Genomic DNA, 55,465 nt, shown 5'->3' with positions numbered 1-55,465 from the left:
CACGATCAACCATCCGCGAATCTCCCGTAGCGACCAACACTACAGAATCACCAATCAGATTCTGTGCAAAGGCCTCCCCTTGCGGGAGAAGGTGGATCGGCGCGCAGCGCCGAGACGGTTGAGGGGTGCTGGACGGAGTGAGGCGCCAATGATCCTATCTGCCGTGCGCCGAAATCCGGATTTTGGATGAAGATTTGCGCCAAGTTGGAGCACCCCTCATCCGACCTCGCTTCGCGAGGCCACCTTCTCCCACGAGGGGAGAAGGCAAGCCGCGTTGCTCAGGCGGCTTCGTTCACCGGACGGCTGAGGCGGCGGACCTCCTCGTCGTTGAGCAGGCCGCCGGCGCGCAGCAGGCTGGCGAAGCGGCCGTTGCGCAGCGACAGTTCGGTGAACCCGCCCATCTCGACCACCCGCCCCTTGTCCATGAACACGACCAGATCGGCATCGCGAACGGTGGTCAGGCGGTGGGCGATGATGAAGGTGGTGCGGCCGCGCCGCAACTCGTCGATGGCGTCCTTGACGCGGTCTTCCGTCTCGACGTCGAGCGCGCTGGTCGCCTCGTCGAGAACCAGGATGGGCGCGTCCTTCAGCACGGCGCGGGCGATCGCGATGCGCTGGCGCTCGCCACCGGACAGCTGTCCGCCGCGCTCGCCGACGACCGTGTCATAGCCCTCGCATTTCGACAGGATGAAATCCTGGGCGGCGGCGGCATTGGCCGCAGCATGGACCTCGTCATAGGTCGCCTCCGCACGGCCGACGCGGATGTTGTCCTCGATCGAGCGGTTGAGCAGGCCGGCATCCTGGAAGACGGTGGCGATCGAATGGCGCAGCGACTTGCGGGTCACCGTGCGGGTGTCGATGCCGTCGATCAGGATACGGCCGCTGGACGGGGTGAAGACGCGCTGCAGAAGGTTGATGAGCGTCGTCTTGCCGGCGCCCGTCGGGCCGACGATGGCGACGGTCTGGCCGGCCTGGACCTCGAACGACGCGTCGTCGACGCCCTGCCCGGAGTTGCCGAACTCGAAGCAGACATTCTCGAAACGCACATGACCCGTGACGTTGACGAGCTCGCGCAGCCCATCGGGCTCGGCGGCATCGGAAGCGGAGTCCTCGAGATGGTAGAATTCCTCGAGCTTGGCGCGTGCCTCGGAAATCTGGTTGGCGAAAGCCGACATCTGGTCGAGCCGGGCAATCAGCAGCGTGGCAAAGCCGGTAAAGGCGATGACGTCGCCGATGCGCAACTGGCCGTGCGTCACCAGATAGGCGCCAATCAAGAGCACCACCATCATCGAAATCGTCGACGACAGGCGGTGCAGCGCGTTGGCCATCGCCCACCAGTCGAGCACGGGATTCTGTGCGTCGAGCAGGTTCTTGACGTAACGCTTCAGCGCCTCGGTCTCATGGCCGATGCGGTTGTAGCTTTGCAGCACGGCGACGTTGCTGACCGAGTCGGTCACATGCGCAAACACCTTGTGGTAATGCCGCTCAACGGCCGCCTGGCCTTCCTTGGTGCGCCGCATCACCAGCCGCCCGATGCCGACATAGAGCGCGCCAAGCGCCAGCAGCACCATCGACATGCGGATATCCATGCTGAGCGCGGTGGGCACCAGCAGAACCAGCGCCACCGCGGTCGACAGATGCTGCCGCATGAATTCCAGCCAGAGGCTGAACAGGGTCTCGACCGCGCGCAGGAGCGTGTGCAGGGAATTGGAGGTGCCGCGCTGATGATGCCAGGCAAGCGGCATGGTGATCACGCGCTCGAACGACTGGCAAAGAACCTCGCTGCGCCGCTGGTGGGCAAAGCGGTCGGCGCCGCGCGCCACCAGCACGAAGGCGATGATGTTGAACGCGCCGAGGCCGGCCCACATTGCGAGTGTCGCGAATACCGAGCCGCGGTCCGAAATGGCATCGATCACCCGGCCGAACATGATCGGCTCGAGAATGGCGATAATGGCAAGCGCGACATTCGCCCCGCAGATAAACGCAACGCGTTTCCTGTCGGCAGCGAGATAACCAAGGGCTCGCCAGTAGATTTGCAGAAGTGACACTTCAGCTACTCCGCCAATTATTTATGGTGCAGTGCGTCATTTTTTGACTCGTATCGGTTGACGCGTCGCAAAACAATGCTCGTCTACCTCTTCCGTTCCCATTCCGCGAACAAAAGATGACGACGCTTCGAAATTTGCCGTGATCGTCTAACAGTTTGAGATAAAAGGTGAAATGTCAGCGTTGCGGCAAAATCATGGCAGCTGGAAAGCACTGCCACAATTTTAATCAGCAAGACCCTGGGCACGACGTCTAAAGTCGTGTGCAGGCATTCAGCAAGTTCAAAGGCAAATATAACCGATAGAGGCACTTGGAGCGCCCGTGCGTGCCCTGGGGAACCCTGAGCGACGCTCCAAGCCCTTGAATCTAGGTCGGTATTCTGACGACCACCTCGGCACTATCTCCGGCTTTTGGCTCGAAGGACGAAGATTTGGTCTTCGTGCCATTCACTTCAAGTGAGATGGCCCGGGCCTTTTTGTCGCGGACGACGCGTACTTTGATCTCGGCGCCCAGCATCTTCAGGGTTGCCGAATAGCCGTCCCAATGGCTGGGAAGTCTCGGCGTGAACTGGAGGCGCTGTCCGCGGCGCTCTATGCCGAGAATGCTCTCGACCGCAGCGCGATAAAGCCAGCCCGCCGACCCGGTATACCAGGTCCAGCCGCCTCGGCCGCCCTTGTCTTGCCCGGAATAAACATCGGCCGCGACGACGTAGGGTTCCACCCGGTAGCGCTCTGCCGCGTCTTCGTCGAGCGCATGGTTGACCGGATTGAGCATCGAAAGGCAACGGTAGGCATCGTCGGTGCGACCCATCTCGGCGAGCGCTATGACGAACCATGTTGCCGCGTGCGTGTATTGGCCGCCGTTTTCACGGACGCCCGGCGGATAGCTCTTGATGTAGCCCGGATCCTTTTCCGTCTTCGAGAAGGGCGGCGTGAACAGTTTGACGATGTTGAGGTCGTCGTCGACGAGCGCTTTCATCGCCTGCCCCATTGCAGTCGTCGACCGCGCCGGGTCGCCCTCGCCCGAAAGCACGCTCCAGGACTGGGCGATCGAGTCGATCTTGCACTCGTCCGATTTGCGCGAGCCGAGCGGCGTGCCGTCGTCGAAGCTGCCGCGCCGATACCACTCGCCATCCCAGGCGGTGCTTTCCAGCGCCCGCTTCAGCACCTCGGCGTGCTTTGTCCAGGCTTGCACGCGCTTGGCATCGCGCTCCGCCTTGGCGACAGCGGCAAAGTCGCCGAGCGTCTTCAGCAGGAACCAGCCCAGCCACACGCTCTCGCCCTTGCCGTGCTCGCCGACGCGGTTCATGCCGTCGTTCCAGTCGCCGCCGAGGATCAGCGGCAGCCCGGCAGGGCTGCTGCGCTTGACGGCAAGATCAAGCGCCCGCGCGCAATGGTCATAGAGCGAGGCTGTCTTCTTCGAGATTTCCGGGATGAAGAAAGCGTCGTGCTCGCCTTCTCCCAGCGCCTGCCCTTCGATGAAGGGCAGTTGCTCCTTCAGGATCGCGGTGTCGCCGGTCACCAGCAGGTAGCGGGCCGTGGCGTGGGCCAGCCAGACCACGTCGTCCGAGATCATGGTGCGGACACCGGCCTCGGTGCGCGGCAGCCACCAATGCTGCACGTCGCCTTCGGGGAATTGCCGCCGCGCCGCGTTGAGGATCTGATCGCGCGCCAGCCTGGGGTCATGCGCCAGCAAGGCCAAGGTGTCCTGCAACTGATCGCGGAAGCCGAAGGCACCGCTCGCCTGATAGAACGCAGAGCGGGCACGGATGCGGCAGGCCAGGCTCTGATAGGGCAGCCAGTGATTGACCATGGCGTCGAGGGCCTTGTCCGGCGTCTCGACCTGGATTGTGTCGAGAAAGCCGCGCCATGTGCGCTGGTTGTCGGCCAGCCGCTGATCGAAATCCCTGGAGCGATGGGTCTGCACCAGCGCGCTGGCCTCCGCGGGCGAGGCCGCGTCGCCGAGCAGCCAGAGCAGCGTGACGTCGCCACCGGCAGCGATGTCGATGTCGCGTGCGATGGCCGCGCAGGGGTCGTCGCCAGCCTCGACACGGCCCGACAGGCCGGCGCCGCTCAGCACGGCATGCGGAAACTCGCTCGTGCCTTGCCTGCCGATGAACTCGCCGCGGTCGGCGGTGACCGAATGCACCGCACCGTCGGCGGCCAGAAAGGCGATCCGCTCGCCGAAATCGAGCCCATAGGGATTTTGCGCCAGCAAGGCGCCGGTCGCGGCATCCCTCGACGGAACGATGCTTGCAGCGGTGCGCGAGCGATGGCCGCCAAGAACCCATTCCGCATAGGCATAGATACGCAGCCGCATCGGCACCGAACCCGAATTCTGGATGCGCAGCCGCGATATCTTCACCGGATCGACGGGATCGACGACATGGGTCAGGTCCATCGACAGCGGCCCGCGCTTTGAGCGGAACGTCGAAAAACCCTGCCCGTGCCAGGTTTCGTAGGTCATTGTCGGATCACGCACCACGGCAGCCATTGGCGAGAACGCCCTGCCACTGGCATGATCGTAGATATAGATGCCCTCGCCGGGCCGGTTGGTGACCGGATCGTTCGACCATGGCGTCAACTGATAGTCGCGGCTGTTGCGACTCCAGGTGAACGCAGCGCCTTCAGCCGAAATGTGGAACCCGAACGATGAGTTGGAGATGACGTTGATCCACGGCTGCGGCGTCGTGCGCCGGCCGGCAAGACGCACGACGTAGTGGCGTCCGTCGCCGTCGAAGCCGCCGAAACCGTTCCATTGGTCGAGCCCGCTGCCGTCGACGCGGCCCTCGATCAGTGCCTGGGCGGCAGATGCTTGCGACGTCGGCACCGGCAAGGACGGCTCGCGAAGCGCTGCAAGGTCTGCCGGCTGGAGGGCGGCGTCCCGCGCCTGCAGTGCCGCGGCCTCGGCGCGCTCGATCTGGTCGAAGATGGTGCCGTTGCGCGTATGCAGCACCACCCGAGCGACGGCGAGCAAGGTCCTGTAGGTCGTTTCCTCCATCAGATCGCGGCGCACCGCGAAAATGTGCTGGCGGGGTCCGAGCTCCTTGCCGCGCAGCCGGCTGTTTTCGCACAGCGTCTCGACCGCGCGCTGCAGGTCCTGCACGTAGGATGACGCCTGCTCGTTGACGACGACAAAATCGATCATCATGCCGCGAGCGCGCATGTATTCCTGGAAGCGAAGCGCCTGGGCGACGATCTCCAGATCGGCGACATCGGCGATCCTGACCAGGAAAATCGGAAAATCGCCGGATATGCTGGTCGGCCACAGGCTGGACTGCCTGCCGAGCCCGGAAACGATGGATTCGCCGGGAAGGCGCAGGAACGGATCGGGATAGATCAGATAGCGCGCCAGCTTCTGCACATTGGCGGCGTCGGACAGGCTGAGGCCAAGGTGCCGGGTCTGCACCTGCGAGCGCGTCCAGGCGAGCATCGCCTGGCGGGCGAAGCTTTCGGGATGGTCGAGCCGGGCGATGGCGGCATCCAATTCGGCGCGATGGGTACCGACGACGGTCCAGAAGGTCAGCGAAATCTTCTTGTTGGCCGGCACGCGCACCTGCCGGCGAAGCGAGGCGATCGGATCCAGGGTGAAGCCGGAATGGCCGCCAAGCTTGGCGCCGGGATCAAAGGCAGCCGCCTCGGTGATGGTGCGGCCGCGGCCGATGAAAGCGCGCCTGTCGGTTTCCGCCTCGGCGTCTCGCGCCGATCCAGACGGGTCGGTGACGAAATGCACCATGGTGACGTCGGGCTCGTCCTTCTCGCGCTTGCGTCTGGTGGCGAAGATCGCGCCGTTGTTCGGCGCGATCTCGGTCTCCACGAACATCTTCGAAAAGGCCGGATGGGCATTGTCCGAGGGCTCGGAGCCCAGCACCAGTTCGGAAAACGAGGTTACTTCGATATGCCGGTCGGCGGGGCCATCATTGTGGAGCGTCACCCGTCGGCCCTCACCATTGCCTTCCGAGATGACGATACACTCGACTTCCGAACGCAGCGATCCGATCGATTTGACGAAGCTCGCCTTGTCGTCGGAAAACAGCGTCTGCGCACGCTCGCCGGCGGCGCGCTTCGGCTCGGCGGTGGCCGACCACCAGTCGCCGTTGCTGGCGTCGCGCAGGAAAATATAGGAACCAAGGCGGTCCTCGGTCGGATCCGGCTGCCAGCGCGTGACGGCAAGTTCGCCCAAGCGGCTATAGCCGGAGCCGGTGGCGGTCACCATGACCGAGTAGCGGCCATTGGACATGACACTGGTCGAGCGCAGCGCCCTGAGCGGATCGAGCACGATGCGCGTATCCGGGCTTTCCAGCTCGGTCTCGTCCTTCGAGCGCTCGTCGGCCTCGGTCCTGACGGTCGCGGTCGGGATGTCGCGCGGCGCCCTTTCCTGCAGCAGCAATTCGGCCGACTCGATCACCGGATCGCTGTGGAAGCGGTCGCGCAGGCGCCCTTCGAAGATCGCATCGGCAACTGCGGCAATCGACATGCCGGAGTGGTGGGCCATGTAGTTGAGCACGACGGCGTGGTCGGTGCCCTCGGGGACGCGTTGCGGCGTGAAATCCACCGCGTCGTAAAAACCGTGCCGGCCCAGTGCGCCCAGCCGCCTCAGCCTGGCCAGGTTCTGCACGGATTCATGCGGCGTGAACTGCGCTGCCAGCACGGTCGCGTAAGGCGCGATCACCGTATTTTGGCCAAGGCCGCGCTTCAGGCCGAGCCCGGGCACGCCGAAATTGGTGTACTGATAGGTCAGCTCGCGGTCGCGCGCGTTGTAGGCCGCTTCCGAGATCCCCCAGGGAACGTTCTTCGAACGGCCATACTGGATCTGGCGCTTGATGATCAGCTTGCTGGTCTGGTTGAGAATGCTGCCTTGCGGCTCCTTCATCACCAGCGGCGGCATCAGATATTCGAACATCGAGCCGGACCAGGACATCAGTGCGCCCTGGAAGCCGATCTCAACGATCGGCCGGCCGAGCCGGAACCAGTGCTCGGTCGGCAAATCGCCCTTGGCGATGGCGAACAGGCTGGTCAGCCGCGCCTCGGAGGCCAAAAGGTCGTAGCAGCTTTCGTCGAGTTGATGCTCCTCGACCCGGTAACCGATCGACAGGAGCTTGCGCTCGGGCCGCATCAGGAACGAGAAATCCATCTCGAAGGCGAAACGGCGTGTGCGCTCGCGCAAGGTCAGAAGCTTGGCCCGCAATGCAGCGACGGCGTTTTCGTCGCTGTGCGCGTCGTGCACATGCGCCTCGCAGGTGGCTTCGAGCCTGGCCGCCCAATCGGCGATGGTGTCGCTCTGGGTCGATGCGGCCTCGGTGTGGATGGCTGTCGCGAGCTTGCGTATCTCGCCGGCCAGGACGGCCAGGTTGATGGTACGGATCGACGCCATCTCCGGCTGCGCCTTGATCAATTCGACCGCCCGCCGCATGCCGTCGAGACGGTCGGCGAGCCGCTGGCGCAAGGGCCGCAATTGACGCCGGTCGTCGGGCAGTTCCTCAAGGCTTTCGTCGAGGATGGTGACGGTGTCGAGGATGCCTTCGAAGTCGCCCTGCACATGCACCGACGGCGCTTCGGCCCATTCGGCGCAGGCAGCGGCCACGGCCACCAGATGGCCGGCGAGATTGCCGCTGTCGACGGCAGAAATGTAAAGCGGATAGAGCGGCTTCAGGGTCGTCGTGTCATACCAGTTGAAGAGATGGCCGCGGTCGCGCGGCATGCTCTCGATGGTCGACATGGTCGCGTCGATGCGGTTGACGGCGTCGGAGAGGCTGATCCAGCCGAAATCGCGCGCCGAAATCACCGACAGCAGGTAGACGCCGATATTGGTCGGCGAGGTGCGGGGCGCCACAACGGGGGCCGGGCTTTCCTGGAAATTATCCGGCGGCAGATGGTGATGCTCGGCCGTCACGAAGGTCTCGAAATAGTGCCATGTACGCCGCGCCACGGTGCGCAGCGCGTGGATGTCGGCGGCCGATATGCGCAGGCGGTCCTCGGTTTCGGCCGAACGGCTGATCCAGCAGGCGATGGCGGGCGAGCCGATCCAGAACAAGGCAAAGAAGAAGGCCACGAAGGCGCCGGTGGAATCGGCCAGCACCGGGACAGCGAGGCCGACGACGCCGATGATCACCGCACCGTACATGATGCTGTAATAGGAGCCGAGATCGTTGTCGCCGCCCTTGTGTGCCTGCGAGGCGGTGCGCCATTCGAGCAGGTTCTGGCGGCTGACGAACAGGCGGTAGAGCGTGCGGATGATCGCGTCGCCCATCATCCAGGCCAGGTGCGCCATCAGCACGATCTTCAGCGCCACCAGGGCGGTGCCGAAGGCAACGTCGCGTGCCAGCGCCGAGAAATGGCCGCGCGGCGTCTGATCGCCGCTCTTCGGCAGGATGGCGTTGACGATGTCGAAAGTGGGCGCCATGAACAGCGTAAGGATCAGCAGCGCCTGCCATTGCGCGGCCTGCGTGAAGGGCAGCAGCGTCCAGCCGGCGATCGCGGCCATCACCCAGAAGATCGGCGTCACCGAGCGGCGAAGATTGTCCACCATCTTCCAGCGCGACAGCGCCGGCACGTTTGAGCGCGGGCCGAGGATGAAGCCCAGAAGCTGCCAGTCGCCGCGTGCCCAGCGATGGTGGCGCGACGCGTCGACCGAATAGCGGGTGGGATAGTCCTCGACCAGTTCGACGTCGGTGACCAAAGCCGAGCGCGCCAGTGCGCCTTCGAGCAGATCATGGCTGAGGATGGTGTTTTCCTCGATGCGGCCCTTCAGTGCCGCCTCGAAGGCGTCGACATGGTAGAGACCCTTGCCGGTGAAGGAACCGTCGCCGAAGATGTCCTGGTAGAGATCCGACACGGCAAAGACGTACGGATCGAGCCCGCGATTGGCGGAAAAGACACGCTGAAAGAACGACGCCTCGTCGCCACTGGTCAGCGACGCAGTGATGCGCGGCTGCAGGATGGAATAGCCTGCGATGACCTCGCGCCGGGCCACGTCGAAATGCGGACGGTTGAGCGGGTGGCAAAGCTTGCCGGCCAACGCGGCGACGGCGTCGCGGGTGGTGCGGGTGTCGGCGTCCAGCGTCATGACGTGGACGACGCTCTCCGGCAATGGCACTTCCAACGGCAGGAAGGTGGTGTCGCTGTCGCCGCGCAGCAGAAGGTTCAATTCGTGCAGCTTGCCGCGCTTGCGCTCCCAGCCCATCCAAACGCCTTGCGACGCGTTGTAGAGCCGGCGCCGATGCAGCAGATAAAAGCGCGGCGCGCCTTCCGAGGGATAGCGGGCGTTCAGCCTGGCGATTTCGGCACGGGCGAATTCGAGGATTTCGACATCCGCCGTATCGATCTCCGTCTTCGAGTCCGGCCAGTCGGAAAGCAGCGCGAAATAGACCTCACCCGCCGTGTTGGCGAGGTGATGCACCTCGATGTTGCGGATGTTCTCCTCGACATCGTCGCGCGAGCCGATCAGCGACGGCACCACCACCAGCGTCCGTGCCTCGGCCGGCACGCCGTGCCTGAAATCATAGCCGATGAGACGCGTCGGCTTCAAAAACAGCGAGACGACGGTGTTGAAGAATGCGAGCGCGCCTTCGCTGGCCGGCACTGCGAACAGGGCCAGCATCAGGACGATCGACGGCACCGACAGGCCGAGATTGGCAAGCGCATTGCCGGAAACGACCAGAAGCAGGACCGTCAGCGCAAACACCGGCACGACGATGCCCAGCCACCCGGTCTTGCGGAACGTCCGGGTGATCGTCTTGCCGATGGTCGGCCGGTAGCCGATCGACCGCTCGAGCTCCATCCGGCGCGGGCCGACCAGAAAGAAGCCGACGTCGGTGTGAGCGATCGGACCGGTTTCGGAGCCCGGTGCATCGGCAGCATGGCCGGCGAGTTCGATCGCCCTTTCGGCAACGCGAAATTCGGAAAGGTCAGAACGGCGTGCCAGCTCCTCGATGGCAGTCCGGTATTGGTCGCGCGAAAAGAAATCGAGCGCCGCGAAATCGGTGCGTTCGCGCAGCAAGGTGTCGATGCGGCTGACGCCCTCGAACCACACCGTCCAGTCGATGTCGTTGATGAGGCGCAGGCCGCGGATGATGTTGCCGGTGGTCACGTTGCCGCTGGACAGCGTGTGGTGCTCGCTGAGGATGATCTCCTCGGCGTCGGAGCCGGTCCTTTCCAGCTCGCCCTCCAGCCATTCCAGCGCCCTGCCGGCATTTTGCGAGCCGTCGCGCAGCCGGTAGAGCAACTGGGTGGCGAAGGTGGTGTCCTGCGCATGGGCGCTGTAGTGGGAAAGTATCGCCTGCCGGTCGGCGCTGTCGTCCGTCGCCAGCACACGGTCGGCGACCTCGTTGGCGATCTGGCGCAGTTCCCGCGTGCGATTGACGCGGACCGCGATGCGGCGAAGGTTCTCGATCAGGACGAAGCGCAGCAGCGACGGCAGCGCCCATAATTCGCCGATCTTCAGCGGCTCGACGGACTGGAAGCCTTCGACGATCGCCTTGAACATGGCCGACGAGACGGAACTGTCGGAATGCGCGACATAGGTCCATGCGACCGCCAGCGCGCGCGGCACGCTGGATCCATCCGACAGTTTCAGCGTCGGCAGCTGACGGTAGAAGCGGCGCGGCAGGTCGCGCTTGACCTGAAAAATGGTCTCCTCGACCAGATAGTTGTTGTCGAGCAGCCACTGCGCCGCAGGCGTGATCGTTTCGCCCCTCGCCTGGGCAGCGTTGGTGGAACGGTAGACATCGAGAATCTTCCTGGCGCTGTCGCGGATGCGCGCCTGAAAATCGAAAGGCGTCAGACCGAACAAATCCTTGGCATCGCCATTGGCAAGGGCTGCGCCCAATGCGCGCAGCCGATCTTCCGGCAGGAAATTGGAGCGTATCGGCTCGTCGGTGACAGCCGGGAAGCTGGCGCTCGTCTTTTCGATTTGTGCGAGATTGGTCTGGATATTCATCTAAGGTTCCGTGTTGGGGACGCAGTGCGGCGTCACCGCCACGGCAATGTCCCTAAAACCGGTCCAAATGCAATTGGTTGCATCGCAACACTTGGCCGAATGTTTGTTTCCGCACCACGACAAGGTGTCGTCTTTCGACAAGTTCCAGGCGAGCGCTCCGAGCATCGTTTCGGCTTCTGATCGGCGGAAGATTCAGGCTTTTTCGTGATGCAGCGACCAGCTTACGCGATATTTGGCCGGCATCGCGATCATGTTTGGAAACAGGCGTTAATCGTTGCCGGCAAAGAGGTCGATGCGGATCACGAACAGCATCGCCGGCCGGACGGGATCCAGGTGCAGTTCAGGTGCTTGCCGCCCGAGCAACAGCGCATCGAGCGGCCCAAGTTGCATGGGCGCCGCGCCGGCCACCCTGAGTTCGCCGTTGAGGGGCAGGATGAGCGTTGCGTCGGCTTCGGCCTGGATTTTCGTCGGAGCCGAAATCAGCAGGCGCTCGACCGTGTGGGTCGCCCGGGCGCGGCGGGTCATGACGTTGAGGTCGGTGATCGGACCGGCGATCAGCGTCGCTTGCGTCGGCACGTCGGCCGGAAAGACAATCGGTACGGAAGCCTTGGTGATTTCGACCGGCGGCCGGCCGGCGATATCGAGGACGATGCCCTCGCCTTCCAGCAAGGCCAAGGTCCGGTCGACGCCCGCGAAGCCGGAGAACGGCCCGCTGCTCTCGACGCGCGCCATCGAGACGCGCCAGTCGAAATCGTCGAGCCCGGCACCTGGCGGCGAGACGGCAATCTCCGTCGTCACCCCGCCACCGTTCTTCCATGGCATCGAGCGGTATTCCGAGGCCCGAAGGATGCGCAAGGCGCGGCTCAGCCCAAAATGCCGGGCAGGTTGAGCTGGTTCTCCCTGGCGCACTCGATGGCGATGTCGTAGCCGGCATCGGCATGGCGCATGACGCCGGTCGCCGGGTCGTTCCACAAAACCCGCTCCAGGCGCTTCGCCGCCTCGGGCGTGCCGTCGGCGACGATGACCATGCCGGCATGCTGCGAAAAGCCCATGCCGACCCCGCCGCCATGGTGTAGCGACACCCAAGTGGCGCCGGAAGCCGTGTTGAGCAAGGCATTGAGCAACGGCCAGTCGGATACCGCATCCGAGCCGTCCTTCATTGCTTCCGTCTCGCGGTTCGGCGAGGCGACCGAGCCGGAATCGAGGTGGTCGCGGCCGATGACCACCGGCGCCTTCAGTTCGCCCCTGGCGACCATCTCGTTGAAGGCGAGGCCGAGCCGGTGGCGGTCGCCAAGGCCGACCCAGCAGATGCGCGCCGGCAGGCCCTGGAAGGCAATGCGCTCGCGCGCCATGTCGAGCCAGTTGTGCAGATGGGTGTTGCCGGGGGTCAGTTCGCGCACCTTGGCGTCGGTTTTGTAGATATCCTCGGGATCGCCGGAAAGCGCTGCCCAGCGGAACGGGCCGATGCCGCGGCAAAACAGCGGACGGATATATGCCGGCACGAAACCCGGGAAGGCAAAGGCATTCTCGAACCCCTCCTCCTTGGCGACCTGGCGAATGTTGTTGCCGTAGTCGAGCGTCGGCACGCCGGCGTTCCAGAACGCCACCATCGCCTCGACATGCTCGCGCATCGACGCGCGGGCAGCACTTTCAACGGCCTTCGGGTCGCTGGTGCGCTTGTCGCGCCACTCGGCCAGCGACCAGCCCTTGGGCAGATAGCCGTTGAGCGGGTCATGCGCCGAGGTCTGGTCGGTGACGATGTCGGGGCGCACGCCGCGCCGCACCAGTTCCGGCACGATGTCGGCGGTGTTGCCGACCAGGCCGACCGATTTCGCCTCACCGGCTTTGGTCCAGCGCTCAATCTTTTCCAGAGCCTCGTCGAGCGTGTCGGCGCGTTCGTCGACATAGCGGGTGCGCAGCCGGAAATCGATGCGGTCGGGATCGCATTCGACGGCCAGGCAGCAGGCGCCGGCCATGACCGCGGCGAGCGGCTGGGCGCCGCCCATGCCGCCGAGACCGCCGGTCAGGATCCATTTGCCCCTGAGATTGCCACCATAATGCTGGCGGCCGGCCTCGACGAAGGTCTCGTAGGTGCCCTGCACAATGCCTTGCGTGCCGATGTAGATCCACGAGCCGGCCGTCATCTGGCCGTACATCATCAGGCCCTTTCTATCGAGCTCGTTGAACTTCTCCCATGTCGCCCAGTGCGGCACCAGGTTCGAATTGGCGATCAGCACGCGCGGCGCATCAGGATGGGTGCGGAACACGCCGACCGGCTTGCCGGATTGCACCAGCAGCGTCTCGTCGTCTGCAAGCGTCTTCAGCGAAGCAACGATGCGGTCGAAATCGTTCCAGGTGCGCGCCGCCCGGCCGATGCCGCCATAGACGACCAGTTCGTTGGGGTTTTCGGCAACGTCGGGGTCGAGATTGTTCATCAGCATGCGCAACGGCGCTTCCGTCAGCCAGGTGCGGGCGTTGAGCTCGCTGCCGCGCGGGCTGCGCACTTCACGGATGTTGTGGCGAGGATCGGTCATGATTGTCCCTTTCGAGTGGGGTGCACCGCGCGTCAGCGTTCGGCCCAGGCGATCGCGGTTTCCAGGATATTTCTCAGCGTGACGCGGATCGGCGCTGCGAATTCGGCGTCGTAGGGCACCGGCCAATTGCCGGGCATGCCCTTGCCTTCGGGCTCGCGCAGATAGCCGCGGTTGGAGAGTTCCATCTGCAGCGCCTGGACGCCGGCTTGCGGCTGGCCGAAATGGCGCGTGATCCAACCGCCCTTGAAGCGGCCGTTAACGACGAAGCTCTCGCCGGTTTCGGCGAGAATCTGGCCAACCATCGCTTGCAGCGCCGGATCGGCGCTTTTGCCGTCATTGGTGCCGAGATTGAAGACCGGCAATTTGCCTTCGAAAAGGCGCGGCAGCACCGAGCGGATCGAATGGCAGTCATAGACGACGATCTTTCCATGCAAAGCGCGCAGCCTGTCGATCTCGGCCTGCAGCGCGGCATGATAGGGTACGAAGAATTTTTCGCGGCGTTCGTCGATCTCCGACGGTCCCGGCTCTTCGCCCTCACGGTAGAGCGGATCGCCGTCAAAGGTCTCGGTCGGGCAGAGACCGGTCGTCGTTTGGCCGGGATAGAGCGAAATGCCCGACGGATCGCGGTTGACGTCGATGACGGTGCGCGAAATCGCCGTATGCACGACCGTCGCGCCAAGGCTCTCGGCAAAGTCATAGAGCTTGTCGATCCACCAGTCACAGTCGCGGCGGCCGAGCCAGGGCGAGACCAGCCGGCTGTCGAGTCCGGCGAGGTCGATGCCGGTATGCGGGATCGAAACCAGCAGGGGTGCTGTGCCTCGGGTGACGGTGAGCCAGGAGGGTGAGGTCATCGGAAGTCTCCGCGCGACAGAACGCGACCTTGCAATTGTCCGTGAACACCGACCTCGTTTTTAATCGCTCGCAACGTATTTTGTTCTTGCTTTGTGCCGGCAGCTATGCTACTAATTTCGGTATGGTGCTGATTCGGCCCGACGACCCGCCCTCGAGGCGGGTTTTTTGTTTCTGACCTTGAAAGTTTCGGTGTTGCCGGGCTGAGGTCGGCGGGACAGCGCCCCCCTCTGTCCTGCCGGACATCTCCCCCTCCAGGGGGGAGATTGGCAGCTTCAGCCCTGCGTTCATTTCTGCAACGTTGGAGATTGGCGAAAGCAGTCGTGACCGCCAATCTCCCCACTAGAGGGGGAGATGTCCGGTAGGACAGAGGGGGGCGCGACGGAACACGGCCTGTCATGGCGAGCGGTCTCACGACGTCACCCCCGGCAGCTTTACCGCGCTTGCCGCTTCCACCGCCGCGCCGCTGCGTACCATGGCGATGGCCTTCTCCATGTCGGGGTGGAAGTGCCGGTCGTTGTCGAGATGCGGCACCTCGGCCCTGACCAGCCGGCGCACCGCCTCCAGTGCCGCGCTCGAGGCCAGCGGTGCGTGGAAATCGCAGCCTTGCGCGGCGGCCAGCAATTCGATGCCGATGACGGCCGTCGCATTCTCGACCAAGCCGATCAGCCGGCGCGCGCCATGCGCCGCCATCGAGACGTGGTCTTCCTGGTTGGCCGAGGTCGGGATCGAATCGACGCTGGCCGGATAGGCTTTTTGCTTGTTTTCAGAAACCAGTGCTGCCGCCGTCACCTGAGGGATCATGAAACCGGAATTCAAACCCGGCTTGGGCGTCAGAAAGGCCGGCATGCCGGACAGCGCCGGGTCGACCAGCATGGCGATGCGCCGCTCCGACAGCGAGCCGATCTCGCAGACAGCGAGCGCGATCATGTCGGCGGCGAAGGCCACCGGCTCGGCGTGGAAATTGCCGCCGGAAAGTGCTGAATCATCCTCGGCAAAGATCAGCGGATTGTCGGTGACGCCGTTGGCCTCGGTGCCGAGCGTGTCGGCGGCCTTGCGGAGCACGTCGAGTGCTGCGCCCATAACCTGCGGCTGGCAGCGCAGGCAGTATGGATCCTGCACGCGCTCGTCGCCGACCCGGTGCGATTCACGGATGGCGCTGCCGGCCATCAAATTGCGCAACGCCTCGGCCGTCTCGATCTGACCGCGATGCTTCCGGAGCAGATGGATACGTGGATCGAAGGGCGCGTCGGAGCCCTTGGCGGCATCGGTCGACAGCGCGCCGGCGACCAGCGCCGACTGGTAGAGCACTTCCGCCTCGAACAAAGCGGCAAGCGCGTAGGCGGTTGAAAACTGGGTGCCGTTGAGCAGCGCCAGGCCTTCCTTGGCGCCCAATGTCACCGGCTCCAGGCCGTGCGAAACAAAGGCGACCTTGGCGGGAAAGCGGCCATGCGGGGTGAAACATTCGCCGACGCCGATCATCACCGCGGTCATGTGCGACAGCGGCGCGAGGTCGCCGGAAGCGCCAACCGAGCCCTGCGCCGGCACCACGGGAATGACGTCGTTAGCCAGCATCGCTTCCAACAGTTCGATCGTCCGCGGCCGCACGCCGGAGGCGCCCTGGGCCAGGCTGGCCAGCTTCAGCGCCATCATCAGCCGGCAAATTGCGACGGGCATCGGCTCGCCGACGCCTGCGGCATGCGACAGCACGATGTTTCGCTGCAGCGTCTCGAGGTCGGCGGCGGGGATGCGGACGCTGGCCAGCTTGCCGAAGCCGGTGTTGATGCCATAGACCGGCTCGCCCTTGGCAACGATCCTGGCGACGGCCTCGGCGCTGGCCTTGATCTTCGGCCGGCAGGCATCGTCGAGCCTCAGTGCGGCGCCGCGATAGATGGCGCGCCAATCGGCCAGCGTCGCATTGCCTGGCCTTAGCTTGAGTTCGGTCATTGTCCCCTCCAGATGCGGGCATGCAGCGGGTTGAAGCCCATGCGGTAGACGAGCTCGGCCGGACGCTCGACATTCCAGATCGCCAGATCGGCGGATTTTCCGGCCTCCAGCGTGCCGGTCTGTCCAAGCAGCCCGAGCGCGCGGGCAGCCTCGCGCGTGACGCCAGCAAGGCATTCATCGACGGTCAGGCCGAACAATGTCGCCGCCATGTTCATGGTCAGCAGCAGCGAGGTCAGCGGCGACGTGCCGGGATTATTGTCGGTAGCAACGGCCATCCTGACGCCATGCTGGCGAAACAGGGCGATCGGCGGCTTCTTGGTCTCGCGGATGAAGTAGTAGGCGCCGGGCAAGATGGTCGCCACGGTTCCGGCCTTCGCCATCGCCGCTGCACCCGCCTCGTCGGTATATTCGAGGTGGTCGGCCGATAGCGCACCATAGCGCGCCGCAAGTTCGGCGCCGTGCAGATTGGACAGCTGGTCTGCATGAAGCTTGACCGGCAGGCCCGCCGCCTGCGCCGCATCGAACACGCGGGCGATCTGCTCGGGCCAAAAGGCGATGCCTTCGCAAAAACCGTCGACGGCATCGGCCAGGCCATCGGCAGCGACGGCCGGCAAAATCTGCTTTGCAACAAGATCGATGAAGGCGTCCTTATCGCCTTTTGCTTCGGGCGGCAGCGCATGAGCGCCGAGGAAAGTGGTCCTGACCGTCACCGGCCGCTCACCGCCAAGCCGTCGCGCGGCGCGCAGCGACTTCTTCTCGTTTTCGAGGTCGAGACCGTAGCCGGATTTGATCTCGACGGTGGTGACGCCTTCGGCGATCAGCGCATCGAGGCGCGGCAGCGACTGGGCGACCAGTTCGTCCTCGCTCGCCGCGCGCAACGCCTTGACCGAGGAAACGATGCCGCCGCCGGCCTTGGCAACCTCCTCATAGCTGGCGCCGGCCAGCCGCATCTCGAATTCATTGGCACGGTTGCCGGCGTGGACCAGATGGGTGTGGCAGTCGATCAGGCCGGGCGTGATCCAGCGGCCTTCGCAGTCGGTCGCCTCGGCGCCCTCTCGAAGTGCTGCCGGCATGTCGGCTTCCGGCCCGGCATAGACGATCCGGCCGTTGCGCACGGCGATTGCACCGTGCTCGACGACGCCTGACCCGGCGCTGCTTTCGGCCATGGTCGCGAGGCGCGCATTGCGCCAGAGGCGAACTTCCCCTGCCCGGCTTTTGCTCTGTGCAGCCATCATCTTTTCCGTTTCAATCGGTGACGATTATGTATATACATATCAAAAGGCACTGCAAGCGCTATCATCGCACGGCCAACCGGGATTTGGAGAAAAACGTGACGGCAATCTTTGCGGAACAGGCGCTTCTGTCCGACGGCTGGCACAGCAATGTGCGGATCGTCATCTCCGACGGCAGGATCGCCACGGTCGAGGCGAATACCTCGCTCCTGCCTGGCGACGAGCGCCATGCCATCCTTTTGTCCGGCATGCCGAACCTGCACAGCCACGCCTTCCAGCGCGGCATGGCCGGCCTTGCCGAATTGCGCGGCCCTTCCGCCGACAGTTTCTGGAGCTGGCGCGAGGTGATGTACCGTTTCGCGCTGTCGATGACGCCAGACCAGGTCGAGGCGGTCGCGGCCCAGCTCTATGTCGAGATGCTGGAGGCCGGGTTCTCGCGCGTCGGCGAGTTTCACTATCTCCACCACGACCGCGACGGCCGGCCCTATGCCAATATCGCCGAGATGGCGGAGCGTATCATTGCCGCAGCGTCCGAGACAGGCATCGGGCTGACTTTGCTGCCGGTGTTCTACGCGCATTCCTCTTTCGGCGGCGCTGCGCCAAATGAAGGCCAGCGGCGGTTCATCAATGATGTGAACCAGTTCTCGCGGCTTGTTGAGAAAGGCCGCGAATCCCTTCGCGGGTTGAATCAAGGCGTCGTCGGCGTTGCCCCGCACAGCCTGCGTGCCGTGACACCCGAGGAACTGGAAAACATCACGGTCATGGCGCCGGAGGGGCCGATCCACATCCATATCGCCGAGCAGATGAAGGAGGTGGAGGACTGCCTTGCCTGGTCCGGGGCGCGGCCGGTCGAATGGCTGCTTGCCAACGCCAAGGTCGACCAGCGCTGGTGCCTGATCCACGCCACCCACATGACCGACACCGAGACAGTGCAAATGGCGAAAAGCGGCTCCGTTGCCGGCCTCTGCCCGATCACTGAGGCCAATCTCGGCGACGGCACCTTTGCCGCGCCGCTCTTCATGCAGCATGGCGGCCGCTTCGGCATCGGTTCGGATTCAAACGTACTGATCGGCCTGCCGGACGAGTTGCGGCAACTCGAATATTCGCAACGCCTCGCCCACCGCGCCCGCAATGTGCTGGCGGTGGCCGGCGGCTCGACCGGCCGTGCGTTGTTCGATGCTGCACTCGATGGTGGCAGTGCCGCGCTGGGCGCCGGCCCTTCGCGGATCGCAGCAGGTGCCTCGGCCGATTTCGTCTCGCTCGACGGCAAGCATCCATCGCTGGCCGGCAAGATGGGCGATGCAATCCTTGACGCCTGGATTTTTGCCAGCGGCACCAAGATCGATTGCGTCTGGGTGCATGGCAAGAAACTGGTCAGCGGCGGCATGCATGCCAGGCGCGATGCTATCGCCGAGCGGTTCCGCAAGGTCATGACGGCGCTTTCGGCATGAGCATGATCGGAACAATAAGCGCGGATTCTGGAAGCGCGGACGGCGGCGAGGTTCTTTCGCTGCACCAGCGCATCCTGTCGGACATCAGCGAACGGATCCTGTCGGGCGCCTGGGCGCCCGGTCACCGCATCCCGTTCGAGCACGAACTGACGGCCGAATACAATTGTTCGCGCATGACGGTGAACAAAGCGCTGTCGCAACTGGCCAAGGCCGGGCTGATCGAGCGCCGGCGTCGTTCGGGCAGTTTTGTCCGCCGGCCGCAATCGCAGGCGGCCGTTCTCGAAATTCACGACATCCGGATCGAGGTCGAGGCGCTTGGCCTGCGCTATCGCTATGAGCGCGTGGCGCGAAACAGAAGGCGCAGCAGCGCCGACGACCGCGCGCTGCTGGAACTCGATGTCGCCGGGCCGGTGCTGGTGCTGGAATGCCGGCATTTCGCCGGCAACCGGCCGTTCGCCCACGAGCAGCGGCTGATCAACCTGTCTGCCGTGCCGGAGGCCGCCGAAGAGGCGTTTTTCGACACCGCGCCCGGTCCGTGGCTGATCGGGCGCGTGCCGTGGAGTGCCGCCGAGCATCGCATTCGCGCGGTTGCCGCCGAAAAGCACATCGCGGCGGCACTCGACATCGAGACCGGCGCGCCGTGCCTGGTGATCGAGCGACGGACATGGAGCGCCGAGCACCCCGTCACCCATGTCCGGTTCACCTATGCGGCAGAGAACCACACGCTGGTGGCGCGGTTCACGCCGTCGCAGGGGTGAGCTCCTAACCCTCCCCCTTGAGGGGAGGGTCGCGGAGCAAATTGCCGCACGGCGGCATTTTGTGACGCGGGGTGGGGTCGGAGCAACCTCGCCGACCCCACCCCGTCTCGCAGTCTCCGCTTCGCTTCGACTACTCGCCGACCCTCCCCTCGAGGGGGAGGGTTAGAGCCGCATTCTCAAATCGCCGCAGTAATAATAATCTCGACCAGATATTCCGGTCCGGCAAGTTTCGCTTCGCCGGTGGCGCGGGCCGGCGTGTTGCCCTGTGGTACCCATTTGTCCCACTCCGCGTTCATCTCGGCAAAGGTGCTCATGTCGGCCAGCCAGATGATCGCCTGCAGGATCTTGGTCTTGTCGGTGCCGGCCTTGGCCAGCAATTCGTCGATCGCCGCCAGAATGTCCCTGGTCTGGGCACCGACGTTTCCGCCCGGCTTGCCGACCTGACCGGCCAGATAGACGGTGTTGCCGTGGATGACGATCTGGCTCATGCGCGGGCCTACATCGATGCGACGAATGCTCATTGGATATTCCTTCTCCTCTTGTCAGCTGCGCCTGTTTAGGGGCCGGGTTCGCCGGGGGCAAGGTGGCTCGAGCGGAACCTCTTGAGCCAAGCCAAAGCACACAACAAGACGGTCCGGCCGCAATTCCGCCCGATTGGCTTGTTGACTAATGTAATAACATCACATATCGAATCCGCCCCTGCAGCACCGATCGTCGCCCCATGGATCGTCACATGAGCCAAACCTGCCTGACCTTCCGCGACCTGACGCTGGGCTACAACAGCCACCCAGCGATCCACCACCTCGATGGTACGATCCGCAAGGGGTCGTTGACGGCGGTCGTCGGCGCCAACGGCTCCGGCAAGTCGACGCTGATGAAGGGCATCGTCGGCGTCCTGAAGCCGATGGCCGGTGCGGTGATCCGGGCACCCGGCGTGCGCGCCGCCTATCTGCCGCAGCAATCGGAACTGGACCGCTCCTTTCCGGCCCGGGTCGTCGACCTGGTTTCGCTGGGCCTGTGGCCGCGGCGCGGCATGCTCGGCCGTTATACAAGAGAAGACCGCGACTCGGTCAGCAAGGCGCTGATGGCCGTCGGCCTCGGCGGTTTCGAGAAGCGCCCGATCGACACGTTGTCAGGCGGCCAGCTGCAGCGCACCCTGTTTGCCCGCGTGCTGTTGCAGGATGCCGAGCTCATCCTGCTCGACGAGCCGTTCAATGCCGTCGACAGCAAGACCGTCGGCGACCTGATCGCGCTGATCAAGCGCTGGCACGGCGAGGAACGCACAATCTTGGTGGTCGTCCACGATCTCGATCTGGTGCGGCAGAATTTCCCCGAAACGCTGCTCCTGGCGCGCCAGCCGGTCGCCTGGGGCGAGACCAAAGAGACGCTGCGGCCGGAGAATCTGTTGCGCGCGCGCCGCTTCCACGAAGCCTGGGAAGACAACGCGCCTTGGTGTGAGCCCGGCGAGCATGATCACGAGCACGGCAGCCACGAGCACAGCCACGACCATCATCACGGCTCCGGGCCGAGGGCGGCATGATGGACGTGCTTTATGGTCTTTTCGTCGCTCCTTTCGCCGACTACGCCTTCATGCAGCGGGCGCTCGCTGGTTCGATGATGTTATCGCTCGGCGCTTGCCCGGTCGGCGTGTTCCTGATGCTGCGGCGCATGAGCCTGTCAGGCGACGCCATGGCGCATGCCATCCTGCCCGGAGCTGCCGCGGGCTTCCTGTTCTATGGCCTGGAAATCCTGCCGATGACGATCGGCGGACTGATCGCCGGCATCATCGTGGCGCTCGGCGCCGGCGCCGTCTCGCGCTTCACCATCCAGCGCGAGGACGCCTCGATGGCGGCCTTCTATCTGATTTCGCTGGCTATCGGCGTGCTCATGGTGTCGGTCCGCGGCTCCAGCGTCGATCTCATGCATGTGCTGTTCGGCACCGTGCTGGCGCTCAACAACGAGGCGCTAACGCTGATCGGCGGCATCGTATCGGTGACGCTGGCCAGCCTCGCCATCTTCTGGCGGGCGCTCGTCGCCGAATGCCTCGACCCTTTGTTCCTGCGCTCGGTCAGCCGGATGGGCAGCCCGGTGCATTTCATCTTTCTCGGCCTCGTCGTGCTCAACCTCGTCGGCGGCTTCCAGGCGCTCGGCACCTTGCTGTCGGTCGGGCTGATGATGCTGCCGGCAGCGGCCGCCCGTTTCTGGACCTCGCGCGTCGAGCCTATGTGCGTGCTGGCCACAGTGATCGGCTTTGCCTCCTGCATTGCCGGACTGCTGTTATCCTACCATGCATCGCTGCCCTCCGGCCCGGCCATCATCCTGTCCGCCGGCGTCGTCTATTTCGCCTCGATCCTGTTCGGCACGCGCGGCATCCTGCGCGCCCGCATCGTCCATCACCGCCACAGAACTGCCTGATCCCAACAAGGAGAACCTGTCCATGCTGAAATCGATCCGCGCCGCATTGGCCGTGAGCGTTATAACATTAACCGCCCTTAGCGCGTCGTCGGCCTTTGCTGAGCCGTTGAAAGTGGTCGCCAGCTTCACCATCATCGCCGATTTCGCCAAAAATGTCGGCGGCGACAGGATCGATCTGACCACCATCGTCGGGCCGGACGGCGACGCCCATGTCTACGAGCCGAGTCCCGCCGATGCGGTGGCGATGGCCAAGGCCGACATCGTGCTGGTCAACGGCCTGCATTTCGAAGGTTTTCTGCAGCGCCTGGTCGACGCGAGCGCCACCAAGGCTTCGATTGCCGTGCTGACCAAGGGGGTAACGCCGATCAATTTCAAACCCGAATTCGCCGAGGCCGATGCCGCCGAAGGCGCGGAAACCGATGGTGGCAAGACGGTCACCGATCCGCATGCCTTCCAGTCGATCGCCAATGCCAAGATCTATGTGAAGAACATCGCCGACGCCTTTTGCACGGCCGACGCTGCGGGTTGCGACAGCTACAAAGCCAATGCAGCCGCCTATACGCAAAAGCTCGATATGCTTGAGGGCGAAGTGCAGGCGGCGATCCAGTCGATCCCGCAAGAGAAGCGCGTCGTCATCACCTCGCACGACGCCTTCGGCTATTTCGAAAAGGCCTACGGCTTGACGTTCCTGGCCCCGGAAGGCGTGTCGACCGAGTCGGAGCCCTCCGCCGCCGACGTGGCCAAGCTGGTCGGCCAGGTGAAGCAGGACAAGGCGGCGGCGATCTTCGTCGAGAACATCACCAACCCGCGGCTGATCGAGCAGATCGCCAGCGAGACCGGCATCAAGGTGGGCGGCACGCTCTATTCCGATGCGCTGTCACAGCCCGACGGCCCGGCCGCGACCTATATCGACCTGATGCACAACAACATCGCCCAGATCAAAGGCGCGATCCTCGGCAGCTGAGCCGACCGATCCGGTTCATCCGGCCGGGCTGGCGCATGATGCGTCCTGGCGACGTGCGGCGTTAGTCCGGCTGGATTTCCGGCATCGAAATCTCTATCTGCGCGGATGGATTTCTTTTCGCGCGGATTGCCGACCGGGTCAGGGAGTGGCAAGACTGCCGCTAACCAGATTGCGAGGACACCGCCATGGAATACCGTCAGATCAGCGAGGACTATTCGGTCTCCGGCCAGATCCAGCCCGAGGATGTCGCGACCATCAAGGCCGCCGGCTTCAAGAGCGTGATCTGCAACCGGCCGGACGACGAGCAGCCGGGACAGCCGTCGGCCGACACCGTCAAGGCGGCGGTCGAGGGCGCTGGGCTCGCCTTCCGCTACATCCCGGTCATCAGCGGCCAGATCACGGCCGAGAATGTCGAGGACCAGGCCGAGGCGCTCGACGAACTCGAGGGCCCGGTCTTCGCCTATTGCCGGTCCGGCGCCCGCTGCACCAATCTTTATGGGCTGATCCAGCAGCAGAAGGGGTGACTGGCTAGCCGCCGCGATCCTTCGCACCCCCCTCTGTCCTGCCGGACATCTCCCCCGCAAGTGGGGAGATTGGATGCCGCGTTGGCTTTCGCCAATTTTCAATGTTGCGGAGTGGGGCACGAGGTCAGAGCTGCCGATCTCCCCCCTTGCGGGGGAGATGGCCGGCAGGCCAGACGGGGGTGCTGTCCCTCCGACATATCGCGCTCAATTCACCCAGCCTAAATCGGCAGCGCGCCGGTTTCCTTTAGCGTCTCCAGCACGATCGCCGTCTTCACGTGCTGCACCGATTCGTGCGGCAGGAGCACGCTGTTGACGAATTCCGACAATGATTTGAGATCGGGCGTCACCACCTTCAATATGTAGTCCATCTCGCCCGTCAGCGCATGCGCCTCCTGCACCTGCGGCAGCCGCGCGACCAATTCGCCGAAACGCCGCGCATTGTCGCGGTTGTGGGTGGCGAGCGTCACCGAAATGACGTTGACCAGGGAAAAGCCGAGCTTGTCGCGGTCGAGCACTGCCCGGTAGCCCTTGATATAACCGTCCTCCTCCAGCCGCTGGCGACGGCGCGAGCATTGCGACGCTGACAGGTTCACCCGTTCCGACAGGTCGTTGTTGGTCAGCCGTGCATCGCCCTGCAGCAGAGCCATTATCTTGCGGTCAAACTGGTCGATGCGCGCCTCATCCATGAATTTCGGCTCCGCAGTGCACAACTCGCGCATGACCAGACCATTTCAAGCGTTTGAATGCAAGCAATTTGCACTCGCTCCGCGCTATGATTGGGCAGAAATGGCCGACGCGGCCAATGCCAGATTTCGGGCCAGATTTCGGAGCAATGCCATGGGTCCCTTCCCGCACGACGCACCGCCCGCCAAGATCAGCAAAACCAATCCCGCCGGTACCGACGGCTTCGAATTCGTCGAATTCGCGCATGCCGAGCCGGAAAAGCTCGCCGAGCTGTTCACCCGCATGGGTTATGTGCCGGTGGCCAAGCACCGCAGCAAGGACATCACCGTCTGGCGGCAGGGCGACATCAACTATGTCGTCAATGCCGAGCCCGGCTCGCATGCGATGAAATTCGTCGATAAGCACGGCCCTTGCGCGGCCTCGATGGCGTGGCGGGTGGTCGATGCCAGGCATGCCTTCGATCACGCGGTGGCCAAGGGCGCGACGCCCTATGAAGGCGCCGACAAGGCGCTTGATGTACCGGCGATCGTCGGTATCGGCGGATCGCTGCTCTATTTCATCGAAACCTACGGCGAGAAGGGCTCGGCCTATGACGCCGAGTTCGACTGGCTGGGCGAGCGTGACCCCAGGCCGGAAGGCGTCGGCTTCTATTATCTCGACCACCTGACCCACAATGTCTATCGCGGCCAGATGGACAGATGGTGGGATTTCTACCGCGACCTGTTCGGTTTCAAGCAGATCCATTTCTTCGACATCGACGGCAAGATCACCGGCCTGGTCAGCCGCGCCATCACCTCGCCCTGCGGCAAGATCCGCATCCCGCTGAACGAGTCCAAGGACGAGACCAGCCAGATCGCCGAATATCTGAAGAAGTACAATGGCGAGGGCATCCAGCACATCGCCGTCGGCACCGACGACATTTATGGCGCCACCGACAGGCTGGCCGCCAACGGCCTGAAGTTCATGCCGGGACCGCCGGAGACCTATTACGAGATGTCTTATGCCCGTGTGAACGGCCATGAAGAGCCGATCGAGCGCATGAAGAAGCACGGTATCCTGATCGACGGCGAAGGCGTCGTCGACGGCGGCACGACCAAGATCCTGCTGCAGATTTTTTCGAAAACCGTGATCGGCCCGATCTTCTTCGAGTTCATCCAGAGGAAGGGCGACGAAGGTTTTGGCGAGGGCAATTTCCGCGCTCTGTTCGAATCGATCGAGCAGGACCAGATCAAGCGCGGCGTGCTGAAGGTGGACGGCAAGGCAGCGTAGCCAGCTCGGCCGAGGTGGCTTGTGGTTTGATCAGTTATGACCTAAATTCTGGTCATAAAGGATCGCGTCATGAATGTTTCCATTGCCGAAGCCAAAGCCAAATTGTCGGAACTCGTCAGCCGCGCGGAAGCCGGCGAGGAGATCGTGCTCACACGCCACGGCAAGGTGGCGGCGCGTATCGTACCTCCGGCAGTGGCCGAATCCCTGCCGCGCATCGGCGCATTGAAGGGCAAGATCTGGATTGCGGACGATTTTGATGAACTCGGTCCCGAGTGGGATGAGTACGTGAAATGACGGTCGGCCCGTTTCTCGCCGACACACACATCATCCTCTGGTCGATTTCGGACGATCGGCGTCTCAGCGAGCACCACCGCGCTATTCTGGCTTCGGAAGCGGTGGTGTTCGCGAGCGCGGCAAGCGTCTGGGAAATCGCCATCAAACGTTCGATCAGAAAACTCGATGCGCCGGACGACCTGTCGACGCTGCTTCCAAGGATGCAATTTCAGCCGCTCGCCGTTACCTATCAGCACGCAAACGCCGTCGGCAGCCTACCCCACCACCATGGTGATCCGTTCGACAGACTTCTGATTGCGCAGGCGCAAATGGAGAATCTCACCATCCTTACATCCGACCCGCATTTCGCCAGTTACGATGTGGCTTTGGCATAATTAGCCAAGCAGTTGGTCTCGCAGTCCCAGCCGCTCGACTTCGGCTTTCCTCAACTTAACATCGTAATCGAGGAAGAACTCGTCGAGTTGCGGCGGCGCGACCGAGGTGCCGGACAGCATCGCGTGCACCTGGCCGCGATGATGGATGTCGTGGATGAAGAGATGGGCGAGCAGGTCGCCGATGCGCTCAGGGATCATACCGTCCTCGCGCCGGTCGGTGACGACGCGGCGCTCGATATCGTCCGTCGACAGGCGGTCGCAAAAAGCGATCAGCCGCCGGTCGGCCTCCGCCCGCTTGCCGACGAGCGCGTCCGCTTCGTCGAAGAGCAAGAACTCATCATAGGCCGCGGCGCCGAGGCCGCCCTCTTCGAGAAAATCGAGATAGAGATAATCGACCGCCAGGATATGGTTCAGCGTTGCCTTGATCGATGGGAAGAAGCTGGTTCGTTCGGCCTCGAATTCGCCAGGCTCAAGCTGCAGCACGGCACGATAGAGCCGGTCGTTGGACCACAGATTGTTGCGCGCCATGCGGCGGAAATGACCGAGCAGGTCCATGACTTCACGCCGGTAACTGGACCAAAGACACACCTGCCCACATGAGAGCAAATCCAGCGAGAACAATCAGCAGCAGCCCGATCATGCGCCGCCGCATGGCCTGCGTTTCCTCGTCGCCTGCGACGTTCGTGTTGGTGACGGTGTGGAACATCATCGCCTTGCGCGGAAAGCCGCTGCGATTGGTCAGGCCGGGCGAGCGCGCCTCGATGCGATAGCTCAGCCGGATCGCCAGGATGAAGATCGCCAGCATGGCAAGTGCCCAGACACCGCACAGCAGATAGAATGTCTCGCCCGTCACTCTCTTGCCCCCTCGTATTTCTCGACCTTCTGCTCGATGGCGCCGAAGATCGAATGCCCGCCCCTGTCCTTCATCTCGATGCGCACGGTATCACCAAAGCGCAGGAACGGCGTTTTCGGTTCGCCGGCTTCGATGGTCTCGATCATACGCAACTCGGCGATACAGGAATAGCCGGCGCCGCCTGCCGAGACAGGCTTGCCCGGCCCGCCATCGAGCTTGTTGGAGACGGTGCCCGAACCGACAATGGTGCCGGCAGCCAGCGGCCGCGTTTTTGCGGCATGAACAATCAACGCCGGAAAGTCGAAGGTCATGTCGATGCCGGCGTTCGCCCGGCCGAACGGTTTGCCGTTGACATCGACCAACAGCGGCAGGCTGACCTTGCCGCCGTCCCAGGCATCGCCGAGTTCGTCCGGCGTTACCGCCACCGGCGAAAAGGCTGATGACGGTTTCGACTGGTAGAAGCCGAACCCCTTGGCGAGTTCGGGTCCGGTCAGGCCGCGCAGCGTCACGTCGTTGACCAGCATGACCAGCCGGATCGCTGCCCGCGCCTCATCGAGGCCTGCACCCATCGGCACGTCGTCGACAATGACAGCGACCTCGCCTTCCAGGTCGATGCCAAGGGTCTCGTCGGTCATGCGGATTGGGTCGCGCGGTGCGAGGAAAGCGTCCGAGCCGCCCTGGTAGATCAGCGGATCGGTCCAGAAGCTTGCCGGCATCTCGGCGCCGCGCGCCTTCCGCACCAGCTCGACGTGGTTCACATAGGCCGAGCCGTCGGCCCATTGGTAGGCGCGCGGCAGCGGCGAATGGGCGTCATGCTCGTGAAAGCGGGCCGACGGCACTGCATTATTCTCCAGAGATTCGGCCATCGCAGCGAGATGCGGCGCGATCCGATGCCAGTCGTCGAGCGCGGCCTGCAGCGTCCGCACCAGGAACGAAGCGTCGGTAAACCGCGTCAGGTCGCGCGAGACAACGACGATCTTTCCGTCGCGCGTCCCGTCCTTCAATGTGGCAAGCTTCATGCGGTTTCCTCTCCTGGCGCAGCTTTGGCGCTGCTTAATTCCACAACAAGGCCGTCGCGGGCGATCGTCAAGTCGCCGGCCCATGTTTTCCTGACGGCGGCAATCCAGTCGGCCTCGCCAATCTCGGGATCGTCGGCCGGAATGAGGTGGTTGAGGACCAGTCTTTTGACGCCTGCATCGCTGGCGATGCGGCCGGCCTCCTCGGCAAAGCTATGGCTGGCAAGCAGGTGTTCTCTTAGCCTTGCACCATTGCCGGTCTTAGCAACCAGCCGCTCGATGCCTTCTTCCAGCACGGCCTCGTGGACCAGAACGTCGGCGCCCTCGGCGAAATCCGCCAATGGCGGAAAGAACGCCGTATCCGACGAAAAGACGACGCCTTGCCCCGCATGATCGAAGCGCAGCGCAAAGCAGTCCGTCACCGGCGGGTGGTCGACGCGCAAGGCCGATATTTTGAGACCGCGCTCTTCGGCCACTTGGCCTTCAGCAAACTCGACGATCGACACCAGGTCGCGGAGATCCGGCCTGCCTTCATCGGCGATGCGGATCTCGATGTCGAATTCCATTGCCTGGCAAAAGCGCTGCCAATAATGGCCGATGCCGGGCGGGCCGAACAAAGTGACGGGCGCCGCCAGGCCGGCCGTCCAGGCGGTGTGGATGAGAGGTCCGAGTTCCAGCACATGGTCGGAGTGCAAATGCGTGATGAAGATCAGGTCGAGCGCCTTCAGACTGACGCCGGCGTCGGTCAACCCGCGCGTTACGCCCAGCCCGCAATCGACGACGAGGGTGCGGCCGCCAATCTCCAGCAGCGACGAACTCGGCCACGGTCCGCCCGGCCGGAGCGCCGGACCACCCTTCGAGCCGAGAAGCACCAGACGATCCGTCATGCGACGGCGCTCAAGACCAGTCGCCCTCGGGCGTGCCGTTGAAGCGTTTCTTCAGATCGGCCCAGCAGTCGATGTAATTGTCCTGCCGGGTTTCGAGCTCGGCGCCATAGCGGGTCACCATCTGCGGAAAGCGTGTCTCGAACATGAAGGCCATGGTGTTGTCGAGCTTGACCGGTTTCAGCTCCGCGCGCGAGGCTTTTTCGAAGCCAGACGCATCGGGTCCGTGAGCCAGCATCATGTTGTGCAGGCTGATGCCGCCGGGCACGAAGCCCTCTTCCTTGGCATCGTACTGGCCGTGGATCAGGCCCATGAACTCGCTCATGATGTTGCGGTGATACCAGGGCGGCCGGAAAGTGTTTTCCGCCACAAGCCAGCGCGGCGGGAAGATGACGAAATCGGTATTGGCGGTGCCTTCCTCGCCGCTCGGCGCGGTCAGCACGGTGAAGATCGATGGATCGGGGTGGTCGAACAGGATCGCGCCGACCGGCGAAAAGGTCGCAAGATCATATTTGTAGGGCGAATAATTGCCGTGCCACGCCACCACATCCAGCGGCGAATGGTCGATCTCGGTGACATGGAACTGACCACACCATTTCGCGATCAGCCGGCACGGCGTCTCCTTGTCCTCGAACCAGGCACAGGGTGTCTTGAAATCGCGCGGATTGGCCAGGCAGTTGGCGCCGATCGGGCCGCGATCCGGCAGCGTCAGCTTGGCGCCGTAATTCTCGCAGACATAGCCGCGCACTTCGGCATCCACCAGTTCGACCTTGAACACCAGACCACGCGGCAGCACGGCAATCTCGCCCGGCCTGAGTTCGATAACACCCATCTCGGTGACGAAGCGCAAGGCTCCAACCTGGGGCACGACCAGCAACTCGCCGTCGGCGTTGAAGAAATGATCGTCGGCCATCGAACGGTTGGCGACATAGACATGCGCCGCCATGCCGGTTTGGCCGAGCACGTCGCCGGCGGTGGTGATCGAGCGCATGCCGGCGATGAAGTCTGTCGGTACCTTCGGCATGGGTACGGGGCTCCAGCGGTACTGGCCGAGAGCGAGCTGGTGGTCGCCGACATTCGGCGCGCTTTTCCAAAGCGGATAATTCGCCGCTTTGAAGCGACCGGTGTGCCTGACGCTCGGCCTTATCCGATAGAGCCAGGAGCGCTCATTGGTGCCGCGCGGCGCAGTGAAAGGAGAGCCCGACAGCTGCTCCGCATAGAGGCCATAGGCCGGCCGTTGCGGCGAGTTTCGCCCCTGCGGCAGCGAGCCCGGCAAAGTCTCGGTTTCGAAGTCATTGCCGAAACCCGGCATGTAGGAAAAGGCCATGGCATCCTCCCGAATTCGTAGTCCCGGAGCGTCCGGAGGGCGCTCCGGGTTGACCAGATTGGTTTCATTTGTAACCATTGAAAATGTAACCATCAACGGTGATTTCGGCATGGGGCGCCAGCATGCCCAGTCAGGGCCAACTATGGAAATCCTCGAACTCGAATCCTTCCTGCCTTACCGGCTCTATCGGCTTGCCGATGCCGTCAGCCGGGAATTCGCAAGGGTCTACAAGGACCGCCACGGCTTGACCCGGCCCGAATGGCGCACGCTTGCGGGACTTGGACAGCACGGCACGATGACGGCGACCGCACTCGGCGAGCAATCGGCCATGCACAAGACCAAGGTTTCCCGCGCGGTCGCCGAACTCGAGCGGCGCCGCTGGCTCGTCCGGACTCCGGACGAAAAGGACCGCCGTGTCGAGCATCTGGCGCTGACCAAGGCTGGCGTTGCCGCCTATCGCGAGATGGTGCCGCTGGCGAAGGCGTTCGAGCGGGAGTTACTGGACAAACTGAGGAGTAGCGACCGCGCGGCAATTGAGGCAGCATTAGCCGCCCTGGAGGGTCGTTTGGGACGAGCCGAGGTTGGGATCGAAGCCAATCATTTTGAACGAAGGGCTAGCCAGTGCTTGGCATTTGTCGAGTAAGTGACCAGTCTTCGGCGACAACTTCGATCGTGTCGTCGCGAAAATAAAACAGGAACTGCCGCGAGTTAGGTCCATCTTGCGACAGAATTTCCCAATCGCTGTCGCCGATTGACCGGCTATCGCCGATCACCTCGTAGAACTCGCCCCATTTGGGAGCCTGCTTGCTGTACAGGCCTTTACCTGAGAACCAGGCGTGATCATTTGTGGAGTCCCATCGCCAACGGCTGCAACCGATGAAACGAAGGGTTCCTGTCTCTCCGCTCCTGGCCTCATAGGCCGATGAGTTCAACAGAAAGGTAAGCTGAACTGTTTTATCCTCAACGGTCAGTTCTACATTCGGAGCGTTGGGCTCAGCGTTCCAATCCAGGTTCAGGTGTCGGAAAGATAATGGCGTCACCAGTCCATCACCACCTTGCCGGAGTTACCACTCTTCATCGCCTCGAAACCCGAAATATAGTCGTCGATGCCGATACGGTGCGTGATCAGGCCGCTGACGTCGAGAGGCCCCTGCACCAGCGCGATCATCTTGTACCAGGTCTCGAACATTTCGCGGCCGTAGATGCCCTTCAGATGCAGCATCTTGAAGATGACCTTGTTCCAGTCGATTTCGAAGCCCGTCGGCGCGATGCCGAGAATGGCTATCTTGCCGCCATTGTTCATGGTGTCGATCATGTCGCGGAAGGCAGGCGCGGCACCCGACATTTCGAGGCCGACGTCAAACCCCTCGGTCATGCCGAGCGCCGGCATCACGTCGCGCAGCTTTTCCTTCGATGCGTCGACGACATGCTGGACGCCGAGCTTTTTCGCCAGTGCCAGGCGCACCGGGTTGATATCGGTGATGACCACTTTTCGCGCACCGACGCACTGCGCCACCAGTGCGCCCATGATGCCGATCGGCCCGGCGCCGGTGACCAATACGTCCTCGCCGACGAGATCAAAGGACAATGCGGTGTGAACCGCATTGCCCAAGGGATCGAATATCGCCGCGATCTCGTCCGGTACGTCATCGGGGATCGGCACGACATTGTGCTGCGGGATCGCCAGGTATTCGCCAAAAGCGCCCGGCCGGTTGACGCCGACACCAAGCGTGTTGCGGCACAGATGCCCCCTGCCCGCCCGGCAGTTGCGGCAATGGCCGCAGACGATATGGCCTTCACCGGAAACACGCTGGCCGAGTTTGTACTCGGTGACGGCCGCGCCGAAATCGGCGACGGTTCCGACGAATTCGTGGCCGGTCACCATCGGCACCGGCACGGTCTTTTGCGCCCACTGGTCCCAATTGTAGATGTGGACGTCGGTGCCGCAGATCGCCGTCTTCCTGATCTTGATCAGCACGTCGTTCGGACCGATTTCCGGCACCGGCACTTGTTCCATCCAGATGCCCGGCTCGGCCTTGGCCTTGACCAGCGCCTTCATCATGTTCGACATTCTTTTGTCCCCAGAACCTTGGTCGCTTGACTCTCTTGATCCGGAATCGCTTTTCGGTTCCGGCCGTTCAGGAAATCACGCCGAGTTCGCGACCGACTGCGGCGAACGCCTCAACCGCACGATCGATGTCGGCGCTGGAATGGGCGGCCGACATCTGCGTGCGGATACGCGCCTGGCCCCTCGGCACCACTGGGAAGGAGAAGCCGATGACATAGATACCGCGCTTCAGCATCCGCGCCGCCATTTCCTGCGCCAGCGTCGCGTCGCCCAGCATCACCGGGATGATCGGATGGTCGGCGCCGGCCAGTGTAAAGCCGAGCCTGCCCATCTCGGAGCGAAACCGCGCTGCGTTGGCATATAGGCGCTGACGCAACGCATCGCCATTGCGGACCAGTTCGAACACCCGGATCGAGGCGCCGGCGATCGCCGGCATCAGCGTGTTGGAGAACAGATAGGGGCGCGAGCGCTGGCGCAGCCAGTCGACCACCTGCTTCCTGCCCGACGTGTAGCCGCCGGACGCGCCACCCAATGCCTTGCCGAGCGTGCCGGTGATGATGTCCACCCTGCCCTCGACGCCGCAATGTTCGGCCGAGCCACGGCCATTCCTGCCGACGAAACCAACTGCATGGCTGTCGTCGACCATGACCATCGCATCGTATTTGTCGGCGAGGTCGCAGACCCCCTTCAGATTGGCGATGATGCCATCCATCGAGAACACGCCATCCGTGGCGATCAGCCGGAACCGGCAGTCGCGCGCCTCTTTCAACCGCGCTTCGAGATCGGCCATGTCATTGTTGGCGTAGCGGAAGCGCTTTGCCTTCGACAGCCGTACCCCGTCGATGATCGAGGCGTGGTTCAGCGCATCGGAGATGACCGCATCCTGCTCGCCGAGCAGCGTCTCGAACAGGCCGCCATTGGCGTCGAAGCAGGAGCCGTAGAGGATGGTGTCCTCCATCCCGAGGAAGTCAGAAATGGTCGCCTCGAGCTGCTTGTGTTCCTCCTGCGTGCCGCAGATGAAACGCACCGACGCCATGCCGTAGCCGTAGCGGTCGAGCGCCTGCTTGGCCGCCGAGCGCAGTTCGGCGCTGTCGGCGAGGCCGAGATAATTGTTGGCGCAGAAATTCAGCACCTTCTCGCCGCCGACCTCGATCTCGGCCGATTGGGTCGAGGTTATCACCCGCTCGGATTTATAGAGGCCTGCCGTTTTCAGTCCTTCAAGCTCGCCGTCGATGTGGGAAAGGAATGCTTCGGTCATAATCAGGCCCTGTTGAGATCGATGAGGACTGTCGCGCCCCGCGGACGAAAAATCCATCGCAAAAGCGACCGCTTCGGTGGCGGCAATGGCACGGCAGAGGCCACGATGTTCAAATGCGGAGGCGCTGCGAAAGATTGCAATAACCACTTTGCGGGTTTCCCGCCACGGTCGTCGCCGCCGGCCTGTTGCCGTCCCAAAGCTGTTAACACTTTGAAGCCAAAGGTTGTCGCACAAGAATTCGTTGGCGAGAGGCCGCCTCAGAAAATGTCGCAGCAGTTGGTGCACGCCGTTTCAGGCAGGCTCATACTCCTCATCAAATCCGGCTACTGGCTGGCTCTGCTGATCATAGCCGCTATGGTCGTGGCCTCCTTCATCCTGCTGCAGCAGGTGATGGCGACGCAACGGCACAATCAGGCGCTGCTCGATATCGTCAGCACACAAAAAGCCCTGTCGCAGCGCATCGTCTTTCTTGCTGGCGCCACAGGCAGCGCCCCGCGCGATCAACAGCAGGCCCTGGTTAGCGCGCTCAAGCAAGCGACGGTGGAGTTCGAGAAGAATTACGATCTGCTGCTCGAGCGGACCGCCGCCGATCCGGTGTCGCCGGCAAGGTTCGATCCAAAATCGATCGAGAGCGTGCTTTTCGCCAAGCCGTACCATCTCGACTATTTCTCGGTTGGGCTTATCGCCAACGGCGAGCGCCTGATCTCTTCATTCGAATCGCGGCTCAACACGACCGGCAGCGGCGGCTACAAGGGCGGAGAGGAGCGCGTCAACTTGGACGCTTCCGTTGCCAACGCAACATTGTCGGGCTACGCAGCACTCGGCCAGCGCATCAGCGCCTACGCGGACCAGCGCTCCGAAAGGCTCCTCGATCTTCATCGCACATTGTTCTACTCGACCATCGGCGTTATCCTGCTGGTGGCACTTTTCATTTTCCGGCCGATGTCGAACGCCATCCTGCGCCGGACGCGCGAGCTGGTCGACGCACGCAATTCCATGGCCTTTATTGCGGTGCATGACGGGCTAACCGGCCTGCACAACCGCACCTTCCTGACCGACCATTTCGATACGTTCATCAACGGCGCGCGGCGAAGGCGTGAACGGGTTGCCGTGGTGCAGTTCGACCTCGACCGGTTCAAGCAGATCAACGACACGCTCGGCCATGCCGCTGGCGATTATGTGCTGGTGGTGGCCGCTCAGCGTATGCGCGATTCCTGCCGCACGTCGGATCTCAACGTGCGTCTCGGAGGCGATGAATTCGTTGTGGTCCTCAACGACGCCGGCAGCACCGAAGACATCGATGTCGTCGCCAGGCGCATGCTGGCCAAACTCAATGAGCCGATCATATTCCGAGGCACGACGATCCATCCGGGCGTAAGTGCCGGGATTGCGGTCTACCCGATCGATGCCGACAATGCGCAGGACCTGCTCGTCCATGCCGATCTGGCGCTGTATTCAGCCAAGAAGCAGGGCGGCGGCAGTTTGTCGTTCTTCTCCGATGAGCTGAGGCGCGAACTCGACAATCGAAAGCAGCTCGAGCTCGACATCAGGGTCGCCATCTCGGAGAAGGCATTCGAGGTCCATTTCCAGCCGCAGGTGTCGCTGTCGGACGGCGCCATCAGTGGCATCGAGGCTTTGGCTCGCTGGAGGCATGCGGAGCGCGGTATGATCGCGCCGGGCGAGTTCATTCCAATCGCAGAAAAATGCGGCTTGATGTCCGAGATCGGACGCATCGTCATTACGAAGGCGATCAACGAAGCAGCCGAATGGAACCGCGCATGCATCGCCTTCGGACGGATCGCCGTCAACGTGTCCGGCACGGAGCTGCGCGAGACGGATTTCGAAGTCTTCCTGTTCGATACGCTGGAAAGGACTGGCCTGCCCCCGCGCAAACTATCGCTGGAGATCGTCGAATCCGTCATTCTCGACGACGAGAAGACCGGTATCGCGGCAAAGCTGCGGCACATTCGCGCCGCCGGCATCCATCTTGAGCTCGATGATTTTGGCACCGGCTATGCATCGCTCAGCCATGTCAATCCAAACGAGATCGACCGGCTGAAGATCGATCGCCGCTTCGTCCAGAACATCAACGAGAACAGCGGCAACACCAAGATCGTGCGTGCCCTCACAGAACTCGCCCGCGGTCTCGGCATCTCGATCGTTGCCGAGGGCGCTGAAACCGAAGCCGAGCTCGACTCGCTGATGGCGATCGGCTGCGACCAGGTGCAAGGCTATTCCATCGCTTTCCCGATGCCGCCGGACAGCGTGCGCGAATGGCTGGTGGCCCGGGCGCCCAAGAAGGCCAGGCTGACGGTGCTGCAGGGCAGCCGGGCGTAGTGAACGTCGGAACTACTGCAACGGCGGCAGGTTTCTCAGCGGGTTGAGCATCGGCACCCCAAGTGGTGCGAAATGACGCTCGTTATCCGTCAGTATCACCAGGCCGTGAACCTCGGCCGTAGCAGCAATCGCTATATCCTCAAATCCCGGCCGATGAGCCCGTGCGCGATCAAGAATAGAACCCGCGGCATGCGCCGCTCGCAAATCGAAGGGCAGAATCCTTGCCCCGTAAAGGTGCTCGACTGCCTGCCACCAGTCGCGTAGCAGCGCGGCCTTTGTGGTCGCGCCGTCGCGCTCCGCCTTCGCTATCCCCGCCGCGATTTCGGACGCAGTCACAACGGATAGGAACAGGTATTCGCTCGCCTTATCGAGCCATGCCATCAGCGCCGCCCGATCAACTTTCCTGGCTGGAGCCATTGCCGAGATGATGTTGGTGTCCAGCAGAAACATCGGGGCTGGTCGCCTCGCTACAATGCAACCTTGCGAGCCGGCTTACGGGAACGAGGCGGAATGTCGTCCTTATCCCCAGGGAAAGCCGCCAGCAGCTGCCCGAAGCTCGGCACCCGAGACAGCCGCTGATAATCTTCGAACGACAGGATGACGGCCTGCTTCCGACCGTGGCGTGTGATAATGGCAGGCTCTCCTGCAACTGCCTGATCGACGACTGCCGAAAGCGTCGCCTTGGCGTCTTTCAACTGAATTTCGCGCATGCTGCCGCCCTTCGCATATGACTACCATGGTCATATAACATTGCATGCGCCTTGGAACAAGGGTTGGCGGTCCAATCGAGATCAACTGACATTGGCCCGCAGCGCAGCCAGCACCTGTGCAAACTCCGCCAGCCTGTCGTCGGACAATCCCTTCCGCAGCCGTTTGTCGAAGGCTAACGCGGCGGTGCGCAATTTCAGGAACAACGCTTCTCCGGCTTGGGTCAGCTCCACCTGGTGAACCCGGCGGTTCTCGGGATCGCGGCGCCGCATCAGCAGGCCTTGGGTCTCCATGGCGTTGAGGTGGTGGGTCAGCGTTGCGCCCCGGATGCCGATCATGCCGGCGAGCTCGCGTTGGTTGGCCAGCTCCCGCGACTTGACTGACAGCAAAGTGACCCAGACCGGCAGCGTGCCGCCGGCCTCGACCAAGGTAGCGTCGAAAGCCTGCGCGACCAGCTTGGCGGTGCGGGCGAGATTCATCCCGATCGGCGGGCGGTCAAACGGCGTCATGGTCCAACACTAGAACAAGGGCAAAGCCTATGGAACGGCTCGAGCTTATGCATTGACATCTAATCATTTGATATCTATCAATATGGTTAGCGGTGGGCAAGAGAGGAAATGCGGTCATGCAATATGTCTACATCATCGTCCTCGGCCTTCACGTCATGGCGGGTGTGTTCTGGGCCGGCACCACCATCGCGGTTGCCCGCGAACCGGAGATCAGGGCGGAACGTTTCTTCCGGCCGCAAATGGGCGCGGCCGGCGTGGTTTTCCTCACGGGTTTGCTGCTGTGGTATTTCTTCCACAACGGCTCTTTCGGTTCCATGGAGAAAGTCCTGGCGCTGGGCATCTTGACGGCATTGATCGCCGCCGGGGTTCAGGGCGCGCTGGTGGGTTCCGCCAGCAGGCAGCTGGCTGGCGCTGATGCCGCGAAGCAAACCCAGCTGCGCGCGAAGATGACAAAAGGCGAGCGCATCGCCGGCGGACTGCTGGTCATCACCGTGTTCTGCATGGCCACCGCCAGGATGTTTTGAGCGTCCTGCCGCAATCGCAAGATCGTACGGTGCCCGGCGATGGCCGGCGGCGTGCGCGGCGCGCAGACCGGACCAAAGTACCATGGTGGCTCTCCGTACGGAGGTTTCGGCTGCGCGCCACCAATCAATCCAAAATATTCCTCAGATCCGCAAGCCGAACCTGATGCCGTCATAGATGGCGGCGTGGATGTTGCGCGAGGCGACTGCATCGCCGATGCGGAAGAGCACGAAGCCACTCTGCGGATTGCGCACCGGAAAGATGTCGCCGCCATTGACCAGCTTTTCGTAGTCGACCGCGCCGGCGTTCTTCGACAGCGGCTTCAGCGCCAGATAGAGATCGTCGAGCGGCAGCGTGCCGTGCTCGACCACCACCTGGTCGACCCGCCGCTCGCCGCGCCAGCCATCGGCGAAGTCGGAAGCGAGCTCGGCGATCAGCTGATTGCCCTCGCGCCGCACCGAACGCAGCCGTGTGTTGATGGTCACCGTGACACCCTTTTCCTGGAAGGCGCGCATGTAGGGCACATGGTTCATGCCGCCCATTTCCGGGGCGAAGAAGCGCTCTGGTGAAACCAGCTCCAGCCTGGCGCCGCTGTTGGCGATCAGTTCGGCAGCACCCATGCCCTGATGGCCGCCATTGTCGTCATAGAGCAGTACATTCTCGGCCGGCTTGACGCTGCCGGCCATGATGTCCCAGCTCGAGGTGACGAGATCGTCGCCGGCCGTCAGAGGCGGGTTCTGCGGCAGGCCGCCGGTGGCGATCACCACCACGTCCGGCGACAGCGTCAGTACGTCGTCCTTCTCCGCCCAGGTATCGTAGCGGATCTCGACACCAAGCCGGTCGAGTTCGGCCAGGCGCCAGTCGATGATGCCGATCAATTCCTTGCGGCGCGGGTTCTGCGTTGCCAGCCGCACCTGGCCGCCGGCCTGGCTCGATGCTTCCAGCACCGTCACCTGGTGCCCGCGTTCGGCGGCGACGCGCGCTGCCTCCAGCCCGCCGGCGCCGGCGCCGACGACCACCACCTTCCGCTTCGGACCCTCGGTTCTCGGGATGATATGCGGGATATCAGCCTCGCGGCCCGTCGCCGCATTGTGGATGCACAGCGCCTCGCCGCCCTCATAGATGCGGTCGAGGCAATAGGTGGCGCCGACGCAAGGGCGGATCTCGTGCTCGCGGCCCTCCATCACCTTCCTGACGATGTGCGGGTCGGCAATGTGGGCACGCGTCATGCCAACCATGTCGAGCTTGCCGGCGGCGATTGCGTGACGCGCGGTGGCGACGTCGGAAATCCGCGCCGCATGGAAGGTCGGGAATTTCGTCGCCGCCCTCACCTCCCCGGCGAAGTCGAGATGCGGCGACGACCGCATGCCGGTCACCGGGATGACTTTTGTCAGAGCGGCGTCGGTCTCGATCGAGCCACGGATGATGTTGAGGAAATCGACCTTGCCGGAGCCGGCCAGCCGCCTGGCGATTTCGACGCCTTCCTGCTTCGACAGGCCTTTCTCGAAATCCTCGTCGGCGACCATGCGAATGCCGACGACGAACTTTTCGCCGACCGCGGCACGCACTGCGTCGAGCACCATTCCGGTGAAGCGCAGCCGGTTGTCGAGCGAGCCGCCGAAATCGTCGTCGCGCTGGTTGGTGGCCGGCGACCAGAAACCGTCCATCAGATGGCCGTAGGCCTCGAATTCGATGCCGTCGAGGCCGGCAGCCTGGCAGCGCTGCGCGGCCGCCGCATAGTCGGCGACGATGCGCTCGATATCCCAGTCCTCGATAGTCTTGGGAAAGGCGCGATGGGCCGGTTCGCGCACCGGCGAAGCCGACAGGACCGGTAGCCAGTCGGCCTTGTTCCAACCGGTGCGGCGGCCGAGATGGGTGATCTGTATCATCACCTTGCAATCGTGCTCGTGGCAGGCATCGGTAAGCTCGGCGAGCCATGGCACGATACGGTCGTCATAGACATGCAGATTGCCAAAAGCGGCCGGGCTGTCGCGCGAGACGATCGCCGAACCGGCGGTCATGGTCAGCGCCATGCCGCCCTTGGCCTTTTCGGCATGGTAGAGCCGGTACCGCTCCTTTGGCATGCCGTCCTCGGAATAGGCCGGCTCATGGCTGGTCGACATCACCCGGTTCTTCAGCGTCAGATGCTTGAGCTGATAGGGCTGGAGGAGCGGGTCATTGCTAGTCATCGTCTTCCTGCTGTTTCAAATTGTGCTAATGAGCGGCAAATTTTTGTTTTTACGCATGTCGCTATCCCAAAATCGCTGCGCAGTTTTGGGTGGCATGCAGCAAGGAACCTGCTCATGACCGATACGAAAAACCTCACCCAGCTCGGCACCAACGTCGAGGCGCCACAGAGCCCCGAAGCGGCAGTCCTGGAAACCGTGCCGTTTTCGCGCGGCGATGGCCCGCCCGCCATCGTTCGCTTCACCTGCCCGGAATTCACTTCGCTCTGCCCGGTCACCGGCCAGCCGGACTTCGCCCATATCGTCATCGACTACGCACCCGATGCGCTGCTGGTGGAATCGAAGTCGCTCAAGCTGTTCATGACCTCGTTTCGCAACCATGGCGCCTTCCACGAAGAATGCACCGTCATGATCGGCCGCCGCATCATCGCCGCGACCAAGCCATTGTGGTTGCGCATCGGCGGCTACTGGTATCCGCGCGGCGGCATTCCGATCGACGTGTTCTGGCAAACCGGCGCACCGCCGGAAGGTGTGTGGCTGCCCGACACCGGCGTCGCCCCTTATCGCGGGCGCGGTTAAAGGGGCTGAATGGCCGTCAGACATGGTCGGCACCGGTCCGGCAGAGGTTTGTTGTAAAGAACGGAAGGACCGCATCACGATAGCGCGGCCGGTCGTATCGCAGCAGATCGACATGGCGGGCACCCTCGAACCAGACCAGCTCCGAGCCAGCGGCGGCGTTTTGCAAGGCCAGTACCTGTCCGCGATCGATGAAAGGATCGATGCTGCCGGCAAGCAGCATCAATGGCTTGCCGATCTTGCCGAGGCGATCGACCGGCCTGACATCGTCGGCGCTGAACCCGAGACGAAGCGGCATTTGCGCCAACAAGATATCCGCTTGAAGGTCGCGCAAGACGTGGAAGGGCATGCGCCCAGCCGTGGTCTCCCGCAAGGTTGCGTAGAGCTGCTCCAACACATAGGCATCGGCAGGCGCCTGCGGCGCAGCAAAGACGAGGGATGCGGCGCCCAACGATGAGCCGAGAGCGCCGAGTTTCCTCCCGGGGAAGCGTTGCCTTGCAAAGGCCAGAATGCGAGCAGCATCCTGTCCTTCGGTATAGCCAAACCCTCGAACGGTGCCGCCGCTCTCGCCGTTTCCCGAGAGATCGAACAGGGCAACAGAATAACCCGCCTCGAACAGCAGTCTCGCCCTTCCAGCCATTGCGAGCCTGTTGGCCCCGCGCCCGTGCAACAGCACGATTGCGCCGCAACTGCCAGGCCGGTTGGCCACCCAGCCGACAAGTTCGGGGGCGTCGGCCTGAATGAGCACGACACGCTCGACGGGCAGGTCGCCAACCGCCGCCAAGTTCTGCCGGGGTTGGCGGGCAATCAGCATCGTCCCGGTGTGCCAGATGACCAGGCAGGCTAAGACGCAAAGTCCAGCCAAGCCTATCGCGAGAAAAAGGCGAACTCTCATTGACGATCACCTCGAAGCGACTTCATCGGCTGATCACTCGCACTGGTATTGGCTTAGCGCCCATTCGCCGGTCACCGAGAGCAGGTCCGATATCTTCCAGTCGCCGTCGACCTTTTTGAACTTCCATTCCAGCCGGTGCGGATTGCCGGAGACGACGAAAGCGACGACGACCTTGGCCTCGTCGCCCTTGACCGCTTCGATGGTCTTCAGGCTCTTGTCGATCTCCGGCTTATCGTATTCGGCATTGTCGAGCGCCATGTTGGGATCGAGGCACTCGCCCTGCCCCGACTTCCGCAGCGCGTCGCTCTTGTCCAGCACCGACTTTGCCGGGTCGGTGAAATGGCCCCGCTGAGCCGGATCGACCTCGAGCCCGGCATGCTCGTAGAACGGCTTCACCACCGCCGTCGGCGAGCCCGGCTGCACGGGTGCGGCCGGCGCGATTTCTGCCGGCGGAGGTGCCGCACTGTCGGCCGGCGCGTTTGCGGGCGGCGCGCCCAACAGGCCCTGAGCGGCGGCGCTGCTCAATCCGGCCAGCATGCACGCAGTGGCCAGAACCCAGGGACGGCAGCAAGCCACGGCATCACTCCGGCGGCTGCCCGGCCAGGCATTCGAGCGCACTCAGCGTCCAGCCGCTGGTCTTCGAGGTAATGTCGGCGACCTTCCACTGGCCGTCGATCTTCTTCAACGACCAGACCATTTCGCGTTTGGAATCATCGCCTTCCGGGAAAAGGTTGAACGTCGCCGTCACCTCGGCGCTGTCGCCATTGAGCGTTTCACCCAAGGTCAGCGTCTTGGCCACGGTCTTCTCGTCATAGTCCTGCGCATCGAGACCAGGGGCGAAGTCGATGCAGGGAACTTCATCCGGATGGTTCTTTGCCGCGTTGTCGTTCAGTTCGAACAGTTTCGTCACCGGCGCGGTGAAGCGGTCGCGATATTGCGCATCGGCCTCGAATTTGACCGACGGGACATAAAAGAACTTCACGGCGTTGGCAGCCGGGCCGGCAAACGCGGCCGCCGGCAAGGCCATCGAAAGCGCGGCAACAAAAAGTGGCAGTTTCATGCGTGTCCCCGATTGTTCACTGACGGAAGCTATCAGTACCACGCATCTTGCCCGTCGGCTTTCTTGCGGTCCATGAAATCCTGCAACGCCTCCTCTGCTGGCAACTCAGGCGTTCAGCCAGACGTTCTGGAGATCCATCTCGAAGGTTTGGTGGACACCGTAGTTCTTCACCTTCTCATTCATGTGGCTGAACAGCTTCTGCCAAAACGGCTGAATGATGACGCCCGAATCCTGCAGGATCTGCTCGATATCCTTCATGACCTCGCGGCGCTTCTCGACGTCGATCAGCGAGAGAGCCTGCTTGAGCTTGGCATCGAAATCAGGGTTCGAGTAGCCGGTTTCGTTCCAGGCCTCGCCGGTGCGATAGCCGAGCGCCAGCACCTGGACGCCAAGCGGGCGCATGTACCAGATGGTCATCGAATAGGGGTATTTCGTCCAGTCGTTCCAGAAGGTCGAACCCGGCAGCACGGTGCGCTTCACCTTGATCCCGGCATCGCGCAACTGGCCGGCAATAGCGTCGCCGGTGTTCTTTTGCCAATCGTCCTCGACGGTGATCAGTTCATGCTCGAAGTCGTCCTGCCCGGCCTCGGCCATAAGCTTCCTGGCGCCCGCGGCGTCGCGTGTCTTCTTGGGCAGCGCGTAGTATTCCGGATGAATCGGGCTGACGTGGTGGTTTTCACCAACAGTGCCTCGCCCGGCGTAGCCAAGTTCGAGCACCGCTTTGTTGTCGACGGCCATCTGGAGGGCGTTGCGAACCCGCTTGTCGTCATAGGGCTTGTTCGTGATGTTGGTGCGGGCGACGAGCGTGGTCGCTGTCGCGACCTCCGATTTGACCAGCCCCATCTTGTCGAGAATGTCTATGAAGTCGGCCGGCGTCTCGAAGTTGAGATCGATTTCGCCGGAGTCGAACGCATTTATCGAGGCGTTGAAATCGGTTCCGTAGTCGATGAATTCGACGCCGTCGAGAAGCGCTTCACCGCCCCACCATTTGCCATTTTCACGACGCTTGACGACCGCTTTCTGGCCAACCGCATAAGACACCAGTTCGAACGGCCCGGTGCCAATCGGCTTTTCGATCGGATTGGCGCCATCGGCGTCGAAGTTGCGATGGACCACGAGCGCCGGATAGTCGGTGAAGTTCGGGATCAGCGAGATGTCCGGCTCGTTCAGCTTCAGCTTCACCGTGTTGTCGTCGACCTTGGTGATCGCCCCTTCCCTGGCCTTGCCGGTCTTTGCATCGATCAGCGCACCGACGCGCGCGGCCATGGAATTGCCGGCGGCAGCCTTCTCGCACCAGCGCGTCAGGTTGTAGACCACGTCATCGGCGCCGAAAGCATCGCCGTTGTTCCAGGTTATGCCCTTGCGAACATGCAGAACGTATTCGGTGGCGTCGTCATTGACCTCCCAGCTTTCGAGCAGAACCGGCTCGAAAGTGAACTGGCGCGTATAGCGGACAAGCGGCTCCAGCCAGCAGCGTGAAATGTTCGCCAGTTCCACCCAGTCGTAAGTGCGCGGGTCCTTTTGCGCCTTCACCGACATCGAAACATGCAGCGTTCCGCCTTTCTTCGGCTCTTCAGCCAAAGCCCGTTCCGGCACGGCAAGGCCGATCATGCCGTAGGCAAGGGCCGTCGATGCGCCGAAAGCGCTTGCCAGCGCCAGAAACTCGCGCCGGTCGACACGACCGGCGCGCGCCTCGCCGGCCATCGCTTCGATGGCGCTCGGTACGCGATCACCGTTGCTTCTGAAGAGTGTCATTTTTTCCTCCCTTATGGTTCGCATCGGGTCTTCGCCCGTTATCAACTAACGCTGTCCGGCAGTTTCTCCTCGCGCCGCGCAATCAAATCTTTGAGACCATCGGCGACGCCCTCATCGAGCTTCGGCTCCTCATAATCGGCGAGCATGTTGCGCGCTTTCTCGCGGCCGCGGGTGTCGTGGTCCTTTGCTCCTTCCGCCTTCCACTGTTCGAACGAATTGAAGTCCATGATGCTCGGTATGAAGAAGGCGGACTCGAAATGTTCGAGTGTGTGCTGGGTGCCGAGGAAATGGCCCTGCGGTCCGACCTCGCGGATAGCCGCCATAGCCTCCTTGAAATCGTCGAACGGCAGCCCGCCAGCATATTTGTACCAGCCGACAAGCTGCTCGCAGTCGGTCGCAAATTTCGAATAGCCACAGGTCAGCCCGGCCTCGAGCCAACCGGCGGAGTGCCAGATGTAGTTGGCGCCGGCAAGGATGGCGGCATGCATCAGCATGTTCGCCTCGTAGCCCGCCTGGGCGTCGTTCAGCTTCGAGCCGACATGGAAACCGGACGTGCGCCACGGCAGCCGATACTTCCGCGCCAGCGCGCCCATGAGATACATCATCTGGGCCGCCTCCGGCGTGCCGCCCATGGGAGCGCCGGTCTTCATGTCGACCGTCACCATGAACTGTCCGTAGATCTGCGGCGAACCCGGACGCAGGAGCTGTGTGAACGCGACACCCGCAAGTGCTTCCGCATTGACCTGCGCGACCGCTCCGACAGCAGAGGCCGAAGTCGAGGCGCCGCACAACGCGAAGGGGGCGAGAATCAGCGGCTGGTTATGGCGCGCATAAACTTTCATCGCGTCCAGCATGGTGGCATCCCAGACCAGCGGCGAATTGCAGTTGGTGATCGCCACCAGGACCGGGTTGTCGCGGACATAGTCCTCGCCGAACACGATACCTGCCATCGCCATCGTGTCTTCGGCCCGATCCTTGGAAGTGACAATGCCCATGAACGGCTTGTCGGAGTGCTTCAGCGCCGAATGGATGATGTGGAGGTGACGCTTCGGCACCGCGATTTCCATCGGCTCGCAAATGATCGAGCTCGACGAATGCAGCGCCGGCGCCATGTAGGCGAGCTTGTGGAAATTGTTGAGGTCGGCGAGTGTGCCGTAGCGCCTGTTGTTGTCGAGGTCGCGCACGTAGGGCGCCCCGTACATCGGCACGAAGATGGAGTTGTTTCCACCCACACGCACGGAACGCTGGGGATTCCTCGCATTGAGCGTAAACTCCGACGGGACCTTCGAGATGAGCTCCATCAGCAGGGCTCGGTCGATCCGGACCCTTGTCTCCGAGACATCGGCGCCCGCCGCCTTCCACATTGCGATCGCCTCGTCGTCGCGGAACTCGCATCCCACCTCTTCGAGGATGGAGAGCGACTCCTGATGGATCAGCTCCACCGCCTCGTCCGGAACCATCTGATACACCGGGATCTTGCGAACCAGGGTCGGAAACGACGCCACGGGAGCTCCCCGCAGCGCCTTGCGCCCCAGACGGCCGCCGCTGCGGCGGTTGGTGTGTTCGCTCACTTCAACGGCCGGTGCGTTCATGGAGGCTCCATCTTCCTGTTGGCGATCAATCTAGCCAGACAAAATGCAGCTGTGACGCTGGAAAATCCTGATCTCTTGTATAAGCTCAGCTTATGCGAAACTTACGCCACCTGCTGCCGTCGGCCGGCAGCCTGATCGTCTTCGAGGCCGCCGGGCGGCTGTCGAGCTTTACGGCCGCCGGGCGCGAGCTCGGCATGACGCAGGCTGCCGTCTCCTATGCGATCCGTGGGCTCGAAGAGCAGCTCGGCGCGAAACTCTTCCAGCGCCGCCACCGGCAGGTCAGCCTGACCGAGGCCGGCGACCGCTTCCATGCCGACGTCTCGCTCGGCCTGTCGCACATCCGCAAGTCGGCGGAGGATCTGCGCCAGATCGCCGTCGGCGCTCATGTGACGCTCGCCGCCTCGACCGCCTTCGCCTCGTTCTGGATGATGCCGCGCCTGCAGCAGTTTCGCGACGAATTGCCGGGCATCGACCTGCGCATCCAGACCGCCGACCGCGATCTCGACATCATCGCCGAGGATATCCCGCTCGGCGTCCGCGGCGGCGAGCCCAGGGAATGGCCGGACTATCATTCGCTGCCGCTGGCCGATGAAGTGATATTCCCCGTCGCCGGCGTTAGCTACGTGGCACGGTTCGGGCTGCCGGAGCATGTCGCGGACCTTCAATCGCACCGCCTCATCCATCTCGAAGAGCCGTTTCGCGAGGCCGCGAGCTGGGACGAGTGGTTCGCCTCGGCCGGGGTCGACATCGCCGATGCCGGACGTGGCTTGCGTATCAACGACTATGCGCTGGTGATCCAGGCGGTCATGGAAGGGCAAGGCATCGCGCTCGGCTGGGGTCACCTCGCCGAGCGGCTGCTGGCATCAGGGCTGCTGGTGCGCGTCACCGGCCACACGATGACGACCGGCAAGGGCTTTCATGTCATCTGGTCGAGGAACCGCGAGCTCAGCGACAACGCCCGCAAGGTGCGGGACTGGCTGGCGGCGCAGGCGTGAGGCCGATAAATGCCCGGTCAAACCGTCACGACGATCTTGCCGAACTGTTCGTTCGATTCGAGATAGCGGTGCGCCTCGACGATCCGGTCGAACGGAAAGGTTCTGGCGATTGCCGGCTTCAGCGAGCCCGAGCTCAGTCCGTCAAGGATGAACGCCTTGGCGGCCTGCAGCCGGACCGGATCGCGCACGATCTCATGGACGAGATAACCGCGCAGCGTCAGCGTCTTGGCCAGCACTGCAGGTAGCGGAAAGGGTGTCGGGTCAGGGCTCAAGCCGCCATATTCGATGAGAATGCCACCCGATGCCATCGCTGCGGTCAGAGGCTCGAAGATCGGCCCGCCGACGGCATCGAACACCACGCGCACGCCGTCCGGGCCGGCGATTTGCTTCAGCCTGGCTTCCAGATCCTCCTCTGCCGAGGCGATGACGTGGGTCGCGCCGAACTCAAGCAGAGCCCGCTTCTTGGCAGATGTCCGTGTGACCGCGATCGGGGTCGCGCCAATCATGTTGGCGATCTGGATCGCCGCAAGTCCGACGCTGCTCGATGCCGCAGTGATGACGACAAAGTCCTGCCTGCCAAGTTGGGCAATGTCGATCAGCGCACCGTAGGCCGTGAGATATTGCATCCATGCTGCGGCGGCCTCTTCCCAGCTCAGTGATGGTGGATGCCTGACGACGAGCTCGGCGGGATATGTGGCAATCTCACCATAGGCAGGCCAGCGGACCATCGACAATGGCGGCACGATGCTGACGGCATCGCCCGGCGCAAACCCGTCCACGCCTTCGCCGACCATCTCGACGATACCCGCCGCCTCGAGCCCAAGACCGGAAGGCAACGGCGCGGTCTGGATGTAGGTCCCCGAACGCAGCAGCGCCTCGGCCCGGTTGAGACCCAACGCCTTGACGCGGATCTGGACCTCGCCCCGCGCGGGCGCAGGAATATCGACATTCTCGATGCGCAGAACCTCGGGACCACCGAGCTCATGAAAGCGAACAACACGTGCCATCGGTCACAACTCCAAAAGATTTGAATTGAATGTGCTATGCCAGCCGCGATCAGGCGGATAAATAGCTGCTCGAGTAGAGCAGTAGAAACTGTAGGTTTTGAATATGGATCGCCTTACGAGCATGGCCGTGTTCGTCAAAGCCGTCGACCTGGGCTCGTTCGCGGCCGCGGCCGCGGCTCTCGATCTGTCCGGGCCGATGGTCGGCAAGCATGTCCGGTTTCTCGAGGAGCGCCTGGGCGTGCGCCTCATCAACCGGACTACGCGCCGCCAAAGCCTGACCGATTTCGGGCGCGCCTATTATGAACGCTGCCGGCTGGTGCTTGCCGAAGCGGAGGCCGCGGATGCACTCGCCGCCGACCAGCTTGCCGAACCGCGCGGAAAGCTGCGCGTGCTCATGCCGGTGCATTTCGGCCGGCGCTGCGTTGCCCCAGTCCTGTTCGGGCTTGCGCAGCAATATCCGGCGCTGGAACTGGACCTGTCGTTCAGCGATGCCCTCGCCGACCTCGCAGAGGACGGCTGCGACCTTGCCATCCGAACCGGCGATCTGGAGGACCAGACCGGGGTGATCGCGCGCCGCATCGCGCGCCAGCACATGGTCGTCTGCGCGTCGCCGTCCTATCTCGACCGGCACGGCCAGCCGCAGGCGATAGATGACCTCGGCAGGCATCATGCGATCATCTACCGCCGTTCAGGGCGTGCCGTTCAGCCATGGCTGTTTCCGCGCGATGGCCACCCCGCGATTGAGGTCAGGCCCGTCAGCAGATTGCAGCTCGACGACCTCGATGCCATCGCCGATGCGGCGGCGGCCGGCATGGGGCTCGCCTGGCTGCCATATTGGCTTGTTCGCCAGCGCATCCAGGCGGGCGTACTTGTCCCGCTGTTGCCGGAACAGCCGAAGTTTCTCTATGATGTCCATGCGCTGTGGTTGCAGACGCCACATCTGCCGATGAAAGTCCGCCTTGCCGTCGACGCACTGGCGGCAGCGCTGCCCAAGCTCATGAGTTGAAGTGCACGGCCGCGGTCGGCTGCGTGGATTTCCTCAATTGCGCCCTCCCGCACCGACCACGAATCCGCCTATAGTGCTGCCATGCCGATCCGCCAGCTTTCCGAAACGATGATCAACCAGATCGCCGCCGGCGAAGTCATCGAGCGTCCGGCAAGCGTGGTCAAGGAACTGGTCGAGAACGCGCTCGATGCCGGTGCAAGCCGTGTCGAGATCGTCACCGCCGGCGGCGGGCTGAACCTGATCCGCGTCAGCGACGACGGCTCGGGCATTCCGGAAAAGGAACTGGCTTTGGCGATTGCGCGCCATTGCACCTCGAAGCTCGCCGACAACATTCACGACATTCGCTCGCTCGGCTTTCGCGGCGAGGCCTTGCCGTCGATCGGCTCGGTGGCGCGGCTGTCGATCCGCTCGCGCACCGCGTCCAGTGAAAACGCCGCCGAGATCGGCATCGACGGCGGCCGCGTCTCCGCCGTCAGGCCGGCGGCGGCCAATCGCGGCACCACGGTCGAGGTGCGCGACCTGTTCTTCGCCACGCCGGCGCGGCTCAAATTCATGAAGGGCGAGCGCGCCGAAAGCTCGGCCATTGGCGACGTGGTCAAGCGCATCGCCATAGCCTTCCCCGCCGTGCGCTTCACCCTTGCCGGCCCGGACCGCTCGACGCTGGAACTGCCGGCCACCGACGACAGCCCGGAAGGCCGGCTGCGTCGGGTGGCACAGGTGATGGGCGCCGACTTTCCCGACAATGCGATTGCCATCGACGCGGTGCGGGACGGCGTGCGTCTCGCCGGCCATGTCTCGGTGCCCTCCTTCACCCGCGCCAACGCGCTGCAGCAATACGCCTATGTCAACGGTCGCCCGGTGCGTGACAAATTGATTGCCGGCGCCATTCGCGGCGCCTTCGCCGACGTGCTGCCGCGCGACCGCCATGCCGTCACCGTGCTGTTCCTGACGCTCGACCCGGCGATCGTCGACGTCAACGTCCACCCGGCCAAGGCCGACGTGCGCTTCCGCGATCCGGGGCTGGTGCGCGGGCTGATCGTCGGCGCCATCCGCGAAGCGCTGGCCAATGCCGGCATCCGCCCCGCCACCACCGGGGCCGCCGGCATGATGGCGGCGTTCCGGCCAGGCGCGGCATCCTATGCGCATGGCGGCCCGGCCAACGGTCACCGCAGCTACGAGGCCGCTTACCGGGCCTCCGGCTTTGCCGGGTTCGATCTTGGCCGCTCGCCACAGCGGCCGCTCGATATGGGCGGCGGCTTCGGCGAGGACGAGCAGGCGGCCTTCGACGCCGGGCCGCTGCACAGCGCCGACGCGCGCGCCGGGCAAAACGAAGCGGCGGAGACGCTGCTCGGCACGGCGCTGGGCGCGGCGCGCGCGCAAGTGCATGAGAACTACATCGTTGCCCAGACCAGGGATTCAATTGTCATTGTCGACCAGCATGCGGCGCATGAGCGGCTGGTCTACGAGGCCTTGAAGAATGCGCTGCATTCGCGCGCGGTGCCGTCGCAGATGCTGCTGCTGCCCGAGATCGTCGACCTGCCGGAGGAAGACGCCGAACGGCTCGCCATGCACTCCGAGACGCTCGCCCGCTTCGGCCTCGGCATCGAGCGCTTCGGCCCCGGTGCCGTTGCGGTGCGCGAGACGCCGTCGATGCTCGGCGAGACCAACGTCCAGCAGCTGGTTCGCGACCTCGTTGACGAGATCGCCGACGATGACACGATCGACACGCTGAAGGAGCGGCTGGACAGGATAGCCGCGACCATGGCCTGCCACGGCTCGGTGCGCTCCGGCCGGCTGCTCAAACCGGAAGAGATGAACGCGCTGCTGCGGCAGATGGAGGCGACGCCGGGCTCCGGCACCTGCAACCACGGCCGCCCGACCTATATCGAACTTAAGCTCGCCGACATCGAGCGGCTGTTCGGGCGGCGGTAGGGCCAGCGGCTTACGACGTCCGCTGGCGCAGCCCCCTCTCCGGCCGCTCCGCGGCCACCTGTCCCCCACTTTGGTGGGGCGAGGAAACGCTAATCGCCAAAGGCGCAATCTTGAAAACCTTAGGTTCCTCGCCCCACAAGGTGGGGAGAGGTGGTTTGCGAAGCAAACCGGAGAGGGGAAATCAAAAAGAGCCGTTCGATACGGCTCTTTTTGATTCAAGCAAGCCTCCGAACCCTCTAATTCACCTCTTCAAATTCACCACGATGACGCCGCCCAGCGCCAGAGCACCGCCGATGATGCCGAGCAGGGTCGGTACTTCGCCCAGCCAGAAGAAACCGATCAGGGTCGCCACCGGCGACACCAGATAGAGGAAGTTCGAGGCGCGCGCGGCGGGCAGCCGGGAAAGCGCTGTTACCCAGGCGGCATAGGCGATCAGGCTGGGTACGATGCCGAGAAAGATGACGGCACCGAGCCCGGCGGTATCGGCGACCGCCGCCTGCGCCAGACCGTTCGGCAGGAACGGCGACAGGCAGAGCGCGCCAAGCACCATGTTCGAGGCCGAGATGGTCAGTGGGTGGTGGCGACCAAACAGCGGCTTCTGGACGATGGTGTTGACGGCCGAGCACAGCGCCGAGCCGAGGACAAGCAGCGCACCATTGTTGAAATGCAGCCCTTGCCCCTCGCCCATGGCGATGATGCCGATTCCGGCGAAGGACAGGAATGTGCCGGCCCAGGCGAGGCCTGAGAAGCGTTCGCCAAGCAGCGCCATGGCCATGATGGCGGTGAAGATCGGGCTGACATTGATGATGAAGCCGGCCGCACCGGCCGAAACGGTCAGCTCGCCGAAATTGAGCATCACCGTGTAGAGCGCGACGAAGACGGCACCACCGAAGACAAAGCGCCAGAGTTCATCAAGCCTGGGCAGAGCCGGCCGCTTGACCGCGAGGAAGATCGCCGCCGGAACCGCGGCGATGGCAAAGCGCAGCGCGCCAAGTTCCAGCGGCCCGAAGGCGGCAAGACCGGCGCGGATCGCCGGAAAGGCCGAGGCCCAGCCGACCACCGTCAGCGTCACCGCGACGGCCGCCGTGGCATCCATGCGCTGTGTCTTATTCAACGTGCCGGTGTAAGCACTCATCTCGGTGTCCTCGCGATCCAATGCCATGAAGTAGAGAAACGCTATTGCGGGCCGGTTGACAAACGAATAAATCGAGGATCACCTGTGACTATGGATCACAGCTCAGACTCGATGCTGCCACTTGAAACGCTGCGCGCCTTCGACGCCGCGGCACGCACCGGCAGCTTTTCGGCGGCGGCCGAGAAGCTCAACATCACCCACGGCGCCGTCAGCCGGCAGATCGCCAAGCTCGAGAACTGGCTCGGGCTCAAAGTCTTCGATCGCGGCGCGCGCGGCGTCTCGCTGACCGTCGAAGGCAACCGCCTGCATCTGCGCACCACCGAAGCCTTTGCCCTGATCGCCAGCAATTCGGACCGCTGGGTCGAGCCGCGCGGTACGGCGGTGGTGCGGCTGACCTCGATCCCCTCGGTCAGCGGGCTGTGGCTGATGCCGCGCATGGCGGCGCTGGAGAACCACCCGTCCAAGCTGCGCATCGTGCTCGACGTCGACATGCGCCAGGGCGATCTTGCCGACGAAGGCATCGACCTGTCGATCCGCTGCGGGCGCGGCCACATTCCGGGCCGGATCTCGGTGCAGCTTTTCGAAGAATATGTGTTCCCGGTCGCCTCGCCGGAATTGGCCAGGGAGATCGGCCGCGGAGACCCCGCCCGGCTGCTCAACTATCCGGTGATCAATGATTCCGACGCTTCGGCGTGGCGCGCCTGGTTTGCGGCGCAGGAGATGGACTATCGGCCGCGGCCGCACGACCGGCGTTTCGAAGATTACAACCTCGTGCTCGACGCCGCCGCGCATGGGCTCGGCATTGCGCTGGCGCGTCCGCCGTTGACGGTGGACCAATTGAAATCGGGCCGCATCGTCGCCGTGGACGAGCGCACTGCGCTGAGCCCGATATCCTACTGGCTCGACCGGCCGCTGGGGCGCCCGCGCGCAGCCGCCGCCGAACTCGCCCGGCGCATCGCCGTCCAGGCCGGGCTGCCAACGGAGAAGATCGAAGAGTTTATCATCGCCGAAGAATGAGATGACGCGTCGCGTTCGACCGGCCTCATGCGACGCGCTTAAGGTTCTTGTGTCCATGCATGTCGTTATCCTAGGCCGTGAACTCATAAATGCGGGATGGGTGGGGAAGCGGAGTGAGGCAAGCATGAACTCGCACGGGCGCAGGGCTTGCCATGCGCTTTCGAACTTAGTTAGGACACGCGATGATCTCGCTCTCGATCTCTGACTTCGATGCCGATCCCGACAGGGTGACGGCGATCCTAGGCATCGAACCTACACACATAGTCCGCAAGGGCGACCCGATGCGCAGCGGTTCGCCGCGCAAAAAGAATGGCTGGAGCCTCGATGGACGGCGCGAAAGGCTCCGGAACGGGGCCGACCACGAGATTGCGGTCAACTACCTGATCGAGCAGATGCGAGGTCGGGAGGAAGCCTTCGCACGGCTGCGGCAGGAAGTGCGGCCAAAGCAGATTACGATCTATGGCGGGTTCTATACGCCCTACGACGAGCAGTGCGGCATCTGGCTTGAGCCGTCCGCGATGAGGGTGCTCGCGGATTGCGGTGTTGGCTGGGGCCTCGACCTTTTCGTTGAGGACGAAGCTCCCCAAAATGGAAGTGAGGTGTGAGCAGCCGTTCTGTCCGCTTTGGGTCGTTTGTCGACTGGCGGGTTTCCAATTGGAGCGGAATCTGATTCAGGCTCAGCATGAGCCGATATGACCTGACCGACGTCGAATGGCGCGTGATTGCGCCGCTGTTGCCCAACAAGCCGCGAGGGGTGCCGCGCGTCGATGATCGGCGGGTGCTGAACGGCATCTTTTGGGTGCTGCGATCGGGTGCGCCTTGGCGCGATCTGCCAGAGCGATACGGCCCCCGCACCACCTGCTACAATCGCTTCGTCCGATGGCGGAAGGCAGGTGTGTGTGGGACCGCCTCATGGACGCCATTACCAAAGACCATGACGGCAGGGTGCAGATGATCGATACCTCCATTGTTCGCGTCCATCAGCAGGGTGCGACGGCAAAAAGGGGGATCGAGATCATTGTCTCGGCCGATCCCGAGGCGGGCTGACAACCAAAATCCATGCCCTTGTGGACGCCAAAGGCAGGCCGATCAAGCTGACGCTCACGGGAGGCCAGAAGAGCGACATCGCCTCCGCAGCGGACCTGATCAAAGATTTGCCGCCGGGTGCGATGCTGCTTGGTGACAAGGGCTATGACGCCAACGCGTTGCGCAATGCCGTCACAGAGCGAAATGCATGGGCCGACATTCCTCCAAAGGCCAATCGCAAGGACCCGATCTGCTTCAGCCCTTTCCTCTACAAGGCGCGCAACCTGGTCGAGCGGTTCTTCACAAGGCCAAGCAGTTCCGTCGCATCGCGACCCGCTACGACAAGCTGGCTGAAAACTATCTTGCCGCCCTCACGCTCGTCGCGGTCCGCATCTGGTTACGCGATAACGAGTCTACGTCGTAGGTCGTGAACCCATAAATGGTTGCGAGGTGAGCGTGCTCGTGCTCTGACGGTGCGGCAAGCCGATCCGCGAGACACACACTATCGGACAAGACCAATGCCGCTGTCATGCGGCATCCTGGTCGTGCCTTCCCGGGCGTTCTCGTTCAAGGTGACAGCCTTTATGTGCTGTGTCAGCGAGCGGATCTGGCCTGCAAGGAAGTCGGGCGAGGTTCGCCGGGTTACGACGAACTGAATGATCTTCGCAACGCTCTGTGGTCATACCTCAACCATTATAAGGCTACGCTGCTAGAGCACGACATAGCGCTTCCCTTCTCAGAGCAGCAGGCACCCTGAAGCGGGACTTTCAACATCGTCGCTGACGTGATTCAGCGGCGGTATGAGCCGATATGATCTGACCGACTTCGAGTGGCGGGTGATCCAACCGCTCCTGCCCAACAAGCCGCGAGGCGTGCTCCAAGCTGAAGCACTTCCGTCGCGCCGCCACCCGCTACGACAAGCTGGCTGCCAACTTCCTCGCCATGATCCAGCTCGCTTCGATCAGGCCATGGCCTCGCGCTAGCGCGACATGCATTGGCATCCGCTTTGCCGGCTTGTTCGGGCAAGTGTCACCAGAAACAGAACCAGGTAAGGCCAACCAAGCTTGACCTCGCCGCAATTTGTGGCGATGACATCGTCATGGATTTCGGCACCACCCCATGATGAACCGTTTCGAAGGTCCCGGCGGCAAGGAAGCCCGCATCCGCTATCTCGACGGCGACTTCCAGGTGACCAGCCCCGGCGCCTTCGTGCGCTGCGCGGTGACCGGCGAGAGCATCCCGCTCGACGAGCTCAAATACTGGAGTGTCGCCAGGCAGGAACCCTATGTGAACGCCGCTGCCTCGCTGCGCCGCGAGATCGAAGCGCATCCGGAACTGCGCCGCCGACGCTAGTCCGACGCAAATGGAAGCCGCCCAGTTGCGACGCTTCGCGGCCGCCTCTGTCGCGGCGTCAGGCCGGCAGCACCGAAACCTTAGGTTATCCGAAATCGGGATAGGGGGGAGCTTCGCAGTTCCTCCCCTCCCACACCACCCTGCGTACGGGTCCGTACAGGGCGGTTCGG

Annotated in this window: 47 protein-coding genes and 3 pseudogenes; 22 read left to right on the top strand and 28 right to left on the bottom strand. The window is 63.3% G+C overall.

The features are described 5' to 3' along the window. Positions 1 to 278 precede the first annotated feature (278 nt). From AC0L2Y_RS29740 to hutI, 7 genes are all read right to left on the bottom strand, one after another. A complete protein-coding gene (locus AC0L2Y_RS29740; RefSeq protein WP_352566279.1) occupies positions 279 to 2,048 on the bottom strand; it encodes a glucan ABC transporter ATP-binding protein/ permease in 1,770 nt (589 codons plus the stop codon). A 364-nt stretch (positions 2,049 to 2,412) separates the two neighbouring features. Beyond that, a complete protein-coding gene (locus AC0L2Y_RS29735; RefSeq protein WP_473561383.1) occupies positions 2,413 to 10,983 on the bottom strand; it encodes a glycoside hydrolase family 94 protein in 8,571 nt (2,856 codons plus the stop codon). Between the two features lie 267 nt (positions 10,984 to 11,250). Continuing rightward, positions 11,251 to 11,838, bottom strand: coding sequence for a HutD/Ves family protein (locus AC0L2Y_RS29730; protein WP_352490125.1), 588 nt, complete (start codon positions 11,836 to 11,838; stop codon positions 11,251 to 11,253). An 8-nt stretch (positions 11,839 to 11,846) separates the two neighbouring features. Continuing rightward, entirely contained in the window at positions 11,847 to 13,517 is a 1,671-nt protein-coding gene (gene hutU / locus AC0L2Y_RS29725) for a urocanate hydratase (protein ID WP_473561382.1), read from the bottom strand. 32 nt (positions 13,518 to 13,549) lie between these two features. Further along, positions 13,550 to 14,368, bottom strand: coding sequence for an N-formylglutamate deformylase (gene hutG, locus AC0L2Y_RS29720; RefSeq protein ID WP_473561380.1), 819 nt, complete (start codon positions 14,366 to 14,368; stop codon positions 13,550 to 13,552). Positions 14,369 to 14,777: 409 nt separating this feature from the next. Further along, positions 14,778 to 16,313 carry a histidine ammonia-lyase gene (gene hutH / locus AC0L2Y_RS29715; protein WP_473561379.1) on the bottom strand — a complete coding sequence of 512 codons (1,536 nt, stop codon included), beginning with the start codon at positions 16,311 to 16,313 and terminating at the stop codon, positions 14,778 to 14,780. Then, positions 16,310 to 17,545, bottom strand: a complete 1,236-nt coding sequence (gene hutI / locus AC0L2Y_RS29710) for an imidazolonepropionase (protein ID WP_473561375.1) — start codon at positions 17,543 to 17,545, stop codon at positions 16,310 to 16,312. Before hutI ends, hutH begins: the two co-directional genes overlap by 4 nt. 98 nt (positions 17,546 to 17,643) lie before the next feature. Between hutI and AC0L2Y_RS29705 the strand changes: the two genes are divergently transcribed. Both AC0L2Y_RS29705 and hutC read left to right on the top strand, forming a co-directional pair. After that, positions 17,644 to 18,996, top strand: coding sequence for a formimidoylglutamate deiminase (locus AC0L2Y_RS29705; RefSeq protein WP_473561373.1), 1,353 nt, complete (start codon positions 17,644 to 17,646; stop codon positions 18,994 to 18,996). After that, entirely contained in the window at positions 18,993 to 19,754 is a 762-nt protein-coding gene (gene hutC, locus AC0L2Y_RS29700; RefSeq protein WP_473561372.1) for a histidine utilization repressor, read from the top strand. The genes AC0L2Y_RS29705 and hutC overlap by 4 nt, the downstream gene beginning before the upstream one ends. Before the next feature lie 176 nt (positions 19,755 to 19,930). Here hutC and AC0L2Y_RS29695 read toward each other — a convergent pair whose 3' ends face one another. Then, positions 19,931 to 20,275, bottom strand: coding sequence for a RidA family protein (locus AC0L2Y_RS29695; RefSeq protein WP_473561371.1), 345 nt, complete (start codon positions 20,273 to 20,275; stop codon positions 19,931 to 19,933). Between the two features lie 212 nt (positions 20,276 to 20,487). On the opposite strand from AC0L2Y_RS29695, the gene aztA reads away from it, so the two are divergent. The 4 genes from aztA to AC0L2Y_RS29675 all read left to right on the top strand — a co-directional run bounded on the left by aztA (position 20,488) and on the right by AC0L2Y_RS29675 (position 23,657). Continuing rightward, positions 20,488 to 21,294 (top strand): zinc ABC transporter ATP-binding protein AztA, encoded by an 807-nt coding sequence (gene aztA / locus AC0L2Y_RS29690; RefSeq protein ID WP_473561369.1) that lies wholly within the window; start codon positions 20,488 to 20,490, stop codon positions 21,292 to 21,294. Continuing rightward, complete coding sequence (gene aztB / locus AC0L2Y_RS29685) at positions 21,294 to 22,169, top strand: zinc ABC transporter permease AztB (protein WP_473561387.1); 876 nt, start codon at positions 21,294 to 21,296, stop codon at positions 22,167 to 22,169. Before aztA ends, aztB begins: the two co-directional genes overlap by 1 nt. 22 nt (positions 22,170 to 22,191) lie before the next feature. Then, positions 22,192 to 23,133, top strand: coding sequence for a zinc ABC transporter substrate-binding protein AztC (gene aztC, locus AC0L2Y_RS29680; RefSeq protein WP_473561367.1), 942 nt, complete (start codon positions 22,192 to 22,194; stop codon positions 23,131 to 23,133). A 185-nt stretch (positions 23,134 to 23,318) separates the two neighbouring features. Next, complete coding sequence (locus tag AC0L2Y_RS29675) at positions 23,319 to 23,657, top strand: protein tyrosine phosphatase family protein (protein WP_352525398.1); 339 nt, start codon at positions 23,319 to 23,321, stop codon at positions 23,655 to 23,657. A gap of 218 nt (positions 23,658 to 23,875) precedes the next feature. Here the strand turns inward: AC0L2Y_RS29675 and AC0L2Y_RS29670 are convergent, their stop codons facing one another. Next, the gene (locus tag AC0L2Y_RS29670; RefSeq protein WP_254817488.1) at positions 23,876 to 24,343 is read right to left on the bottom strand and encodes an Lrp/AsnC family transcriptional regulator; all 468 of its coding nucleotides are present in this window, start codon (positions 24,341 to 24,343) and stop codon (positions 23,876 to 23,878) included. A gap of 151 nt (positions 24,344 to 24,494) precedes the next feature. On the opposite strand from AC0L2Y_RS29670, the gene hppD reads away from it, so the two are divergent. From hppD to AC0L2Y_RS29655, 3 genes are all read left to right on the top strand, one after another. Continuing rightward, positions 24,495 to 25,610, top strand: coding sequence for a 4-hydroxyphenylpyruvate dioxygenase (hppD, locus tag AC0L2Y_RS29665; RefSeq protein WP_473561365.1), 1,116 nt, complete (start codon positions 24,495 to 24,497; stop codon positions 25,608 to 25,610). A gap of 69 nt (positions 25,611 to 25,679) precedes the next feature. Continuing rightward, positions 25,680 to 25,904 carry a type II toxin-antitoxin system Phd/YefM family antitoxin gene (locus AC0L2Y_RS29660; RefSeq protein ID WP_023717195.1) on the top strand — a complete coding sequence of 75 codons (225 nt, stop codon included), beginning with the start codon at positions 25,680 to 25,682 and terminating at the stop codon, positions 25,902 to 25,904. Beyond that, positions 25,901 to 26,278, top strand: coding sequence for a type II toxin-antitoxin system VapC family toxin (locus AC0L2Y_RS29655; RefSeq protein WP_473561364.1), 378 nt, complete (start codon positions 25,901 to 25,903; stop codon positions 26,276 to 26,278). The genes AC0L2Y_RS29660 and AC0L2Y_RS29655 overlap by 4 nt, the downstream gene beginning before the upstream one ends. On the opposite strand, the gene AC0L2Y_RS29650 is transcribed toward AC0L2Y_RS29655, so the two are convergent. From AC0L2Y_RS29650 to hmgA, 5 genes are read right to left on the bottom strand one after another with little or no spacing between them, the layout of a single operon-like run. After that, entirely contained in the window at positions 26,279 to 26,833 is a 555-nt protein-coding gene (locus AC0L2Y_RS29650; protein WP_473561362.1) for a DinB family protein, read from the bottom strand. Between the two features lie 4 nt (positions 26,834 to 26,837). Then, positions 26,838 to 27,131, bottom strand: coding sequence for a hypothetical protein (locus AC0L2Y_RS29645; protein WP_352490144.1), 294 nt, complete (start codon positions 27,129 to 27,131; stop codon positions 26,838 to 26,840). Next, positions 27,128 to 28,150: a fumarylacetoacetate hydrolase family protein gene (locus tag AC0L2Y_RS29640; protein ID WP_473561361.1), complete on the bottom strand. Its 1,023-nt coding sequence runs from the start codon at positions 28,148 to 28,150 to the stop codon at positions 27,128 to 27,130. Before AC0L2Y_RS29640 ends, AC0L2Y_RS29645 begins: the two co-directional genes overlap by 4 nt. After that, a complete protein-coding gene (locus AC0L2Y_RS29635; RefSeq protein WP_473561359.1) occupies positions 28,147 to 29,034 on the bottom strand; it encodes an MBL fold metallo-hydrolase in 888 nt (295 codons plus the stop codon). The genes AC0L2Y_RS29640 and AC0L2Y_RS29635 overlap by 4 nt, the downstream gene beginning before the upstream one ends. A gap of 10 nt (positions 29,035 to 29,044) precedes the next feature. Beyond that, positions 29,045 to 30,358 carry a homogentisate 1,2-dioxygenase gene (gene hmgA / locus AC0L2Y_RS29630; RefSeq protein WP_473561358.1) on the bottom strand — a complete coding sequence of 438 codons (1,314 nt, stop codon included), beginning with the start codon at positions 30,356 to 30,358 and terminating at the stop codon, positions 29,045 to 29,047. Between the two features lie 142 nt (positions 30,359 to 30,500). Between hmgA and AC0L2Y_RS29625 the strand changes: the two genes are divergently transcribed. Further along, positions 30,501 to 31,001 (top strand): MarR family winged helix-turn-helix transcriptional regulator, encoded by a 501-nt coding sequence (locus AC0L2Y_RS29625; protein ID WP_473561385.1) that lies wholly within the window; start codon positions 30,501 to 30,503, stop codon positions 30,999 to 31,001. On the opposite strand, the gene AC0L2Y_RS29620 is transcribed toward AC0L2Y_RS29625, so the two are convergent. From AC0L2Y_RS29620 to AC0L2Y_RS29610, 3 genes are all read right to left on the bottom strand, one after another. After that, on the bottom strand, positions 30,973 to 31,398 hold the full coding sequence (locus tag AC0L2Y_RS29620; RefSeq protein ID WP_473561356.1) for a hypothetical protein: 426 nt from the start codon (positions 31,396 to 31,398) through the stop codon (positions 30,973 to 30,975). The genes AC0L2Y_RS29625 and AC0L2Y_RS29620 overlap by 29 nt on opposite strands. After that, positions 31,395 to 32,429, bottom strand: coding sequence for an L-threonine 3-dehydrogenase (gene tdh / locus AC0L2Y_RS29615; RefSeq protein ID WP_352663022.1), 1,035 nt, complete (start codon positions 32,427 to 32,429; stop codon positions 31,395 to 31,397). Before tdh ends, AC0L2Y_RS29620 begins: the two co-directional genes overlap by 4 nt. Before the next feature lie 67 nt (positions 32,430 to 32,496). Continuing rightward, positions 32,497 to 33,684, bottom strand: coding sequence for a glycine C-acetyltransferase (locus AC0L2Y_RS29610; protein WP_473561355.1), 1,188 nt, complete (start codon positions 33,682 to 33,684; stop codon positions 32,497 to 32,499). 264 nt (positions 33,685 to 33,948) lie between these two features. On the opposite strand from AC0L2Y_RS29610, the gene AC0L2Y_RS29605 reads away from it, so the two are divergent. Next, positions 33,949 to 36,021: a putative bifunctional diguanylate cyclase/phosphodiesterase gene (locus AC0L2Y_RS29605; protein ID WP_473561353.1), complete on the top strand. Its 2,073-nt coding sequence runs from the start codon at positions 33,949 to 33,951 to the stop codon at positions 36,019 to 36,021. 12 nt (positions 36,022 to 36,033) lie between these two features. Here AC0L2Y_RS29605 and AC0L2Y_RS29600 read toward each other — a convergent pair whose 3' ends face one another. The 3 genes from AC0L2Y_RS29600 to AC0L2Y_RS29590 all read right to left on the bottom strand — a co-directional run bounded on the left by AC0L2Y_RS29600 (position 36,034) and on the right by AC0L2Y_RS29590 (position 37,238). Further along, positions 36,034 to 36,471: a PIN domain-containing protein gene (locus tag AC0L2Y_RS29600; protein WP_473561351.1), complete on the bottom strand. Its 438-nt coding sequence runs from the start codon at positions 36,469 to 36,471 to the stop codon at positions 36,034 to 36,036. 17 nt (positions 36,472 to 36,488) lie between these two features. Beyond that, complete coding sequence (locus AC0L2Y_RS29595) at positions 36,489 to 36,731, bottom strand: type II toxin-antitoxin system Phd/YefM family antitoxin (RefSeq protein ID WP_473561349.1); 243 nt, start codon at positions 36,729 to 36,731, stop codon at positions 36,489 to 36,491. A gap of 81 nt (positions 36,732 to 36,812) precedes the next feature. After that, positions 36,813 to 37,238, bottom strand: a complete 426-nt coding sequence (locus AC0L2Y_RS29590; protein WP_473561347.1) for a MarR family winged helix-turn-helix transcriptional regulator — start codon at positions 37,236 to 37,238, stop codon at positions 36,813 to 36,815. A 116-nt stretch (positions 37,239 to 37,354) separates the two neighbouring features. On the opposite strand from AC0L2Y_RS29590, the gene AC0L2Y_RS29585 reads away from it, so the two are divergent. Next, positions 37,355 to 37,762 (top strand): hypothetical protein, encoded by a 408-nt coding sequence (locus AC0L2Y_RS29585; protein ID WP_023674396.1) that lies wholly within the window; start codon positions 37,355 to 37,357, stop codon positions 37,760 to 37,762. 141 nt (positions 37,763 to 37,903) lie between these two features. On the opposite strand, the gene AC0L2Y_RS29580 is transcribed toward AC0L2Y_RS29585, so the two are convergent. Continuing rightward, a complete protein-coding gene (locus tag AC0L2Y_RS29580) occupies positions 37,904 to 39,949 on the bottom strand; it encodes an oxidoreductase (RefSeq protein ID WP_473561345.1) in 2,046 nt (681 codons plus the stop codon). 114 nt (positions 39,950 to 40,063) lie between these two features. Here AC0L2Y_RS29580 and queF point away from each other — a divergent pair, with 114 nt between their 5' ends. Beyond that, complete coding sequence (queF, locus tag AC0L2Y_RS29575) at positions 40,064 to 40,525, top strand: preQ(1) synthase (protein ID WP_023674394.1); 462 nt, start codon at positions 40,064 to 40,066, stop codon at positions 40,523 to 40,525. Positions 40,526 to 40,541: 16 nt separating this feature from the next. On the opposite strand, the gene AC0L2Y_RS29570 is transcribed toward queF, so the two are convergent. The 5 genes from AC0L2Y_RS29570 to AC0L2Y_RS29550 all read right to left on the bottom strand — a co-directional run bounded on the left by AC0L2Y_RS29570 (position 40,542) and on the right by AC0L2Y_RS29550 (position 45,824). Next, a complete protein-coding gene (locus AC0L2Y_RS29570; protein ID WP_473561343.1) occupies positions 40,542 to 41,417 on the bottom strand; it encodes an alpha/beta hydrolase in 876 nt (291 codons plus the stop codon). 33 nt (positions 41,418 to 41,450) lie between these two features. Further along, a complete protein-coding gene (locus AC0L2Y_RS29565; protein ID WP_473561341.1) occupies positions 41,451 to 41,954 on the bottom strand; it encodes a hypothetical protein in 504 nt (167 codons plus the stop codon). 43 nt (positions 41,955 to 41,997) lie between these two features. Next, on the bottom strand, positions 41,998 to 42,477 hold the full coding sequence (locus tag AC0L2Y_RS29560; protein WP_352490160.1) for a DUF3828 domain-containing protein: 480 nt from the start codon (positions 42,475 to 42,477) through the stop codon (positions 41,998 to 42,000). A 105-nt stretch (positions 42,478 to 42,582) separates the two neighbouring features. Next, complete coding sequence (locus tag AC0L2Y_RS29555) at positions 42,583 to 44,232, bottom strand: ABC transporter substrate-binding protein (protein WP_473561339.1); 1,650 nt, start codon at positions 44,230 to 44,232, stop codon at positions 42,583 to 42,585. 41 nt (positions 44,233 to 44,273) lie between these two features. After that, positions 44,274 to 45,824, bottom strand: coding sequence for a trimethylamine methyltransferase family protein (locus tag AC0L2Y_RS29550; RefSeq protein ID WP_473561338.1), 1,551 nt, complete (start codon positions 45,822 to 45,824; stop codon positions 44,274 to 44,276). 92 nt (positions 45,825 to 45,916) lie between these two features. Here AC0L2Y_RS29550 and AC0L2Y_RS29545 point away from each other — a divergent pair, with 92 nt between their 5' ends. Beyond that, positions 45,917 to 46,819, top strand: coding sequence for a LysR substrate-binding domain-containing protein (locus AC0L2Y_RS29545; protein WP_352490163.1), 903 nt, complete (start codon positions 45,917 to 45,919; stop codon positions 46,817 to 46,819). Positions 46,820 to 46,836: 17 nt separating this feature from the next. Here AC0L2Y_RS29545 and AC0L2Y_RS29540 read toward each other — a convergent pair whose 3' ends face one another. After that, the gene (locus AC0L2Y_RS29540) at positions 46,837 to 47,826 is read right to left on the bottom strand and encodes a zinc-dependent alcohol dehydrogenase family protein (RefSeq protein ID WP_473561336.1); all 990 of its coding nucleotides are present in this window, start codon (positions 47,824 to 47,826) and stop codon (positions 46,837 to 46,839) included. Positions 47,827 to 47,929: 103 nt separating this feature from the next. On the opposite strand from AC0L2Y_RS29540, the gene AC0L2Y_RS29535 reads away from it, so the two are divergent. Together AC0L2Y_RS29535 and mutL are read left to right on the top strand one after the other, a co-directional pair. Beyond that, positions 47,930 to 48,832, top strand: a complete 903-nt coding sequence (locus AC0L2Y_RS29535) for a LysR family transcriptional regulator (protein WP_473561334.1) — start codon at positions 47,930 to 47,932, stop codon at positions 48,830 to 48,832. An 81-nt stretch (positions 48,833 to 48,913) separates the two neighbouring features. After that, positions 48,914 to 50,764 (top strand): DNA mismatch repair endonuclease MutL, encoded by a 1,851-nt coding sequence (gene mutL, locus AC0L2Y_RS29530; RefSeq protein ID WP_473561332.1) that lies wholly within the window; start codon positions 48,914 to 48,916, stop codon positions 50,762 to 50,764. Positions 50,765 to 51,005: 241 nt separating this feature from the next. On the opposite strand, the gene AC0L2Y_RS29525 is transcribed toward mutL, so the two are convergent. Then, entirely contained in the window at positions 51,006 to 51,899 is an 894-nt protein-coding gene (locus tag AC0L2Y_RS29525; RefSeq protein WP_473561331.1) for a DMT family transporter, read from the bottom strand. Positions 51,900 to 51,989: 90 nt separating this feature from the next. Here AC0L2Y_RS29525 and AC0L2Y_RS29520 point away from each other — a divergent pair, with 90 nt between their 5' ends. The 6 genes and pseudogenes from AC0L2Y_RS29520 to AC0L2Y_RS29495 all read left to right on the top strand — a co-directional run bounded on the left by AC0L2Y_RS29520 (position 51,990) and on the right by AC0L2Y_RS29495 (position 55,295). Further along, positions 51,990 to 52,916 (top strand): LysR family transcriptional regulator, encoded by a 927-nt coding sequence (locus tag AC0L2Y_RS29520; protein ID WP_473561330.1) that lies wholly within the window; start codon positions 51,990 to 51,992, stop codon positions 52,914 to 52,916. Positions 52,917 to 53,098: 182 nt separating this feature from the next. Further along, a complete protein-coding gene (locus tag AC0L2Y_RS29515; protein ID WP_473561329.1) occupies positions 53,099 to 53,521 on the top strand; it encodes a DUF4279 domain-containing protein in 423 nt (140 codons plus the stop codon). A 77-nt stretch (positions 53,522 to 53,598) separates the two neighbouring features. After that, positions 53,599 to 54,366, top strand: a pseudogene (locus AC0L2Y_RS29510) (IS5 family transposase). 90 nt (positions 54,367 to 54,456) lie between these two features. Further along, positions 54,457 to 54,699 (top strand): annotated as a pseudogene (locus AC0L2Y_RS29505) (DUF6959 family protein); the annotation flags it as partial. A gap of 119 nt (positions 54,700 to 54,818) precedes the next feature. Next, positions 54,819 to 54,914 (top strand): annotated as a pseudogene (locus AC0L2Y_RS29500) (IS5/IS1182 family transposase); the annotation flags it as partial. A 147-nt stretch (positions 54,915 to 55,061) separates the two neighbouring features. Next, the gene (locus AC0L2Y_RS29495) at positions 55,062 to 55,295 is read left to right on the top strand and encodes a DUF2093 domain-containing protein (RefSeq protein ID WP_031211156.1); all 234 of its coding nucleotides are present in this window, start codon (positions 55,062 to 55,064) and stop codon (positions 55,293 to 55,295) included. Positions 55,296 to 55,465 lie beyond the last annotated feature (170 nt).

The sequence above is a fragment of the Mesorhizobium sp. WSM4830 genome (genome assembly GCF_055811495.1).
Note: the sequence above shows the minus strand (reverse complement) of the source record. Positions and strands in the feature narration are given on the sequence as shown.

Coding starts and splice junctions, on each gene's coding strand:
- AC0L2Y_RS29735 (WP_473561383.1), bottom strand. CDS start 10,983: ATGAATATCCAGACCAATCTCGCACAAATCGAAAAGACGAGCGCCAGC.
- hutU (WP_473561382.1), bottom strand. CDS start 13,517: ATGACCGATCCTCGCCACAACATCCGTGAAGTGCGCAGCCCGCGCGGC.
- hutG (WP_473561380.1), bottom strand. CDS start 14,368: ATGACCTCACCCTCCTGGCTCACCGTCACCCGAGGCACAGCACCCCTG.
- hutH (WP_473561379.1), bottom strand. CDS start 16,313: ATGACCGAACTCAAGCTAAGGCCAGGCAATGCGACGCTGGCCGATTGG.
- hutI (WP_473561375.1), bottom strand. CDS start 17,545: ATGGCTGCACAGAGCAAAAGCCGGGCAGGGGAAGTTCGCCTCTGGCGC.
- hutC (WP_473561372.1), top strand. CDS start 18,993: ATGAGCATGATCGGAACAATAAGCGCGGATTCTGGAAGCGCGGACGGC.
- AC0L2Y_RS29695 (WP_473561371.1), bottom strand. CDS start 20,275: ATGAGCATTCGTCGCATCGATGTAGGCCCGCGCATGAGCCAGATCGTC.
- aztA (WP_473561369.1), top strand. CDS start 20,488: ATGAGCCAAACCTGCCTGACCTTCCGCGACCTGACGCTGGGCTACAAC.
- aztB (WP_473561387.1), top strand. CDS start 21,294: ATGGACGTGCTTTATGGTCTTTTCGTCGCTCCTTTCGCCGACTACGCC.
- aztC (WP_473561367.1), top strand. CDS start 22,192: ATGCTGAAATCGATCCGCGCCGCATTGGCCGTGAGCGTTATAACATTA.
- AC0L2Y_RS29675 (WP_352525398.1), top strand. CDS start 23,319: ATGGAATACCGTCAGATCAGCGAGGACTATTCGGTCTCCGGCCAGATC.
- AC0L2Y_RS29670 (WP_254817488.1), bottom strand. CDS start 24,343: ATGGATGAGGCGCGCATCGACCAGTTTGACCGCAAGATAATGGCTCTG.
- hppD (WP_473561365.1), top strand. CDS start 24,495: ATGGGTCCCTTCCCGCACGACGCACCGCCCGCCAAGATCAGCAAAACC.
- AC0L2Y_RS29660 (WP_023717195.1), top strand. CDS start 25,680: ATGAATGTTTCCATTGCCGAAGCCAAAGCCAAATTGTCGGAACTCGTC.
- AC0L2Y_RS29655 (WP_473561364.1), top strand. CDS start 25,901: ATGACGGTCGGCCCGTTTCTCGCCGACACACACATCATCCTCTGGTCG.
- AC0L2Y_RS29650 (WP_473561362.1), bottom strand. CDS start 26,833: ATGGACCTGCTCGGTCATTTCCGCCGCATGGCGCGCAACAATCTGTGG.
- AC0L2Y_RS29640 (WP_473561361.1), bottom strand. CDS start 28,150: ATGAAGCTTGCCACATTGAAGGACGGGACGCGCGACGGAAAGATCGTC.
- AC0L2Y_RS29635 (WP_473561359.1), bottom strand. CDS start 29,034: ATGACGGATCGTCTGGTGCTTCTCGGCTCGAAGGGTGGTCCGGCGCTC.
- hmgA (WP_473561358.1), bottom strand. CDS start 30,358: ATGGCCTTTTCCTACATGCCGGGTTTCGGCAATGACTTCGAAACCGAG.
- AC0L2Y_RS29625 (WP_473561385.1), top strand. CDS start 30,501: ATGGAAATCCTCGAACTCGAATCCTTCCTGCCTTACCGGCTCTATCGG.
- tdh (WP_352663022.1), bottom strand. CDS start 32,429: ATGTCGAACATGATGAAGGCGCTGGTCAAGGCCAAGGCCGAGCCGGGC.
- AC0L2Y_RS29610 (WP_473561355.1), bottom strand. CDS start 33,684: ATGACCGAAGCATTCCTTTCCCACATCGACGGCGAGCTTGAAGGACTG.
- AC0L2Y_RS29605 (WP_473561353.1), top strand. CDS start 33,949: ATGTCGCAGCAGTTGGTGCACGCCGTTTCAGGCAGGCTCATACTCCTC.
- AC0L2Y_RS29600 (WP_473561351.1), bottom strand. CDS start 36,471: ATGTTTCTGCTGGACACCAACATCATCTCGGCAATGGCTCCAGCCAGG.
- AC0L2Y_RS29595 (WP_473561349.1), bottom strand. CDS start 36,731: ATGCGCGAAATTCAGTTGAAAGACGCCAAGGCGACGCTTTCGGCAGTC.
- AC0L2Y_RS29590 (WP_473561347.1), bottom strand. CDS start 37,238: ATGACGCCGTTTGACCGCCCGCCGATCGGGATGAATCTCGCCCGCACC.
- AC0L2Y_RS29585 (WP_023674396.1), top strand. CDS start 37,355: ATGCAATATGTCTACATCATCGTCCTCGGCCTTCACGTCATGGCGGGT.
- AC0L2Y_RS29580 (WP_473561345.1), bottom strand. CDS start 39,949: ATGACTAGCAATGACCCGCTCCTCCAGCCCTATCAGCTCAAGCATCTG.
- queF (WP_023674394.1), top strand. CDS start 40,064: ATGACCGATACGAAAAACCTCACCCAGCTCGGCACCAACGTCGAGGCG.
- AC0L2Y_RS29570 (WP_473561343.1), bottom strand. CDS start 41,417: ATGAGAGTTCGCCTTTTTCTCGCGATAGGCTTGGCTGGACTTTGCGTC.
- AC0L2Y_RS29565 (WP_473561341.1), bottom strand. CDS start 41,954: ATGCTGGCCGGATTGAGCAGCGCCGCCGCTCAGGGCCTGTTGGGCGCG.
- AC0L2Y_RS29560 (WP_352490160.1), bottom strand. CDS start 42,477: ATGAAACTGCCACTTTTTGTTGCCGCGCTTTCGATGGCCTTGCCGGCG.
- AC0L2Y_RS29555 (WP_473561339.1), bottom strand. CDS start 44,232: ATGACACTCTTCAGAAGCAACGGTGATCGCGTACCGAGCGCCATCGAA.
- AC0L2Y_RS29550 (WP_473561338.1), bottom strand. CDS start 45,824: ATGAACGCACCGGCCGTTGAAGTGAGCGAACACACCAACCGCCGCAGC.
- AC0L2Y_RS29545 (WP_352490163.1), top strand. CDS start 45,917: ATGCGAAACTTACGCCACCTGCTGCCGTCGGCCGGCAGCCTGATCGTC.
- AC0L2Y_RS29540 (WP_473561336.1), bottom strand. CDS start 47,826: ATGGCACGTGTTGTTCGCTTTCATGAGCTCGGTGGTCCCGAGGTTCTG.
- AC0L2Y_RS29535 (WP_473561334.1), top strand. CDS start 47,930: ATGGATCGCCTTACGAGCATGGCCGTGTTCGTCAAAGCCGTCGACCTG.
- mutL (WP_473561332.1), top strand. CDS start 48,914: ATGCCGATCCGCCAGCTTTCCGAAACGATGATCAACCAGATCGCCGCC.
- AC0L2Y_RS29525 (WP_473561331.1), bottom strand. CDS start 51,899: ATGAGTGCTTACACCGGCACGTTGAATAAGACACAGCGCATGGATGCC.
- AC0L2Y_RS29520 (WP_473561330.1), top strand. CDS start 51,990: ATGGATCACAGCTCAGACTCGATGCTGCCACTTGAAACGCTGCGCGCC.
- AC0L2Y_RS29515 (WP_473561329.1), top strand. CDS start 53,099: ATGATCTCGCTCTCGATCTCTGACTTCGATGCCGATCCCGACAGGGTG.
- AC0L2Y_RS29495 (WP_031211156.1), top strand. CDS start 55,062: ATGATGAACCGTTTCGAAGGTCCCGGCGGCAAGGAAGCCCGCATCCGC.